The organism is Patulibacter ginsengiterrae, assembly GCF_056269115.1.
The window spans coordinates 54,289-109,440 of the sequence record NZ_JBWDOG010000003.1; the positions used below are offsets into that span (position 1 = coordinate 54,289).

Here is a 55,152-nt window from a genome sequence, read left to right on the forward strand (position 1 = left end):
GGCGGCACCGTTCGCGTCGCCACCGAGCACCCGTCGATCTTCGACGAGGGCCAGTTCGGCGCCGGGATCCCGTTCGCGGTCCAGATGAACGGCTTCGACACCTACAAGACGGCGGTCCAGCGGTTCGAGTCGACGGTCCGCGAGACCGCCGCTGCCGAGGGCATGTCGCTCGAGGACGACGTCGACCTGATCGTCCTCCACCAGGCCAACGGCCGGATCCTGGAGGCCGTTCGCAAGCGGCTCAAGCTGCCCGCGCAGCAGGTCGCCAGCTCGGTCGAGACGCACGGCAACACCTCGGCCGCGTCGGTCGCGCTGGCGCTCGCCGACGCCCGCGCCGACGGCCGTGTCGTTCCCGGCACCCGCCTGCTGCTGGCCGGCTTCGGCAGCGGCCTGGCCTGGGCCGGCATCACCATGACCTGGGAGGGTGGATCCAATGGCCGCTAAGCCGTTCAGCTGGCCACCCGCGAAGCCCGAGGACGGCTGCGCGCTCGTGACCGGCGGCTCCGGTGCGATCGGGGCCGCGACCGTCAAGGCGCTGGCGGCCGACGGCTGGCCCGTCGTCGTCCACTACGGCCGCAACGCCGACGCCGCCGCGCAGGTCGTCGCCGACGTCGAGGCCGCCGGCGGCACGGCGGTCGCGATCGCCGCCGACCTCGCCGATCGCGAGGCGCCCGCCGCGCTGCTGGCCGCCTCGGTCGAGGCGCTCGGGCCGGTCCGGGTCCTGGTCAACAACGCCGGGATCACCGCCGACAACCTCGCGATGCAGCTCAGCGACGACGAGTGGGAGCGCGTGATCGACGTCGACCTCAACGCCGCCTTCCGCCTGATCCGCCCGGCGTTGAGCCCGATGATCCGTGGCCGCTTCGGCCGGATCATCAACGTCTCGTCGGTGATCGCGCTCAAGAACAACCCCGGCCAGGCGAACTACGCCGCCGCCAAGGCGGGCCTGCTCGGGTTGACGCGCTCGGTCGCGGCCGAGGTCGCCCGTCGCGGCGTGACCGTCAACGCGGTCGCTCCCGGCTTCATCGAGAGCGAGATGACCGAGGGCCTGCTCGAGGACCTCGTCGGCCACATCCCGGTCCGCCGAGCGGGCCAGCCGGAGGAGGTCGCCGCGGCGATCCGCTTCCTCGCCTCGCCCGAGGCCTCCTACGTCACCGGATCGACGCTCGTCGTCGACGGGGGCCTGGGGGCGTAGATCGTCGATTCCGCGGAATCGACCATCTAGGATCGTGGATCGGAGGTCCACGCCGAGATCTGGCGAACCTCCGACCCAGGGCACCGGCATCCCCCCATCTGGCGGAGGCAGAACCCCCCAGATGGCGGTAGTGCGCGGCGGGCTTCGTGCCCGCGCCCTGCCGGCCGTGTACCCATGAAGGACCCGCACTTCCCGGATGCATCCCGCACCACCGTCAGTCCAACTCCAGGAGACCAACAACGTGTCCACCGTTACCCGTGAGGATGTCGAGCAGCTCGTGCTGAGCTCGCTCGAGGAGCTCGGCGCCGAGGCCGACGCCCTCAGCCCGACCGCGACGTTCGAGGACCTCGACGTCGACTCGCTCGATCTCGCCGAGCTGTCGCAGATCGTCGAGGAGAAGTACGCCGTGAAGCTGCAGGGCGAGGACGTGGCCAAGCTGCGGACCGTCGAGGACGCGGTCAACCTGATCGTGGAGCGCGCCGGCCAGTGACCGTCGCAGCCATCACCGGTGTCGGCGCCGTCACCCCGCTGGGTGTCGGTGTCGACGCGCTGTTCTCCGGCTGGAAGGCCGGCCGGAGCGGCATCGTCGACGGGCAGGGAGCCTGCCTCGCCTTCGAGCCGACCGACTTTCTGAGCCGCAAGGAGGCACGGCGCGCCGATCGCTCCAGCCAGCTGCTGCTGGTCGCGGGCGACGAAGCCCTGGCCCAGGCGGGCTGGGGCGCACCCGGTGATGAGCTGCCCTACGCCCCCGAGCGCGTCGGGTCGATCATCGGCTCGGGGATCGGCGGGTTCATCACCCTGACCGAGAACCACCAGGCGCTGCTCGAGGGCAAGCCGGTCTCGCCGCTGGCGATTCCGCTGCTGATGGCGAACGGGCCGACCGGTCAGATCGCGCTCCGGCGCGGTCTGCTCGGGCCGAGCTGGGGGACCGTCAGCGCCTGCGCCGCCGGCGCCCACGCGATCGCCTCCGGTCTCCGTGAGCTGCGCGCCGGCACGGTCGACGCGATCGTCGTCGGCGGGACCGAGGCGGCCCTGGTCGACCTCGCCCGCGCCGGCTTCACCGCGATGACGGCGCTCTCGCCGACCGGCCAGTCGCGGCCGTTCCATGTCGAGCGCGACGGCTTCGTGCTCTCCGAGGGCGCCGCCGCCCTGGTCCTCGAGGACCCCGAGAAGGCGAAGGCCCGCGGGGCCGAGATCCTCGGCTACGTGCTCGGCACCGGTGCCTCGCAGGACGCGCACCACCTGAGCGCGCCGACCCCCGACGGCTCCGGCGCCGCCCGCGCCGTCACCCAGTCGTTGGCCGACGCCGGGCTCACCGCGACCGACGTCGACTACGTCAACGCGCACGGCACCGGCACGCCGCTGAACGACAAGTCCGAGACCGGCGCGATGCACGTCGCCCTCGGCGACCACATCACCAAGATCCCGATCTCCAGCCTGAAGTCGGCGATCGGGCACACCCTCGGTGCGGCCGGTGCGATCGAGGCGGTCGCCACCACGCTCGCCCTGCGCGAGCGGATCGCTCCCCCGACGCTGAACCTCGACCGGCCCGATCCCGAGCTCGACCTGATGCACGTGATCGGCGAGCCGGTCGCCCTGCGCGACACCGACGGCCGGGCTCCGGTCGCCCTGTCGACGTCGTTCGGCTTCGGCGGACACAACGCCTGCATCGCCCTTGGAGGCATCTGAATGAGTGGACGCACTGGGACCCCGACCGTCGTCGCGCCCCGGGCCGCCGCGCCCGGCGCCGTCGACCGTGCCGCCTCCGGAGCGGGGGACATGCTCTCACCGCTGGAGCGGTTGGAGGCCCTGTGCGATCCGGGATCGCTGCGGTTGTTCCGGACCGCCGTCGTCTCGACGGCGCTGGCCGCCCGGGCGACGCCCGGTGACGGCGTGCTGGCCGGCGTCGGCACGATCGCCGGCCGTCCGGTCGCCTGCTACTCCGAGGACCAGGCCCTGATGGGCGGGAGCCTCGGGGCGCAGCACGCCGAGACGCTGGTGCGGCTGCTGCGGATGGCCGGGGACGCGGGGATGCCGGTCGTCGGCTTCCTCGCCTCGGCCGGCGCCCGTCTGCAGGAGGGCCTCAACGCGCTCGCCGGCTACGGGCAGATCTTCGCCGAGCTGACTCGGCTGTCGGGCCAGGTGCCGCTGATCTCCGTCGTCTGCGGGACCTGCGCCGGCGGCGGGGCCTACACCCCGGCGCTGACCGACGTCACGATCATGACCCGCGACGCGGCGATGTTCCTGACCGGCCCCGGCGTGGTGCGCGAGGTCACGGGTGAGGACGTCAGCGCCGAGGACCTCGGCGGCCCCGACGTCCAGCGCTTCAACGGCGTCGCCCAGATGCTGGCCGACGACGACCACGACGCGGTCCGGATGACGCGCGAGCTGCTGGGCCTGCTGCCGCAGCGCTCGGGCGAGGAGCCGCCGCGCGCCCGCCCGGTGCCGCCGCCGGCCTTCGATCCGTCGGTCTACGTCCCGGCCGAGCAGCGTCGGGGCTACGACGTCCGCGACGTCGCCGAGGCGATCGTCGACGGCGGCCGCCTGCTCGAGATCGCCCCCGACTGGGCGCCGAACGTCGTCTGCGCGCTGGCGCGGGTCGACGGTCGCCCGATCGGCGTCGTCGCCAACCAGCCCAACCGGCTGGCGGGCACGCTCGACGCGGAGTCGGCCCAGAAGGCCGCCCGCTTCGTCCGCTTCTGCCACCTCTTCGGCGTGCCGCTGGCCGTCCTGGTCGACACCCCGGGCTTCCTGCCCGGCAGCGATCAGGAGCAGGGCGCGGTCATCCGCCACGGGGCCAAGCTCGTGCACGCGTTCGCCGAGGCGGACGTTCCGAAGGTCACGATCGTCCTGCGCAAGGCGTTCGGCGGGGCCCAGATCGCGATGAACAGCCGCGCGCTGGGGGCGACCCTGGTGCTCGCCTGGCCGACCGCGCTGATCGGCGTGATGGGGGCCGAGCAGGCCGTCGGGATCATCTCCCGCCGCGAGATCGCCGCCGCCGACGACCCGGTCGCCAAGAAGGCCGAGCTGGCCGCCGAGTACGCGGCCGAGCAGCTCTCGGCCGAGGGCGCGGCCGCGCTCGGGATCGTCGACGAGGTCATCGATCCCGCCGCGACCCGCGACCGGCTGGTCTGGGCGCTGTCGTCGCTGCGTCGCCCGGCCGCGCGCGAGCAGCGCGCCCGCAACTTCCCGATCTGAGCGATCCTGTCGTGACTCGTCGGCACGTCCGGCCGGCGACAGGCGCTCGACCCCAACCCCTCCCGAGGTAGCTGTGACCGTACCCGTGCCCTCCGACCTGCTGGCCGGCCGCCGTCTGCTGATCACCGGCGTGATCACCAACGACTCGATCGGGTGGCACGTCGCCGCCCGGGCGCAGCAGGCGGGCGCCGAGGTGCTGCTGACCGGCTTCGGTCGTCCCCGCCGCCTGACCGAGCGGGCGGCAAAGCAGCTGCCGACGCCGGCCGACGTGCTCGAGCTGGACGTCAACAAGCCGGAGGACCTCGCCGCCGTCGCGGCCGAGATCGACACCCGCTGGGACGGGCGCCTCGACGGCGTCCTCCACGCGATCGCCTTCGCCCCGGAGGACGCCCTCGGTGGGAACTTCCTGGAGACCCCGGTCGAGAGCGCCAAGACTGCGTTCGAGACCAGCGCCTTCTCGCTCAAGGCGCTCGCCGCGGCGCTGCTGCCGGCGCTCTCGAAGTCGGAGCACGGTGGCTCGGTCGTCGGGCTCGACTTCGACGCCCAGGTCGCCTGGCCGATCTACGACTGGATGGGCGTGGCGAAGGCGGCGCTCGAGGCCACCAGCCGCTACCTCGCCCGCTACGCCGGGCCGCAGGGCGTGCGCTCGAACCTCGTCTCGGCCGGGCCGCTCGGCACGATCGCCGCCCGCGGCATCCCCGGCTTCAACGTGCTGGCCGACGGCTGGGACGCCGCCGCGCCGCTCGGCTGGGACACCGCCGACCCGACGCCGACGGCCGACGCCGCGTTGTTCCTGCTCTCGCCGATGGCGCGGGCGATCAGCGGCGAGATCCTGCACGTCGATGGCGGCGTTCACTCGGTAGGCGGCGTGGGCGCGGCATAGACGCTTCGCATCTCGGCCCGCGTGGACCTCGGCAGGGCTGGCGCCCAGCTCTCGATCCACGCGCGCCGACCTGCTCGGTCTCTGCGCACGCCCACGCCGCCTACGGGCTCGGCTGTCGCCTGGACCTGCTTGGCGCTTGGTCCACGGTCACCTCAGATTCACCCGCAGGCTGAGCGGTCGCCCACGCCGCCTACGGGCTCGGCTGTCGCCTGGACCTGCTTGGTCCACGAACATCGCAGATGCACCCGCAGGCTCTACTGATCCGGGCCCTATAGGGTCACCGCCATGTGCGGCCGCTACACCCTCGGGATTGCGGAGCCCGGCGAGTTCGACGATCGCTTCGGTGGTCGCACGGCGATCGACATCCTGGGGCGCTACAACGTCGCCCCGACCGAGCCGGTCCCGATCGTGGCCGGCGGTCCCGACGGCCGAGGCGACGTCGCCGGGCGGGTCGCTCGCGAGGCGCACTGGGGCCTGCTGCCGCCCTGGGCGACGAGCCGCAAGGAACGGCTGAAGCCGATCAACGCGCGGGTCGAGTCGCTGACCGAGAAGCGGATGTTCGCGCCGCTGCTGGCCGCCGCCGAGCACCGTGTCCTGGTGCTGGCCGACGGGTGGTACGAGTGGCTGCGTGGCGAGGATCCGAAGCAGGACCGGATCCCCTTCCACCACGTCGTCGACGGTGGCGCGCCGATCGCCTTCGCGGGCCTGGCCCGGACGGTCCGGCTCCGCGAGGGGGAGGGGGCCGCACCGACGCCGCTGCTGACGGTGACGGTCATCACCTGCCCGGCGAACACCGTCGCCGCGCGTCTCCACGACCGGATGCCGGCGGTGCTGGCCGGTCCCGAGGAGGAGGCGGCCTGGCTCTCCAGCGCGGTCGGGCCACAGGAGGCCCTCAGCCTCTGCCGGCCACTCGACGACGCGCGTCTGACGGTCCGCCCGGCCAGCCCGCTGGTCAACAGCGTCCGCTCCGCCGACGGCCCGTGGCTGCTCGACCCGTCGGTCGTTCGGTCGCCCGTGGCCGCAGCGGACGACGCCCAGACCAGCCTCGACCTGTCGGGATCCGACGATGGCTGAGCGGCTGCGGGGCCTCGTCCGCGGGGTCCGCCGGGTCCTGGCCGATCCACGCTTCGTGGTCGGGGCCGCCCACGCGGTCCTGGTCGTCGTCCTGCTGATCGCCAACACGATCGCGGCCGGGATCACGCTGCTGCTGATCGCCTTCGTCGTCCCCGGCACCGGCGGCCGCGGGCCGTCGGGGGACGAGGTCGGCCTCGCGGACGGGTTGCTGGGCCAGAACCTCTGGCTGCTGCTCGCCTTCGGGATCGTCGTGATCCCGATGGTCCTGGTCTGGGCCTGGAGGTCGGTCCGCGGAAGGACGCGCTGGATCGCCAGCGGCCACGCGGTCAGCAGCGACGAGCTGCGCCACCTGCTGCGCGCGCCGGTCCGGGTCCTGCTCGTGCTGGGTGCGGCCTGGACCGCCGCCGCGATCCTGTTCGCGCTCTTCAACCTCCGCGACTCGGCGCTGCTCGCGGTGCGGGTGTTCCTGGTCACCCAGCTGACCGGTCTGACGATGGCGGCGATGGGCTACCTGCTGACGGAGCGGATCCTGCGGCCCGCGGCGGTGATCGCGCTCGAGTCCGGCAGCATCGACCGCGCGGTCCTCCCGGGCGTGACCCGCCGTCAGCTGATCGGCTGGACGACCGCGACCGGCGCCCCGGTGCTCGGGGTGGTCCTGATCGGTGCGCTCGCGCTCGGCGGCCTGCCCGGAGTCACCAACACCCGCCTCTCGCTGACGATGGTGGTGCTCGGTGGCGTGGTCCTGATCGTCGGGCTCGCGGTCGAGCTGCTGGCGGCCCGCGCGGTCGCCGATCCGGTCCGCTCGGTGCGGCGGGCGATGGAGCGGGTCCAGGAGGGCGACCTCGACGTGCGGATCCCGGTCTACGACGCCAGCGACCTCGGCCAGCTCCAGGACGGCTTCAACCGGATGGCCTCCGGCCTCCAGGAGCGCGCGCGGCTGCGGGACCTGTTCGGGCGCCACGTCGGCGAGGACGTCGCCCAGGCCGCACTCCAGCAGGACGTCCGGCTCGGGGGCGAGGTCCGCTCGGTCTGCGCGCTCTTCGTCGACCTGGTCGGATCGACCAGCCTGGCGGCGCGGCACGGCCCGGACGAGGTCGTCGCGCTGCTCAACCGCTTCTTCGCGGTGGTCGTCGAGACCGTCGGCGAGCAGGACGGCTGGGTCAACAAGTTCCAGGGCGATGCGGCGCTGGTCGTCTTCGGCGCCCCGGTCGACCAGCCCGACGCCCCGGATCGCGCTCTGCGGGCCGCACGGGTGCTCGCCTCGCGGCTCGCGGTCGAGGTCCCGGAGCTGCGCGCCGGGGTCGGCGTCAGCGGCGGGGACGCGGTCGCCGGCTACATCGGCACCGAGCAGCGGCTGGAGTACACGGTGATCGGGGACCCGATCAACGAGGCGGCCCGCCTGACCGAGGTGGCCAAGGAGGTCCCCGGCCTGGTCGCGGTCTCGGGCGACCTGGTCGATCGGGCCTCGGACGCTGAGCGTCAGCACTGGCGCCACGAGCGGGACGAGCTGCTGCGAGGCCGGGACGCGGCGACCGCGGTGATGGTTCCCGTCGTCGCGGTCGTACGATGAACGGGGGAACGGCCCGCTGGACCACCCGCCGGCGCCGCTGCGCCGGTCGCGAGCAGCCCGGAACGGCCCCATGGCGAGGCCGACCGGGGGTCACCGGACGGTGAAAGTGCGAATCCGCTAATCTCCCCCGCCGGACCTGCCCTAGGGCGGGTCTGTCTTGTCCGGTCGTGATGCGGCCGGCCAGGAGATCTTGTCCGCATCGACGTAGTGGAGCCCAGATGGCCCGCGGAGATGTCCGCGTCGCAGCAACCCTCGCGTGCGAGGTATGCAAGCGCCGCAACTATCAGACGAAGAAGAACAAGCGCAACACGCCCGACCGGCTGACGATCAGCAAGTACTGTCGTTGGTGCCGGACCCACACCTCCCACAAGGAGACGCGGTAAGCGGAAAGTCCGCTGACCTGCGCGAGAACGCCTCATGGCTACCGAGGAACACGACGAAGAACGACCGCGCCTGACCGCGGCCCCCTCCGGGGGCTCGACGTCCGCCGCAGTACCGGCCTCCGAAGAGGAGTCGCCGGCAACCTCGCCCACCAAGGGTGGGGGGCTTCGCCGTTTTCCCGGCTTCCTGAAGGCGTCCTGGGCCGAGCTCCGTCGCGTCCGCTGGCCGGACCGTACGCAGGTCGTCCAGGGCACCGGTGTGGTCATCGTGTTCGTGGTGATCGCCGGCGCTTTCCTCGGCGGGGTGGACGCTTTGGCGTCCAAGCTCGTCTCGCTGGTCATCTAGGTCTTTACCGCACCGTATTCCCATGTATCGCTGGTACGTCGTCAACACCTTCTCTGGCCATGAGGCCAAGGTGAAGCAGAAGCTCGAGCACCGCCTGGTGACCCTCGGGCAGCGGCGTGCCGTGCGCCAGATCGTGGTACCGACGGAGTCGGTCACCGAGGTCAAGGACAACGTGAAGGTCACGTCCGAGAAGCGGACGATGCCGGGGTACGTCCTCGTGCAGATGGATCTGAACGACGATTCGTGGCAGCTCGTCAAGGGCACGCCCGGCGTCACCGGATTCGTTGGGGCCGGCGACGAGCCGATCCCGCTCACCCAGGAGGAGATCGACCGTCTCCTCAAGCGCGCTCAGCAGCCCACCAAGGCGCAAGCGCGAGCCCAGTTCACGGTCGGCGAATCGGTCAAGGTCGTTGCCGGCCCTCTGTCCGACTTCTCGGGGGAGATCGCGGAGGTCTCTCCGGATGCCGGCAAGTTGAAGGTTCTTGTGTCCATCTTCGGTCGGGAAACCCCGGTCGAAGTGGGCTTCGATCAAGTGAAGAAGATCTGAGATGGCGAAAAAGGTTCTCACCCAGATCAAGCTGCAGGCCGTAGGCGGCCAGGCCTCTCCGGCCCCGCCGGTCGGTCCTGCGCTTGGTCAGCACGGGCTCAACATCATGGAGTTCTGCAAGGCGTTCAACGCCGCTACGCAGCAGGACGCCGGCACGATCATCCCCGTCGTGATCACGGTGTACGAGGATCGCTCGTTCACCTTCGTCACGAAGAACCCGCCCGCCGCGATCTTGATCAAGCAGGCGATCAACTTGCAGAAGGGCTCGGGCGAGCCGCACGTGAACAAGGTCGGCAAGCTCACCGCCGATCAGCTGCAGCAGATCGCGGAGAAGAAGCTCCCCGACCTGAACGCCAACGACATCGACGCCGCGAAGAAGATCATCGCCGGCACCGCCCGCTCCATGGGCGTGGAGGTAGAAGCCTGATGGCGCGCCACGGCAGGAAGTTCATCGCTGCTCGCAGCAAGGTCGACCGGACGCGTGAGTACCCCGCGACCGAGGCGATCGCCCTGGTCAAGCAGCTCTCGCGGGCCAGCTTCGACGAGTCCGTCGAGGTGCACATCCGCACCGGGCTGAACGTCCGGCACGCGGAGGAGCAGCTGCGCGGCACCATCGCGCTCCCGAACGGGCTCGGCAAGTCGGTCACGATCGCGGTCTTCGCGGCCGGGGCCAAGGCTGCCGACGCCGAGGCCGCGGGCGCCGACTTCGTGGGTACCGACGATCTCGCCAAGCGGATCGAAGAGGGCTTCAGCGACTTCGACGTGGTCATCGCCACGCCGGACCAGATGCCGCTCGTCGGTCGTCTCGGCCGCGTGCTCGGACCGCAGGGCAAGATGCCGAACCCGAAGGTCGGCACCGTCACGATGGACGTCGCCAAGGCCGTCGAGGAGGCCAAGGCCGGCAAGGTCGAGTACCGCACCGACCGGACCGCGATCGTCCACCTCACGATCGGCAAGACGTCGTTCGCGCCGGAGCTGCTCGTGGAGAACCTCGTCGCCGTCCTGGACGAGATCAACCGCGCGAAGCCGTCGGCCGCCAAGGGTCGCTACATCCGCACGGTCACCGTCGCTTCGACGATGGGTCCGGGCGTGAAGATCGACCAGGCCAGTGCACGTGAAAGCGTCGAGGAGGGTGTGCCGGCTGCCGCCTAGCGGTCGTCATCACACACCCCTCGTCGCCCCCGAAGACCCTCGGCTGGCCGTCACCTGACGGCCGGAAGTCCGGGACAGGAGGCTCATGAACCGGGAACAGAAGACAGCGGCGATCGCTGAGATCGCCGAGAACATCAGGGAGTCCGACGCCGTCCTCGTCGTCGACTACCGCGGGTTGACCGTCACCCAGGCCGGTGCCCTTCGGGCGCAGCTTCGGGAGACCGATTCCAGCCTGGCCGTCGCGAAGAACACGCTGACGGGTCGCGCGATCGCCGAGGTCGGCGAGTCCGCGGAACCCCTCCGTGACTTCCTCGCGGGTCCGTCTGCCTTGACGTACGTCAAGGGCGACGTGGCCGCGACGGCCAAGGTCATCACCACCTTCGCGAAGGCCAACGGCGACCTGCCGACCTTCAAGGGCGGCGTCATGGACGGGCAGCAGCTCGGCCCCGACGAGATCACGGCAATCGCCAAGCTCCCGTCGCGTCAGGCGCTCTACGGCCAGTTGGTCGGGCTCGTCGCTTCGCCGATCACGGGTCTCGCTCGCAGCCTCGGTGGTCTGCTGGGCGGTCTCGCGATCGCGCTCGGCGAGGTCAACGCGAAGAAGGAGTCGGGCGAGATCCCCTCCGGCGACGCGGCAGCGCCCGCAGCGTCGGCGGCCTCGACCGAGGATGCGGCTCCCGCGGAGGACGCCTCGGCGTCCGCCGGCGAGCCCGAAGGACAGGACGACGCCTCGGGCGACGCTCCTGAAGCAGCACCGGCAGACGAGTCGGGTGCGTCGGCGTAACCCCGCCGCAGCAGCCCGCTAGACCCACCCGAATCGCACACAGGAGAACAACGAATATGGCTACCACGCAGGACTGGATCGAAGAGCTCAAGAGCATCACCGTGCTCGAGCTGGCCGAGCGCATCAAGGCGCTCGAAGAGGAGTTCGGCGTCTCGGCGACGGCCGTCGCCGCCGCCGCCCCGGCCGCCGGTGGCGACGCCGGTGCCGCCGTCGAGGAGCAGAGCTCCTTCGACGTCGTCCTCGAGGCCGCTGGCGACAAGAAGATCGGCGTCATCAAGGTCGTCCGCGCCGCCACGGGCCTCGGCCTGAAGGAGGCCAAGGCGGTCGTCGACGAGGCTCCGGGCCCCGTCAAGGAGGGTCTGGACAAGGCCGACGCCGAGAAGCTCAAGGCCGAGCTCGAAGAGGCTGGCGCCACCGTCACCCTCAAGTAGCACGGGGCAGCGAGCCGCTGCCCTCCTCCGGTGCCCGCGCGGCCGACGCTCACTCGTCGCCCCGCGGATGCCGTCGTCTTCCGGGGCGGTCCAGATCTTCTGGACCGCCCCGTTTGCGTTTCCGGGGTGGTCGCGGATACGGTCGGTGCTGAGTGCCCCTCGCGCTCTGCCCTCACCCACTACCGCCGGAGGTCATCCGTGGCGATCCCCAAGAGTCCCGCTCCGCCGTCACGCAGCAGTCTGCTGCGTCGCATCAAGGCGCTGGAGTCGCAGCTCCAGGAGCTGTCGGACGACCGTGCCCCGATCGCGCGCACCGGTACCGGCCGGCCCGATCCGGTGACTGAGATCCAGGATCTGGTCGCCAGTGGCCGCCCGTTGGCGGCGGTCCGCCGCTACCGCGAGATCACCGGTGCCGGCGAGGCCGAGGCACGGACGGCGATCGAGGAGCTGGGCGGCTTCGTCGCCGAAGACGCCTGAGCACGGCCCGGGGTCCGGTCGCAGCCGGCGGCCGGACGGGCAGCGGCACGCCCCGTCGAGGGTCCTGCTACCCTGGCGGGGTCGACCAATAGTCGTAGCCGTCCTGGCACTTGATCCCGCGCCACATACGCGGGTCTACGGACGGGGTCCGTGAGCGTCGACCGCCCTCGCACGGGGGAGTAGTCCTCTGTGTGCTAGTTTTTAGCTGTTCGTCCCCGGACGCCCGCAAGGCTGCGAGCACCGCCGGGCACGGATCCTCGCCCGATACACCGACCCTCCGAGGAGTCGCCAGCCTTGTCCACGGTCAACGCCCTGCGGACGCGCCGCACCTTTGCGCGTCTCGATCAGGTCCTCGACGTCCCTAACCTCATCGACATCCAGCGGCGGTCGTTCGCTTGGCTCGTCAACGGTGAGAAGGGCGGTCTCCGAGAGACCATCGATGACATCTCTCCGATCGAGGACTACACCGGCAATCTCGCCGTCGAGTTCGGCGAGCTGGAGTTCGGTGAGGAGACCCACTCGCTCGCCGAGTGCAAGGAGAAGGGCCAGACCTACTCGCGCCCGCTCTCCGTCGAAGTCTCGTTCGTCAACCGCGAGACCGGTGAGATCCGCGAGCAGTCCGTCTTCATGGGCGACTTCCCGTGGATGACCGAGCGCGGCACGTTCATCGTCAACGGCACCGAGCGCGTGGTCGTCACGCAGCTGGTCCGTTCGCCGGGCGCGTACCTGATGGAGCCGAAGGACCGCGAGAAGCAGGTCTTCGTCGCCAACCTGATGCCGGCTCGTGGCTCGTGGCTCGAGCTCGAGATCGACAAGAAGGGCAAGGTCTTCGTCCGCATCGACCGCAAGCGCAAGCTGCCGGTCACCGTGCTCCTTCGGGCGATGGAGTACAACCCCGAGCTCGACGCGGACCAGGAGGAGAGCGACGCCGACATCGACGCGCTCGACGCGACGCTGCTGGAGCGCTTCGACGGCTCCGCCTACATCCGCAACACCCTGCTGACGGACACCGAGCAGACGCGCGCCAAGAAGGGCGCGCTCGTCGAGCTGTTCAAGAAGCAGCGCCCCGGCGAGCCGCCGACGGTCGACGCCGCGTACGCCCTGCTGCAGACGCTGTTCTTCGACCCCAAGCGCTACGACCTCACGCGGGTCGGTCGCTACAAGCTCAACTCGCGTCTCGGTCTCGACATCGACCTCGAGACCCGGCACCTCACCCCCGAGGACATCTACGCCCTCATCAAGGAGCTCATCCGGCTCCCGCGTGAGCTCGGGATCCCGGAGGAGGAGGAAGTCGAGATCAAGGACTACGCGGCCGAGGCCTCGGCCATGCCGCGCGAGCCCGTCGCCGACCTGCTCGACGAGTACGAGCACTTCGGCAACCGTCGTCTGCGTACCGTCGGCGAGCTGATCCAGGACGCCTTCCGCGTCGGCCTCTACCGGATGGAGCGCGTCGTTCGCGAGCGCCTCACCACCGAGGACGAGGACACGATCACCCCGCAGTCGATCGTCAACATCCGCCCGGTCTCCGCGGCGCTGAAGGAGTTCTTCGGCTCCTCGCAGCTCTCGCAGTTCATGGACCAGAACAACTCGCTGGCGGGCCTGACCCACCGGCGGCGTCTGTCGGCCCTGGGCGCCGGCGGTCTGACCCGCGAGCGCGCACCGATCGAGGTGCGAGACGTGCACCCGACCCATTACGGCCGGATGTGCCCGATCGAGACGCCGGAGGGCCCGAACATTGGCCTGATCGGGTCGCTCTCGTCGTTCGCGCAGGTCTCCGAGCACGGCTTCGTCACGACCCCGTACCGCGTGGTCAAGGACGGTCGCGTGACCGGCGAGGTCGTCCACCTCGACGCCACGCAGGAGGAGGAGAACCTCGCCGCGCAGGCCGACGCGCCGCTGAACGCGGACGGCGAGCTGGTCGAGGACGAGGTCCTCTGCCGTACGCAGGCGGGCAAGTACGTCGTGGTCCCGAAGACCCAGGTCACGATGATGGACGTCTCGCCGCAGCAGATCTGGTCTGTCGCGACGGCGATGATCCCGTTCCTCGAGCACGACGACGCCAACCGCGCGCTGATGGGCTCGAACATGCAGCGGCAGGCGGTTCCGCTGCTGAAGACGGACGCCCCGCGGATCGGCACGGGCATGGAGGCCCGCGCCGCGCAGGACTCCGGCGACGTGGTCCTCGCGAAGAACGCCGGCTCGGTCGAGTACGTCGACGCGAAGCGGATCGTCATCGCCCACGAGGAGGGCAAGGACGAGTACCACCTCGAGAAGTTCGAGCGCTCCAACCAGGGCACGCTGATCCATCAGCGTCCGCTGGTCAAGCGTGGCCAGCAGGTCGGCAAGGGCTCGGTCCTGGCCGACGGCTCGTCGACGTCGATGGGCGAGATGGCCCTCGGCAAGAACCTGATGGTCGCCTTCATGTCCTGGGAGGGCTACAACTTCGAGGACGCGATCATCCTCAGCCGTCGCCTGGTCAGCGACGACGAGCTCACCTCGGTGCACATCGAGGAGTACGAGATCGATGCGCGCCAGACGAAGCTCGGCGACGAGGAGATCACCCGCGACATCCCGAACCGCGCGGAGGAGTCCCTGCGCAACCTCGACGACCGCGGCATCGTCCGCGTCGGCGCCGAGGTCGGCTCGGGCGACCTGCTGGTCGGCAAGGTCACGCCGAAGGGCGAGACCGAGCTGACGGCGGAGGAGAAGCTGATCCGCGCGATCTTCAAGGAGAAGGCGCGCGAGGTCCGCGACACCTCGCTCAAGGTCCCGCACGGTGAGGGCGGCGTCGTGATCGACGTCAAGACCTTCCACAAGGACGAGGGCGACGACCTGCCCCCGGGCGTCAACGAGCTCGTGCGCGTCTTCGTCGCGAAGAAGCGCAAGATCTCCGAGGGCGACAAGCTCGCCGGTCGCCACGGCAACAAGGGCGTCATCTCGAAGATCGTCGACATCGAGGACATGCCGTTCCTCGAGGACGGCACGCCGGTCGACGTGATCCTCAACCCGCTGGGCGTGCCGTCGCGCATGAACGTCGGTCAGGTGCTGGAGATCCACCTCGGGTGGGCGGCAGCGCAGGGCTGGTACCCGGACGGGACCGAGGCGTGGGACCAGCGTGAGGGCAACAAGGGCGGCGGGGTCTACGTCTCGACCCCGGTCTTCGACGGTGCGACGGTCGCGCAGGTCGACGAGGCCCTGGTGTCCTGGCAGGACAACCACACCGCCAACGGCGGCGCCATCAACATGGACGTCGACAAGTCGCGGCCCGCGGGGACGCAGGCCAGCGGCAAGTTCACGCTCTTCAACGGGCGTACCGGTCAGCCGTTCGACGCGCAGATCACCGTCGGCTACATGTACATCCTGAAGCTGCACCACCTCGTGGACGACAAGATCCACGCCCGTGCGACGGGTCCGTACTCGCTGGTCACGCAGCAGCCGCTGGGTGGCAAGGCGCAGTTCGGCGGTCAGCGCTTCGGCGAGATGGAGGTCTGGGCGCTCGAGGCGTACGGCGCCGCCTACACGCTGCAGGAGATGCTCACGATCAAGTCCGACGACACCGTCGGGCGCGTGAAGGCCTACGAGGCGATCGTCAAGGGCGAGAACATCGCCGAGCCGAGCGTCCCGGAGTCGTTCAAGGTGCTCCTGAAGGAGATGCAGGCGCTCTCCCTCGACGTCCGCGAGATCCACGACGAGGGCGCCGGCAGCGGCGTCGACGACGAGGACGAGCTGCTGCGCGCGGCCGAGGAGCTGGGCATCGACCTGGGTGGCGTGCGCGCCGACCTGGGTGACGAGCCCAGCGAGGCCGGCGACGAGTCGACCGACGGCGAGACCGACACCAACGAGTCCCCCGCGGAGGCCCCCGAGGCCGCCGCGCCGGTGGACGAGGCCGCTCCGGCGGTCGCGGAGGACGAGGCGTAGGACCCGGCAGCCCGGCCCCGCCGCTCGCGCACCAGCGCGACCGGCGGGGCATCGGGCCCGCCGACCCCCGCCCCGCCAAGCACACGATCAGGGATCCACCCACCGTGCACGACATCAACACGTTCGACGCCATCGAGATCGGCCTCGCCTCCTCGAAGCAGATCCGCTCCTGGTCCTCGGGAGAGGTCCTGAAGCCGGAGACCATCAACTACCGCACGCTCCGCCCCGAGCGCGACGGCCTCTTCTGTGAGCGCATCTTCGGTCCGACCAAGGACTGGGAGTGCTACTGCGGCAAGTACAAGCGCGTCCGCTACAAGGGCATCATCTGCGAGAAGTGTGGCGTCGAGGTCACGCGCTCCAAGGTCCGCCGTGAGCGGATGGGGCACATCGACCTGGCCGCACCGGTCAGCCACATCTGGTTCTTCAAGGGCGTTCCGAGCCGTATCGGCTATCTCCTCGACATGGCTCCCAAGGAGCTCGAGAAGATCCTGTACTTCGCCGCGTCGATCATCACCTGGGTCGACCAGGAGGCCCGCTGGCGCGACCTCCCGGAGCTGGAGCACCAGGTCCAGGAAGACCTCGACCAGTCCTCCTCGATGGAGAAGGACGAGCTCAACGGGCTCGAGAAGTCGCTGGCCGCCCGTACCCAGTACCTGGTCGACGGCTCGCAGGAGGACTTCGTCGACGACGACTTCCTCTGGGCCGAGTCGCTCGACCTGGCCGTCGGCAAGCTGACCGAGGACGAGCGGAAGAAGCACACCGCCGACCTCAAGAAGCAGCTGACCGCGGAGATCGAGGACCTGCGCTCCCACTACGAGGAGTCCCGCGCCCGCCTGCGCGAGGTCTGGAAGCTGTTCGCGAACAAGCTCGAGCCCAGCGACGACCCGCCCAACGAGGGCGAGGAGTGGCCGCTCAAGGCGTTCACCGACAAGTCGATCGAGAAGGACGATCTCGTCCCGCAGACGGTGATCGCGGACGAGACGTTCTTCCGCGAGCTGAAGATGCGGTTCGGGTCGGTCTACGGCTACGGCGAGTACTTCGGCGGCGGCATGGGCGCGGAGTACATCCGCGAGCTCATGCTCATCAAGCCCGAGTACGACCGCGAGGCCCCGCGCCGCGACGTCGACCCGGAGCGTCTGGCCGGTAGCGACGTCGACGTCCGCGACCAGCCCGGCTTCTGCCTCAAGCACGAGCGCGAGGACCTCGAGGACCTCGTCAAGAACGGCAAGGGCCAGAAGCAGCAGCGCGCCGTCAAGCGCCTGAAGGTCCTCTCGGCGTTCTACGACGCCGAGAACCCGCCGTACTACTCGCAGGTCAACAAGCCCGAGATGATGATCCTGGACGCGGTCCCGGTGATTCCCCCGGACCTGCGCCCGATGGTCCAGCTCGACGGTGGCCGCTTCGCGACCTCCGACCTGAACGACCTGTACCGGCGCGTCATCAACCGCAACAACCGCCTCAAGCGCCTGCTCGACCTCGGTGCTCCCGAGATCATCGTGAACAACGAGAAGCGGATGCTGCAGGAGTCCGTCGACGCGCTGTTCGACAACGGCCGTCGTGGCCGCCCGGTCACGGGCCCCGGCAACCGTCCGCTGAAGTCCCTGAGCGACATGCTCAAGGGCAAGCAGGGCCGGTTCCGTCAGAACCTGCTCGGCAAGCGCGTCGACTACTCCGGCCGTTCGGTGATCGTGTCGGGTCCGTCGCTGCGGCTGCACCAGTGTGGTCTGCCGAAGCTGATGGCGCTCGAGCTGTTCAAGCCGTTCATCATGGCCCAGCTCGTCGAGCGCAAGGACGCGCAGAACATCAAGGCCGCCAAGCGCCTCGTCGACGAGTCGCGTGAGGAGGTCTGGGACGTCCTGGAGCAGGTCATCCAGGAGCACCCGGTGCTGCTCAACCGCGCGCCGACGCTCCACCGCCTGGGCATCCAGGCGTTCGAGCCGAAGCTCGTCGAGGGCAAGGCGATCCAGGTCCACCCGCTCGTCTGCGCGGCGTTCAACGCCGACTTCGACGGCGACCAGATGGCCGTGCACGTCCCGCTGTCCGCCGAGGCCCAGGCCGAAGCGCGACTGCTGATGCTGTCGTCGAACAACATCCTCTCGCCGTCGAACGGGCAGCCGCTCGCGACGCCGTCGCAGGACATGGTCATCGGCGGGTACTACGTGACCCTCGGCGCCGAGCCGACCGAGCTCGAGGCCAAGCACAAGGCGCTCTACGACGGCAGCTGGCCGGAGGACGAGCGCAAGCCGCGCGTGTTCCGGACGGCCGCCGAGGCGACCCTGGCCGACCAGCACGGCGGGGCGAAGCTCCACGACCTGGTCGAGTACCGGGCCGAGGGCCGCGCACCGGTCCTGACCACGCTCGGCCGCGTGATCTACAACGACCGCATCGAGCGGGCGTTGATCGAGACCCTGGGCGACGAGTACGACCCGTCGACCTACGTCTTCATCAACCAGTCGATGAAGAAGAAGGACACCCAGCGGTTCATCGACCAGCTGGTCCAGATCTACGGGCCGAGCACGATCTCGACCGTGCTCGACGCGTTCAAGGACCTCGGGTTCGAGTTCGCGACCCGCGCCGGCGTGACGATCTCCAAGAACGACGTGGTGATCCCGCCGAACAAGGGCGTGATCATCAAGAAGTACGAGGACCTGGTCGCCGGGATCGAGGAGCAGTACGAGGACGGCCTCATCACGGAGTACGAGCGTCACGAGCTGATCGTGAACAAGTGGAACGAGGCGACGGAGGAAGTCGCCAACGCCATGGAGAAGAACTTCCCGGCCCGGAACCCCATCTACATGATGGCCAACTCCGGCGCTCGTGGTTCGCTCAAGCAGATTCGTCAGCTGGCCGGTATGCGTGGCCTGATGTCGAACCCGAAGGGCGAGATCCTCGAGCGGCCGATCAAGTCGAACTTCATGGAGGGCCTGGACGTCCTCGAGTACTTCGTCTCGACCCACGGCGCGCGGAAGGGCCTGGCCGACACCGCGCTCCGTACCGCCGACTCCGGCTACCTGACGCGTCGTCTGGTGGACGTCTCGCAGGACGTGATCATCCGTGAGCACGACTGCGGCACGCAGGAGTTCATCGAGATGCCGGTCTTCGACGAGACCGACGACCTGAACCCGAACCTGGCCGGTCGCGTGACCGCTCAGGACATCGTGATCGGTGGCGAGGTCCTCGTTCCCAAGGGCGAGGAGATCGACAACATCCGCGTCCTCGAGATCCCGAAGATCGGGACCCCGCAGGAGCGGCCGACGATCGCCGTCCGCACGGTCCACAAGTGCGAGGCGCTCAGCGGGATCTGCCAGGCGTGCTACGGCCGCTCGATGGCCTCCGGCCAGCTGGCCGAGATCGGCGACGCGGTCGGCATCGTCGCCGCCCAGTCGATCGGTGAGCCGGGCACGCAGCTGACCATGCGTACGTTCCACACCGGCGGCGTCGCCGGCGCGGACATCACGCACGGTCTGCCGCGTGTCGTCGAGCTGTTCGAGGCCCGCAAGCCGAAGGGCCTGGCGAAGATCGCCGAGCACGACGGCGTGGTCGCGGTCGAGAGCACCGACAAGGCGCTGACGGTCGTCATCACCGACGCCGCCGGCGAGGAGCACCGCTACACGTTCCCGCGTCGCACCCGACTGTTCGTCGAGGACGGGCAGAAGGTCAAGACCGGTGAGCAGCTCAACGAGGGTTCGCTGTACCCGCACGAGCTGCTCGAGCTGCAGGGCCGCACCGCGACCGAGGTCTACCTGGTCAAGGAGGTCCAGTCGGTCTACAAGTCGCAGGGCGTGGACATCAACGACAAGCACATCGAGCTGATCGTGCGTCAGATGCTCAAGCGCGTGCGCGTGGAGCAGAAGGGCGACGCGGAGTTCCTGCCCGGTCAGTTCGTCGACCGGAACGAGTTCTTCCGCGTCAACGCGCAGATCGAGGCTGACGGTGGCGAGAAGGCGACGTACGAGGAAGTCATCCTCGGCATCACCAAGGCGTCGCTGAACACCGACTCGTTCCTCTCGGCGGCCTCCTTCCAGGAGACCACCAAGGTCCTGACCGATGCGGCGCTGGAGGGCAAGCGGGACGACCTGCTCGGCCTGAAGGAGAACGTCATCATCGGCAAGCTGATCCCGGCGGCGACCGGTCTGAAGCACTACCGCCGGATCGAGATCGAGCCGACCGACCCGCTGCCGCACGCCGGCGACGTCGCCCTGCTGGACGGCGACGAGCTGCTCGGCGACCTCGGCCTCGAGGCCGGGCAGCCGTACGGCGAGGACCTCTCGCAGGACCTGCGTGACCTCGAGCAGCTCGGCGGGACCCAGGGCGACCTGGCCGACGAGCTGATCGAGCTCGACGTGCCCGCCCCGGAGGGCGACGGCACCGTCTAGCACGGCCACCGGTACCCGCAGGACCCTCGACGCCCCGGCCACTGGCCGGGGCGTCGTTCGTTGCGGGACCCCCGCCTGGGCAGGACGCGGTCTCCTCGCCGGGGGTGGGGAGGCCCCGAACGAGGCCGTCGAGGCGGGGGAGCGGAGGGGCAGTCGGGCGCTCCCATGGCCGTCCGCGGCGGAGCCCATCGCGCGGCGTGGCGCCGTGCCGCTCGCCCCGGCCGGAGGATCTGACCGGCGGGTGCCGAAGATTTGATGAAACGCAGCGAAAGCGGAGCGGAACCTTATGTCGGCCCGCTACGGTTACGAGCGTTGCGCCGAGTGCCGCTGATCCAGATCAGTGGCGCGTTCGGCCACACGACACCATGATGCAACTCGGAATCATCCTCGCGCTCCTGAGCGCTCTCGCCGCGAACCTCGGCTTCCTCTACAAGCATCGCGGCGCCAACGAGTGCCCGATGGTCGACGCCCGCCGTCCGGTCACGACCGGGCTGGCGCTGTGGGGCTCGCGCTGGTTCGCTGCCGGCATGCTGGTGGGCGCCGTCGGCTGGGCGCTCCACACGGCGGCGATCTCGGTCGCGCCGATGTCGGTGGTGCAGGTGGTCCTCGCCGGCGGGATCGTGCTGGTCGCCGTGCTGGCCGATCGCTTCTTCGGGATCGCCGTCGGCCGCAGGCAGTGGATCGGCCTGATCCTCACCGGCGTCGGGCTCGCTCTGCTGGTGGTCGCGATGCCGGCCGTCAACTCGGCCCACAGCAACTTCCGCGTCGCCGGCCTGGCCGCCTTCGAAGGGGTGCTGCTCACGTTCGGCGTGCTGCTGATCCTCGGCGGCCAGCACCAGAAGGGCGCGCACTTCCAGGGCCCGCTCCTGGGGGCCGCGGCGGGCGTCCTGTTCGGCGTCTGCAACGTCGCCGTGAAGGCCACGACCGGCGTGCTCGGCGCCGGCGGCAGCATCTTCACCCCTTGGGTCCTGCTCGCGGTGGGGGCGTCGGTCCTCGCGTACTACATCTCCGCGCGGTCGCTCCAGGAGGGTGGCGCCGTCGAGGTGATCGCGATCACCGCGACCGGCGCCAACGTGGTCGGGATCCTCGGCGGCTTCGTCGTCTTCGGCGATCCGATCGCGACGAGCACGATCGGCATCATCGTCCAGGCGACGGCGTTCACCATGGTCGTGCTCGCGGCCGCGCTGCTGCCCGCGCCGCGGGTGGCCTCGGTGCCGGCGCCGGTCGGCGCCCACATGCCCTGAGCCACCCTGCGCGGACCGTGCGCCGTCGGCGCCCGACCCGGCCTACGCGGTGCCCTCGAGGATCGTGCGGGCGACGCGCTCCGGCTCGTCCCAGAGCGGTACGTGGCCGCAGCCGGCCAGGGGGATCAGGCGCGCGAAGGGCAGGCGCTCGATCGCGCGGCGGCCCTGACGCGGGAGCAGCAGGGCGTCGCGCTGGCCCCAGGCGATCGTCAACGGCACCTGGGTCGCTCCGCCGACGATCTCGTGGCCCACGGCCGCTCGCAGGCAGGGCAGCATCCCCGGGCTGCTGGCGACGCTCCGCACGAGCGCCGCCGTGTCCTCGGCCGGCACGTCCCAGGGCTTGGCGAACATCTGGGCGCCCAGCGCGGCCCGTAGCGGCTTCGGCCCCGCCAGTCGCTCCGCCTGCCCGGCGATCGCCCGGCAGGCCGCGTGCGTCGCCCGCAGGCTGGCCTTGGCGAACGCCAGCTCCGCGCGTGAGGCGAAGCCGACCGGAGAGATCGCCACCGCCGAGGAGACCGCGTCCCGCAGCGCGAGCTCGACGGCGATCCCGCCGCCGAGCGAGATCCCCGCGACGGCCGGACGGTCCAGCCCAAGCTCGTCGATCGTCGCGGCCACGGCGTCGGTCAGCCGGGGGAGGGTCGGAGACCCGGGCAGGGAGCGGCTGTCGCCGAAGCCGGGAAGGTCGAGCGTGATCACCCGCCGCTCCGCCGCCAGCTGCGGCAGAATCGGTCGCCAGACGCCGCGGTGGCCCCCGAGGAAGTGCAGCAGCACCAGTGGGGGGCCGTCACCGGTCTGATCGTGAGCCAGCATGATCCGACCCTACCGTCTGGGCCCCGGGTCTCCTCGCGGGCGCGCCACGCGCAGCGCACGCGGGTCACGCGGGTCACGGACGGAGCACGGGGATGGGGCAAGGGCGACATCGGGGCGGCGCCGAGACGATCGTCTCGGGTTCGATCGGGGGTCTCGGAAGGGCCCTGCAGGGGACTGGTCAGGGGGTGGGGTGGACCCACGCCGCGCAAAACGCTGTTACTATCGCCCGTCGCATGCCCACGACCAGTCAGCTCGTCCGCAAGGGGCGCAAGCCCAAGGCGAAGAAGCTCTCCACCCCCGGACTCAAGTCCGGGCCGGGGCGCAAGAAGAAGGTCGCAGCGCCGCAGCGCCGCGGCGTTTGCACCCGCGTCTACACGACCACCCCGAAGAAGCCGAACTCGGCTCTGCGGAAGGTTGCCCGTGTCCGGATCAGCTCCGGCATCGAGGTCACCGCGTACATCCCGGGCGAAGGTCACAACCTGCAGGAGCACTCCGTCGTGCTCGTGCGTGGTGGCCGCGTGAAGGATCTCCCGGGCGTGCGCTACAAGGTCGTGCGTGGTTCGCACGACGCCGCCGGCGTCAGCGACCGCAAGCAGTCCCGCTCGCGGTACGGCGTCAAGAAGGGGAAGAAGTAGCCCATGGCTCGCCGTTCTAGTGCGGTCACCCGCACCCTCGAGCCGGACGCCGTTCTCCGCTCGCGCCTGGTTCACCAGGTCGTCAACAAGGTCATGCTCCACGGCAAGAAGTCGACCGCCGAGAGCATCGTCTATGACGCCCTCGCGATCCTCGCCGAGAAGACCGGTGGCGATCCGGTCGAGCAGCTGGAGGAGTCGATCAAGGCTCTGACCCCGCAGCTCGAGGTCCGCTCCCGCCGCGTCGGTGGTGCCACGTACCAGGTTCCGGTCGAGGTTCCCGCCCGTCGCTCCCGCACGCTGGCGATCCGCTGGCTCGTCGAGGCCTCCCGTGGCCGTCGTGAGCGCACGATGGCCTCGCGTCTGGCCAACGAGCTGATCGAAGCACAGAAGCAGCAGGGTGGCGCGTACAAGAAGAAGGACGACATCTTCCGGATGGCGCAGGCGAACAAGGCGTTCGCCCACTACCGCTGGTAAGCGGTTGGTGCGAGGCGCACGTATGCGCTTCGCATCTCGCCCGGGTAAGGCTCGGCAGTGCTCGCGCACAGCTCTCGCCTGACCCGCGGCGACCTGCTCGGCCTACGTGCACCTCGCACGCAACCGCGCTGGTCATGATCTTCGAAGGGCGCGACCTCAGTCGCGCCCTTCTTCGTTTGGGTGGGGCGGTTGGGGCGCCCGGGGACGGTGGGGCGTGGCTTCGGTCGCGCCCTCGGTCGTTCCGGGGCGGGCGGCGGTTGGGCTTCGGCGGCGGGCATCGCGTCGCCCGGATCGGCGCGCCCGGGAGGGCCGGTGGGGCCCGGCGAGGAGGCGTCACCGCCAGCTCCCGCGAGCCCTGCTGGTACCGGGGATTTGTGCCGTCCGGGGGCGGCTTCTGCTGGCGCGCGAACTCTGCTATTGTGGTCCGCCGCTGCCCATCTGGAGTCGGAGCTTTGCGCCCCGGCGATGGTCCAGCACCGCTGCACCCCGGTGCAGCTCGGCAGTATCTCCGCAGTGTGCGTCAGCTGTGGGACCTCGTCCCATTGCCATGCCGTCGCCGCGGAACCCCGGTCCTTGCCTCACCCAAGTCGTCTGCGTACCTCGGAAGCTCTTTCATGCAACGTAAGTACTCCCTCGAGAAGACCCGAAACATCGGGATCATGGCGCACGTCGACGCCGGCAAGACGACGACGACCGAGCGCATCCTGTTCTACACGGGACGCACGCACAAGCTCGGCGAGGTCCACGACGGCGCCGCCACGATGGACTGGATGGAGCAGGAGCAGGAGCGTGGCATCACGATCACCTCCGCTGCGACCACCGCCGAGTGGGACAAGCACCGCATCAACATCATCGACACGCCGGGCCACGTCGACTTCACGGTCGAGGTCCAGCGGTCGCTCCGCGTGCTCGACGGCTCCGTCGCCGTCTTCGACTCGGTCGCCGGCGTCGAGCCGCAGTCCGAGACCGTCTGGCGTCAGGCCAACGACTACGGCGTGCCGCGCATCGCCTACGTCAACAAGATGGACCGCACCGGCGCGGACTACGAGATGTCGGTCCGGACGATGATCGAGCGCCTCGGCGCGAACGCGATCCCGATCCAGCTGCCGATCGGTGCCGAGGGCGACTTCGCCGGCATCATCGACCTGGTCGAGATGAAGGCGACCATCTACAACGACGACATCGGCAAGGACATCGACGTCGTCGACGTCCCGGCCGAGTACGTCGACGCCGCCAACGCCGCCCGCGAGAAGCTGCTCGACGCCGTCGCCGACTTCGACGAGGAGCTCATGGAGCTCGTCCTCGAGGGCGAGGAGATCCCGCTCGATCGCCTCAAGTCCGCGATCCGCGCCGCGACCCTGGCCCTGGCCATCAACCCGGTCCTGTGCGGCTCGTCGTTCAAGAACAAGGGCGTGCAGCCGCTGCTGGACGCGGTCGTCGCGTACCTGCCGTCGCCGCTCGACGTGCCCGCGATCAAGGGCATCGTCACCGGCCGCGACGGGACCGAGAGCGAGGAAGAGCGTCCCTCGGACGACTCCGCGCCGTTCGCTGCGCTGGCCTTCAAGATCGCGACCGACCCGTTCGTCGGCAAGCTGACCTTCTTCCGCGTGTACTCCGGAACGCTGGACGCCGGCTCGAAGGTGCTCAACACGAACACCGGGAAGACCGACCGCATCGGCCGGATCCTGATGATGCATGCGAACGACCGCGAGGACGTCGACCGCGTGTTCTCGGGCGACATCGCCGCGGCCGTCGGGATCAAGCAGGTCTACACCGGCGACACCATCTGCGACCCGGACAACGCGATCGTCCTCGAGGCGATGGACTTCCCGGACCCGGTCATCAAGGTGGCCGTCGAGCCGAAGACCAAGGCCGACCAGGAGAAGATGGGCGTCGCCCTTCAGCGCCTGGCCGAGGAGGACCCGACCTTCCAGGTCGAGACCAACGAGGAGACCGGCCAGACCGAGATCTCCGGCATGGGCGAGCTCCACCTCGAGATCCTCGTCGACCGCATGCGGCGCGAGTTCAACGTCGAGGCGAACGTCGGCACCCCGCAGGTGTCGTACCGCGAGACCATCAAGACCAAGGTCGAGAAGGTCGAGGGCAAGTTCGTCCGTCAGACCGGTGGTTCCGGCCAGTTCGGCGTGGTCTACGTCGACATGGAGCCGGCCCCGGGCGAAGGCTTCGTCTTCGAGAACAAGATCAAGGGCGGCTCGATTCCGGTCGACTACCACAACGCCGTTGAGAAGGGCCTCCGCGAGGGCATGGATTCCGGGCCGAAGGCCGGGTACCCCATGGTCGACGTGAAGGTCACGGTCGTCGACGGGAAGTACCACGAGGTCGACTCCTCGGAGGTCGCCTTCAAGATCGCCGCGAACATGGCGTTCAACGAGGCGTCCCGCCGAGCGAAGCCGATCCTGCTCGAGCCGATCTTCAAGATCGAGGTCGTGACGCCCGAGGAGTACATGGGCGACGTGATCGGCGACCTCAACCGTCGGCGCGGCCGGATCGAGGGCATGGAGCCCCGCGGCAACGCGCAGGTCGTGACCGCCTACTGCCCGCTGAGCGAGATGTTCGGGTACTCGACGGACCTGCGCTCGGCGACCCAGGGTCGGGCTGTCTACACCATGCAGTTCGAGCGCTACGACGAGGTTCCCTCGCACGTGGCCGAAGAGATCGTCGCAACCCGGACCGGCAAGTAGCCGTACCGGAACGCATGAACACACCGGCCTGGGCTACCTTTCGTAGGTTCGCCCGACGCCGGAGCTGAACACCAGCACCGACCTAATTCGAAGAAGAGACTGAGGAGCGATCAGGTGGCGAAGGAGAAGTTTGAGCGCGGTAAGCCCCACGTCAACGTGGGCACCGTTGGTCACGTCGACCACGGGAAGACCACGCTGACGGCGGCGATTACGACCGTCCTGGCCAAGGCAAGCGGCGGCGAGGCTCGCTCGTTCGCCGAGATCGACAACGCTCCGGAGGAGAAGGAGCGTGGGATCACGATCGCGACCTCGCACGTCGAGTACGAGACGGAGACGCGTCACTACGCGCACGTCGACTGCCCGGGGCACGCGGACTACGTGAAGAACATGATCACGGGTGCCGCGCAGATGGACGGCGCGATCCTCGTGGTGTCCGCGGCTGACGGCCCCATGCCGCAGACGCGTGAGCACATCCTCCTGTGCAAGCAGGTCGGCGTGCCGTACATCGTCGTCTTCCTGAACAAGGCGGACATGGTCGACGACGAGGAGCTCCTCGAGCTCGTCGAGGTCGAGGTCCGTGAGCTGCTCAGCGAGTACGACTTCCCGGGCGACGACACCCCGTTCGTGGTCGGTTCGGCGCTGAAGGCGCTCGAGGGCGACGCCGAGTACGAGGCCAAGATCCTCGAGCTCGCCGGTCACCTCGACTCCTACATCCCGGAGCCGGTCCGCGCGCTGGACAAGCCCTTCCTGATGCCGATCGAGGACGTCTTCTCGATCACCGGCCGCGGCACCGTCGCGACCGGTCGCGTCGAGCAGGGCATCGTCAACGTCGGCGACGAGGTCGAGATCGTCGGCATTCGCGAGCCGTCGAAGACGATCGTCACCGGCGTCGAGATGTTCCGCAAGCTGCTCGACCAGGGTCAGGCCGGCGACAACATCGGCGCCCTGCTCCGTGGCACGAAGCGTGAGGACATCGAGCGCGGCCAGGTGCTGTGCAAGCCCGGCTCGATCACGCCGCACACGAAGTTCAAGGCCGAGGTCTACGTCCTGAAGAAGGAAGAGGGCGGCCGTCACACGCCGTTCTTCTCGGGCTACCGCCCGCAGTTCTACTTCCGGACGACGGACGTCACCGGCGTCGCGACGCTCCCCGAGGGCGTCGAGATGGTCATGCCGGGCGACAACGTCCAGATGGACATCGAGCTGATTCAGCCGATCGCCATGGAGCAGGGCCTGCGTTTCGCCATCCGCGAGGGTGGCCGCACGGTCGGCTCCGGCGTGGTCTCCGAGGTCATCGAGTAGTCAACACCCCATGAAACGGGGCGACGACCGTCGTCGCCCCGCATCATGGCCCCCGCGGCTCACGACTCCGGTCGTGGGCCGAGGCGGGGGCCGACGCTGGGCCGGTCCCGGCGCGCTTCCCGCGCCGGGCCGGGCGGGCTTCAGTCCCGCAAGAACCCAGCACACACCTTCTTCTAGACACCAGACGGAACGGACAGCAGAGAGCCCCGATGGCAGCCGCCACACAAAATAAGATCCGCATCCGCCTCAAGGCCTACGACACGTCGGCCATCGAGTCGGCCGCGAAGGAGATCGTCGAGACGGCTCAGCGCACGGGCGCGACCGTTTCCGGTCCCGTTCCGCTGCCCACGGAGAAGAACGTCTACTGCGTGATCCGGTCCCCGTTCAAGGACAAGGATTCGCGTGAGCACTTCGAGATCCGTACGCACAAGCGTCTGATCGACATCCATCAGCCGACGCCCAAGACGGTCGACTCGCTTCAGCGCCTCGATCATCTTCCCGCGGGCGTCGACATCGAGATCCGACTGGCCGGGTGAGCTAGATGGCAGCGATTCTCGCCAAGAAGCTCGGCATGACGCAGCTGTTCCTCGAGGACGGCACCGTCGAGCGCGTGACCGTGCTCGAGGCCGGCCCCTGCCCCGTCACGGGCAAGCGGACGCCTGAGCGCGACGGCTACCAGGCCGTGCAGCTCGCCTTCGGTGCCACGAAGGAGAAGCACGTCTCGAAGCCCGAGCTCGGGCACCTCAAGAAGGCCGGCGTCGGTCCGCACCGTCACCTGGTCGAGTTCCGCGACGTCGACATCGACGTCGAGGTCGGCCAGACGGTCACCGTCTCCGACTTCGAGCCGGGCCAGAAGGTCCGGGTTGCCGGAACCTCCAAGGGCAAGGGCTTCGCGGGTACGGTCAAGCGTCACGGCTTCGCTCGTGGCCCCGTCACCCACGGCTCGCACAACACCCGAGCCCCGGGCTCGATCGGCGCGGCCGCCTGGCCGGCTCGCGTCTTCAAGGGCATCCGTGGCCCCGGCCACATGGGCGCCGAGCGCGTCACCCAGCGCGGCCTCACGGTCGTCCGGGTCGACGCCGACGACAACCTGCTGATCGTGCGTGGCTCCGTTCCGGGCGCGCGCAACGGCCTCGTGGAGGTGCGTACCGATGGCTGAGGCTCCGATCCTCGGCGGCGGGACCCTGAAGCTCGACGATGCCGTGTTCGGCGTCGAGTTCAACGGGCCCCTCGTTCACCAGAACGTCCGTCACGAGCTGAACGCTCGTCGTCAGGGCACGTCCTCGACGAAGACCCGCGGTCAGGTCTCCGGCGGCGGCGCGAAGCCGTGGCGTCAGAAGGGCACGGGCCGCGCCCGTGCCGGTTCGTCGCGTTCGCCGATCTGGACCGGCGGTGGCACGATCTTCGGGCCGCAGCCGCGTCACTTCACCTTCAAGGTGAACCGCAAGGAGAAGCGCGCCGCGCTGCGCAGCGTTCTCTCGCTGCACGCGCAGCGTGGTTCCGTCGCCGGCATCGACACGGGCTCCTTCGGGGATCCGTCGACGAAGGCCGCCGTCGCCCTGCTGAAGAAGTGGGACGCGACGACGACCACGGGCTCGCTGTTGCTCGTGCTGTCGGCGAACGAGGCGAAGGTCGCCCTGTCCTTCCGCAACCTGCCCAAGGTGTCGGTCCTCCCCGTCGAGGCCGTCGGCATCGCCGACGTCGTCGGCGCCGGTCGACTCCTGCTGTCCACGGCTGCCGTCGACGAGCTCGTCGCCCGCGCCACCGGTGCTTCCAGCGCCGCCTCGGAGGAGGTCGTCTGACCATGGATCCGACGCAGGTCATCATCCGCCCCGTCGTCAGTGAGAAGAGCTACGTGCTCGCTTCTGTCGGCAAGTACACGTTCCGGGTCCACCCGGATGCCCACAAGACGCAGATCCGCCAGGCGGTGGAGGCGCTCTTCGGTGTGCACGTCGTTGACGTGAACACGTCGAGCGTGAAGAGCAAGCCCAAGCGGCGTGGCTCGACCGCTGGTCGCACGCGGTCTTGGAAGAAGGCGATCGTTCAGGTCCGCGAGGGCGACGAGATCCCGATCTTCCAGTCGCTGCAAGGGATCGAGGAGTAGCCCAATGGCGATTCGTAAGCCCAAGCCCACGACCCCCGGTCAGCGGTTCGCGACCTACCCGGACTTCGCTGAGATCACGAAGACCACCCCCGAGCGTTCGCTCGTGGAGGGTCTGACGAAGTCCGGTGGCCGCAACAACAACGGTCGCAAGACCTCCCGCCATCGCGGCGGGGGAGCGAAGCGGCTGTACCGCAAGATCGACTTCAAGCGGACCAAGGACGGCGTTCCCGCTCGCGTAGCCGCGATCGAGTACGACCCGAACCGGACCGCGTACATCGCCCTCCTGCACTACGCGGACGGCGTGAAGAGCTACATCCTGGCTCCGCGTGGCCTCGAGGTCAACGCGACCGTTCAGTCCGGGCCGGAAGCCGACATCAAGTTCGGCAACGCGCTCGCGCTCCGGGACATCCCGGCGGGTACGGTCGTGCACAACGTCGAGCTGCAGCCCGGCCGCGGTGGCCAGCTCGGTCGCTCCGCCGGTTCCGTCATCCAGTTGATGGCCAAGGAGCAGGGCATGGCGACCCTGCGTCTGCCCTCCGGCGAGATGCGTCTCGTCCGCGAGGAGTGCCGCGCCACGATCGGGTCGGTCGGCAACGCCGAGCACCAGAACGTGAAGATCGGCAACGCCGGTCGTAAGCGGCACATGGGCGTTCGCCCGCAGACGCGTGGTACGGCCATGAACCCGGTCGATCACCCGCACGGCGGCGGCGAGGGTTCCACCACGCCAGGCCGTCACCCGGTCACCCCGTGGGGCGTTCCCACGCTGGGGTACCGCACCCGTAAGAAGAACAAGCCCTCGGACCGCTACATCCTGCGCGGTCGCCGACGGGGCAAGGGCAAGAGGAAGTAGCCGTGAGCCGTTCGAGCAAGAAGGGGCCGTGGGTCGAGGAGCGTCTGATGACGCGCATCGAGACCATGAACGCCTCCAACGAGAAGAAGCTGATCAAGACGTGGTCGCGCGCGTCGACGATCTTCCCGGACATGATCGGTCACACGATCGCCGTCCACGACGGGCGTAAGCACGTCCCCGTGTTCGTGTCCGAGTCGATGGTCGGTCACAAGTTGGGCGAGTTCGCCCCGACGCGGACCTATCGCGGGCACGGCGACACCGCCAAGAGGCGCTGATCCAGATGGCTGAAGAGCAGACCAGCAACGAGAACAACGACGAGACGCAGGCCCAGGTGACGCCCGAGACCGAGGTCTCGGAGACGACGCCGAAGGCCGAAGAGGCTGCCACGGGCTCGGAGGACACCACGTCCTCCGAGACGCCGGCGGAGGCTGCGGACGTCGACGCGGATCACGATCACGACCACGATCACGACCACGCCCCCCAGCCGGTGGCGCAGGTCCGTGGTGGCGCTCGTGCCGAGGCCCGCCGTGCCCGTCGCAGCCAGCCGGCCGGCGAGGCGCCGGTCGTGCAGGCGATCGCCAAGTACGTGCGCACCACGCCGCGCAAGGCCCGCCTGATCGCGGACCTGATCCGCGACAAGGGCGTCAACGAGGCCCGCGCGATCCTGCAGCACAGCACCCGCTCGGCGGCGCAGGACTGGAGCAAGGTGCTCGAGTCGGCCGTCGCCAACGCGGAGAACAACCACGAGCTCGTCGGTGACGACCTCAAGATCAAGAGCATCACGGCCGACGACGGCCCGACGCTCAAGCGCTTCCAGCCGCGCGCCCAGGGGCGTGCCTACCGGATCAACAAGCGCACCAGTCATCTGACCGTGCAGCTCACGCCGAAGGAGCAAGACTGATGGGACAGAAGGTCCATCCCGAGTCCATGCGCGTGGGTTACATCCACGACTGGAAGTCTCATTGGTTCAGCGCGCACAACACCGCTGACTTCCTCGACGAGGATCGTCAGATCCGCGAGCACATCGAGGGCAAGCTGGCCCATGCCGGTCTCTCGGACATCACGATCCGGAAGAACAAGAACGAGGTCGAGGTGTCCATCCGGACCGCTCGTCCCGGCGTGGTCATCGGCAAGTCGGGCGTCGAGGTCGACGCCCTGCGCAAGGATCTGCACCGCATCACCAAGAAGCAGGTGAAGGTGAACATCCTCGAGGTCCGTCGTCCGGAGCTCGACGCCAAGCTCGTCGCCCAGTCGGTGGCGGAGCAGCTGCAGAACCGCGTGGCCTTCCGCCGCGCGATGAAGCGCGCCCTGACGAGCGCCATGCGCTCCGGGGCCAAGGGCTGCAAGATCCAGGTCTCCGGCCGCCTCGGCGGACGCGAGATGTCGAACACGGAGTCCTACCAGGACGGCCGCGTTCCGCTGCACACGATGCGCGCGGACATCGACTACGGCTTCTACGAGGCCAAGACGACGTTCGGCCGCATCGGCGTGAAGGTCTGGGTCAACAAGGGCGAGATCATGCCGGAGGGTTACGGCGGATCGGACCTGACCGACATCGACGGTCCGAGCACGCAGGATCGTGGCCGCGGCCGCGGTCGTCGTGACGGCGCCGGTGGTGGCGATCGCGGCGGCTTCGGCGGCGGCGATCGTGGCGGCCGTGGCGGTCGTCCGGGCGGTCCCGGCGGTGCCGGTGGCCGTGGTGGTCGTCCCGGCGGCCCGGGTGGTCCGGGCGGTGCCGGTGGGCGCGGGCGTGGCCCGCAGGGGGGTCGCTGATGCTTGCTCCGAAGCGCGTGAAGCACCGGAAGGTGCACCGTGGCCGGAAGCGTGGCCTCTCGCGCGGTCAGAACACCGTGCAGTTCGGCGAGTACGGGCTCAAGACCCTCGAGGCCGGTTGGATCACCAACCGCCAGATCGAGGCTGCTCGTATCGCGATGACGCGCAAGATCAAGCGTGGCGGCAAGGTCTGGATCAACATCTTCCCGGACAAGTCCGTCACGAAGAAGCCGGCCGAGACCCGCATGGGTTCCGGTAAGGGCTCGCCCGAGGGCTGGGTCGCGGTCGTCAAGCCCGGCCGGGTCATGTTCGAGCTGTCCGGTGTGCCGGAACCCCTGGCCCGTGAGGCGATCCGCCTCGCGGCGCACAAGCTCCCGGTCAGGACCAAGTTCGTCACGGCGGAGGACGACTGATGCGTACGCAGGAGATTCGCGACCTCGACGATCAGAAGATCGCTGAGCAGATCGCCAACTTCCGGAAGGAGCTCTTCGGTCTGCGCTTCCAGCAGGCGACCGGCGAGCTGGAGAACACCGCTGCGCTGCGCACCACGCGTCGCGAGCGTGCGCGGGCGGTCACCATCGCCCGCCAGCGCGGCATCGACGTCAACGAGATTCGCTGATCGCCATGGCTGACGAGAACACTGAGAACACCCCCGAAGAGGTCGAGACGACCCCCGAGGCCGCCGAGGCGACCGACGAGGCCGTGACCACCGAAGACGCCGCGCCCGCCGAGCCGGAGGCCCCCGTGGGCCCCGACCCGTCGCTGTCGCCGGTCGCGAAGCGCGCCTGGCACCGCCAGCGCTCGGGCACGACGACGAACCCGTCGAAGTCGCCCGAGGACCGCGCCCGCGAGCGCTCCGAGACCCGCAAGGCCAAGGCCGTTGCGCGTCGTCGTCGCCGCCTGCAGGAGCGCGAGAAGAAGGCCACCAAGCTCGGCGCCGAGGCCGGTACCGATCGCGGTACCCCGAAGCCCGACCACGAGCCCGGTCGCGTGCAGGTCCGCCAGGGCGTCGTCGTGTCCGCGAAGGGCGACAAGACCCTCGCGATCCGCATCGACCACTCGAAGCGGCACCCGAAGTACAAGAAGATCGTGCGTCACACGACGAAGCTGTACGCGCACGACGAGCAGAACGACGCTGGTGAGGGCGACACCGTCCGCATCGAGTCGTCCCGCCCGCTGTCGCGCACGAAGCGTTGGACGCTCGCCGAGATCGTGGAGCGTGCCAAGTGATCCAGAACGAGTCTCGACTCAAGGTCGCCGACAACACCGGCGCCCGCGAGATCCTCACGATCCGCGTGCACGGCGGCTCCCGTCGTCGCTACGCGCGTGTCGGTGACACGATCACCGCCACGGTCAAGGCCGCGACGCCGAACGGCACCGTCAAGAAGGGCGAGGTCGTCAAGGCCGTCGTCGTGCGCACCCGCAAGGAGTTCGGGCGCGAGGACGGCACGTACATCGCCTTCGACGAGAACGCGGCCGTCATCATCGACGCCAACAACAACCCCCGCGGGACCCGCATCTTCGGACCGGTGGCGCGCGAGCTGCGCGACCGCTCGTTCATGAAGATCGTGTCGCTCGCGCCGGAGGTGCTTTAGCATGGGCCTTCGTATCCGCACCGACGACCAGGTGGTCGTCATCAGCGGCAAGGACCGCGGTAAGACCGGGACGGTCATCAAGGTCGACCCCGCCAAGGAGCGGGTCGTCGTCCAGGGTGTCAACCTGGTCAAGCGGCATCAGCGACCCAGCCCGACGGCTGCGCCCGGTAGCCCTGCCAGCCAGGGTGGCGTGGTGGAGAAGGAGGGTCCGATCCACGTTTCGAACGTCATGCTCGTAGACCCCAAGACCAACAAGCCCACCCGTGTGGGCGTGACCCGGACCGAGGACGGCCGCGCAGTTCGCGTCGCCCGTCGTTCCGGCCAGCAGATCGACTGAGGTAGCCCATGAGTGCGACCACGACCGCGCGACTGAAGACGCGCTACCTCGAAGAGATCCGGCCCTCGTTGTTCGAGAGCGGCCCCTACACGTCCGTGATGCAGGTTCCGCGTGTGGAGAAGGTCACCCTGAACATGGGGCTCGGCGAGCACAAGCAGGACAACAAGACGTTCGCCGCTGCCGTTGAGCAGCTGGCGACGATCGCCGGCCAGGCACCGAGCGTCCGCAAGGCGCGCAAGTCGATCGCCGGCTTCAAGCTGCGCGACGGCATGCCCGTCGGCGCCGCCGTCACCCTGCGTGGCGACCGGATGTACGAGTTCCTCGAGCGGCTGATTGCCATCGCTCTTCCGCGAGTCCGCGATTTCCGCGGCCTCCGGACGACGAGCTTCGACGGGCGGGGCAACTACTCGCTCGGCGTTCGCGAGCAGATCATCTTCCCCGAGATCGACTACGACACCATCGACCAGGTGCGCGGGCTCGACATCACGATCACCACGTCGGCAGCCAACGACGGAGAGGCCTTCGCGCTTCTCGAGGCGCTCGGCTTCCCGTTCTCCCGTGAGGGGAAGCGGCCCGCCGGCGCGCCCGCCGCAGTCGATCCGTCCAAGACCACCCAGGGGAGCTAACCCATGGCGAAGACCTCGCAGCGCGTCCGCCAGGCGCGCCCCTCGAAGTACCAGAGCCGCGAATACACCCGCTGCCGCAGCTGCGGCCGCTCGCGCTCGGTCTACAAGAAGTTCGGCGTCTGCCGGATCTGCCTGCGCGAATTGGCGCACCGGGGCTACATCCCGGGCATGACGAAGAGCAGCTGGTAACGCATGTCGACGACCGATCCCATCGCGGACCTGCTCACGCGGATCCGCAACGCCATCACCGCCGCGCACCGCACGGTGCTGCTGCCGTCCTCGAGCTCGAAGCGCGAGGTGGCCCGCATCCTCAAGGAGCAGGGCTACATCGCCGACGTGAGCGTCGAGCCGGCCACCGAACACCCGGGTGAGCTGCTCAAGATCACCCTGAAGTACACGAAGGACCGTCGCTCGGCGATCACCGGTCTGCGGCGCGTGTCGCGGCCCGGCATGCGTTACTACGTCGGGGCGAACGAGGTGCCGAAGTCGCTTGGCGGCCTGGGTACCATGATCGTCTCCACCTCGAGCGGCATCATGACCGGCCACGACGCCCGCAAGGCCGGCGTCGGTGGCGAAGTCTGGGCCGAGGTGTGGTGAAAGACGTATGAGTCGTATTGGACGTAAGCCGATCCCGGTTCCCGCCGGCGTCGACATCACCATTGAACCCGGGACCGTCACGGTCAAGGGCCCGAAGGGTCAGCTCGCCGAGCGGATCCATCGCGACATCACGGTCACCCAGGAGGGTGCCGAGATCCTCGTGACGCGGCCCACCGACCGTGGCCCCCACCGGGCGCTGCACGGGCTCAGCCGCAGCCTGATCGCGAACATGATCGAGGGCGTCACCGACGGCTTCGTGAAGACCCTGGAGATCCAGGGCGTCGGGTACCGCGCCGCGCTCAAGGGCAAGAACCTCGAGCTGGCGCTCGGCTTCTCGCACCCCGTCTTCGTCGACGCCCCCGAGGGTGTCGAGTTCGAGGTGCCGCAGCCGACCCGGATCGTCATCAAGGGCAGCAACAAGCAGGTCGTCGGTGAGATCGCCGCGACGATTCGCAAGAAGCGGCCGCCGGAGCCCTACAAGGGCAAGGGCATTCGTTACGAGGGCGAGTACGTCGTCCGGAAGGTCGGTAAGCGCGCATGAGCGTCGTCACCAAGGAAGCGCGTCGGCTCAAGCGCCGTCGCCGCGTGCGAGCGAAGGTCTCCGGCTCCGCCGAGCGGCCCCGCGTCGCCGTGTTCCGCAGCAACCGGGGCATCTTCGCCCAGCTCATCGACGACGAGCGTGGTCACACGCTCGCGTCGGTGCAGTGGACGGAGGCCGAGCTGCGCGATCTCTCGAAGATGGAACAGGCCAGCGCCGCGGGCAAGTTGCTCGCCGCGCGTGCGAAGGCCGCAGGGGTCGATACGGTCGTCTTCGACCGTGGCGGCTACCAGTACCACGGGCGCGTCAAAGCGTTCGCTGAAGCGGTCCGCGAGGGCGGGCTCACCGTCTAGGAGCCACTGAACCTTATGGCGATCGATCGAACTGTCAGTCCCGTCGGACTCGACCTGCAGGAGCGGGTCGTGGAAATCAACCGCGTCGCGAAGGTGGTCAAGGGTGGCCGCCGCTTCTCCTTCACCGCGCTCGTGGTGGTTGGCGACGAGAACTCCGTAGTCGGTATCGGCTACGGAAAGGCCAACGAGGTCCCGTTGGCGATCCAGAAGGCCGTGGAACGGGCCAAGAAGGACCTGTTCCGCGTGCCCAAGCACGGCACGACCATCACGCATCCCGTGGTCGGTCGGTTCGGCTCGGGCCAGGTCCTGCTGAAGCCGGCTTCGGCCGGTACCGGCGTGATCGCCGGGGGTGGCGTCCGCGCCGTCCTCGAGCTCGCGGGCCTGAACGACATCCTGAGCAAGAGCCTCGGCTCGCAGAACCCGATCAACCTGGTGAAGGCCACGGTCGACGGTCTGCAGCAGCTCCGAACCCCGCGTGAGGTCGCCGACCTGCGCGGCCTGAGCATCAAGGACGTCCTCGGTCTGGCGGATCGCCCGGCCGAGGAGGTCACCGAGGCAGAGGCTCCGGCCGACACCGAGGAGGTCCCGGCGTGAGCACCGTCAAGGCGACCCAGTTCAAGTCGTCGATCGGCAGCAACCAGGCGCAGCGCGACACCCTGCGCTCGCTTGGCCTGCGCAAGATCGGCCACACCGTCGAAGTCAAGGACACGCCGCAGTCGCGGGGCATGCTGCATGCCGTGCGTCATCTCGTGCGCGTCGAGGAGGAGTCTGCATGAGCTCCGAGAACACCACGCTCGAGAACACGGGCCTCCACTCCCTGAAGCCCGCTCCGGGCAGCCGCAAGCCGCGTAAGCGCGTCGGTCGCGGTCACGGCAGCGGCATGGGGAAGACGTCCGGTCGCGGGCACAAGGGCGCCGGTTCGCGCTCGGGTGCCAAGGACCGTGCGCGGTTCGAGGGCGGTCAGACGCCGATTCAGGCCCGTATGCGCAAGCTGCGCGGTCCGAACAAGAAGACGTCGATGCCGTTCGAGCGGTTCCGTACCGCGACGCAGCCGGTGAACCTCGACGATCTCGCCGACCGCTTCGAGTCGGGCGCCGAGATCACGCTCGAGATCATGAAGGCCAACGGCTTCGGGACCCGCAAGGACATCCCGGTCAAGGTCCTGGCTCGTGGCGGGGCGCTCGCGTTCCCGCTGACGGTGCACGCGCACCGCTTCAGCAAGAGCGCGCTCGCGGCCATCGAGGCCGCTGGCGGCACCGCAGTCGTCATCGAGGACTAGTACCTCTGTCGGGGCGGAGTGCCTCGACACGGCTGGAGCCGTATCCTGTCGTACCATGCTGTTTCTAGCGCGGGCCCTGGTGGCCCGCGCACCAGTTTTCCGTCGTCCTGAAGTTCCCCGTCCCTTCTTCCTACTGCGAGCACGAGAACGATGATCCGCATCCTCACCGGCGCGCTCACCGTCCCGGAGATTCGCAAGAAGCTCGGGATCACGCTGTTCCTGCTGGCCCTCTACCGGATCGGCGCTCAGATTCCCGTTCCGGGGGTCTCGAAGGAAGGCGTTGAAGCGCTTCAGCAGAACGCTGCCTTCTCGGGCGGCGCTCTCCAGCTCCTGAACGTCTTCTCCGGCGGCGCCCTCAGCCAGATCGCGTTGTTCGCGCTCGGCATCATGCCCTACATCACGGCGTCGATCGTGATGCAGCTGCTCCAGGTGGTCGTACCGTCCCTGGAGAAGCTGAAGCAGGAGGGGGAGATCGGGCAGAACCGGATCACGCAGTACACCCGCTACCTGACGGTCGCACTCGCCTTCGGCCAGTCGATCGCCTACGTGTCGCTCTTCCGGAGCTTCGAGGGTGACTCGGGCGTGGCCCTGATCCCAGACTTCAACGCCAGTCACATGGTGATGATCTCGCTGTCGCTGACGGCGGGCGCGATGCTCGTGATGTGGATGGGCGAGCTGATCACGCAGCGCGGCGTCGGCAACGGCATGTCGCTGATGATCTTCGCCTCGATCATCAGTGGGCTGCCCAGCGGCATCAGCAACTGGTGGACGAGCGGTGACCAGGTGTTCCAGGTCCTGCTGCCGTTCATCATTCTCGCGGTGATCGCCGCGGTCGTGTTCGTGCAGGAAGGCCAGCGGCGGATCCCGATCCAGTACGCCAAGCGCGTGATCGGCCGTCGCATGAGCGGTGGGGGACAGACGTACCTGCCGCTCAAGGTCAACATGGCGAACGTGATCCCCGTGATCTTCGCGGCCTCGATCATGTCGATCCCGCCGACGATCGTGCAGTTCGTCACGCATCGCCAGGACACGGAGATCCAGACCTTGCTCCAGCCGGGTGGCTGGACCTACATCGGTCTCGAGACGATCTTCATCATCCTGTTCACCTACTTCTACACCGCGGTCACGTTCAACCCGGTCGAGCAGGCGGACAACCTCAAGAAGTACGGCGGCTTCATCCCCGGGGTCCGCCCCGGTCGCCCGACCGCCGAGTTCCTCGATCGCGTGCTTGCGCGGTTGACGTTCCCGGGTGCGCTGTACCTCGCGGCCGTCGCGGCCCTCCCGTCGATCCTGTTCAACCAGACGACGCAGGGCTTCGCGTTCGGCGGCACCTCGATCCTGATCGTGGTCGGCGTTGCGCTGGACACCGTCAAGCAGATCGAGGCGCAGCTGATGATGCGCAACTACGAGGGTTTCCTCAAATAGCGGCTCCCCCGCTCCTCCCGCCCGCTGTTGACGGAGAATTGACGTATGGCTGAGTTGAACCTGATCCTGTTGGGCCCCCCCGGTGCGGGGAAGGGCACGCAGGGCGAGCGGCTGACTACCGATGCACCGCTCGAGTACATCGTGACCGGCAACATCCTGCGCGCTGCGGTCAGCGAGGGCAGCGATCTGGGGCTCAAGGCGAAGGGCTTCATGGACGCCGGCGAGCTCGTCCCGGACGAGCTCGTGATCGACCTGATCCTCGAGCGCGTTCGCGCCGAGGCCGCGACCGACGGCTTCGTGCTGGACGGCTTCCCACGGAACATCGCCCAGGGCGAGGCGCTCGACGCCGCGCTCGGCGAGCTCGGCCGCGACCTCAACGGCGTGCTGCTGATCGACGTCCCCGACGAGGAGATCGTCCGTCGGCTGTCCGGTCGACGCGTCTCCGCCACGGGCCGGGTCTACCACCTCGAGTTCAACCCGCCGCAGGTGGCGGGCAAGGACGACGTCGACGGCACCGACCTGATCCAGCGCGACGACGACAAGCCGGACACGATCCGCAAGCGGCTTGCCGTCTACCACGCGCAGACCGAGCCGCTGATCGGCTACTACGAGTCGCGTGGCCTGTTGCACCGGTTCGACGGCAGCGCACCGGCCGAGGAGGTCGAGGCGCACCTGCGCAAGACGATCTCCACGCTCCGGCTCGAAGACACGGTCTAGCCGGGCTCGCGGACGGCCGTGGCCGTGCGACTGAAGTCCGCAGACGAGATCGACGCGATCGGCGCGGCCGGGGAGGTCCTCGTGGACGTCCTCGGCGTGCTCGTCGAGGCCGTGGCCCCCGGCGTGTCGACGCTCGACCTCGACGCGATCGCCCGGGAACGGATCGCGGCCGCCGGCGCCAAGCCGACGTTCCTCGGCTACCGAGGCTTCGTCGGCGCGATCTGCGCCTCGCCCAATGACCTCGTGGTGCACGGGATCCCCGGCCCCCGGCCGCTGGCCGATGGCGACATCGTCTCGCTCGATGTCGGGGTCACCCTCGACGGGTGGGTCGCCGACGCCGCGCGGACCGTCCCCGTCGGGACGGCGCGCGCCGCCGACCTGCACCTGATCGAGGCGGCCGAGACCGCCCTGGTCGACGCCGTGGCCGCGTGCCGCGCGGGTGGACACGTCGGCGACATCGGAGCGGCGGTGGAGCGTCAGGCCGCGACCGCGGGCCTGCGCGTCTTCCCGACCCTGATCGGGCACGGCGTGGGCCGGACGTTGCACGAGCCGCCGCAGGTGCCCAACGTCGGCCGGATCGGTTCGGGCCAGCGGCTGGAGCCCGGCTTGGTGATCGCCGTCGAGCCGATGCTGACCCTCGGTGGGCCGCGGATCCGGATGGCGTCCGACGGCTGGTCGGTCTTCACGGTCGACGGCGCGCGGGCGACCCACGCCGAGGTCACGGTCGCGATCACCGACGACGGACCCCGTGTCCTGACCCCGTGGGACGACCGGTGGTGAACGCGTCACCCAGCGGCTGCTGGTACTGTCCTCAATCCGCCCTGGTGCCGTTCGACGCGCCTGGGGAACTGTCTGGTATCGTGCCGTGTCTGCGCGTGTCACGCCCTGCTTTGGGGTGTTTCCGCCTCAGTGGCTGGTAGCGAAGGTCTCGCGACCGTCAGAGCCAGTTCACTGACTAGCGAGCCGAGAAAGGGACCATGAAGGTACGACCGTCGGTCAAGCCGATGTGCGAGAAGTGCAAGGTCATCCGCCGCAATGGCGCCGTCCTTGTTATCTGCCAGAACCCCCGCCACAAGCAGCGGCAGGGCTAGACATGGCGCGCATCTCAGGCATCAACATCCCGCTGAACAAGCGGATCGAGATTGGTCTCACCTACATCTACGGGATTGGTCGCTCGGGCTCTAACGAGATCCTTGCTGCCACCGGGATCGACCGTGACACCAAGGTTCGCGATCTGACCGAAGAGCAGGTCGCGGCACTCCGCGACCACATCGACCGTGAGGTTTCGGTCGAGGGTGATCTTCGGCGTGAGCGCAACCAGAGCATCAAGCGTCTGATGGAGATCGGCTGCTACCGCGGTCTGCGTCATCGTCGCAATCTGCCCGTTCGCGGCCAGAAGACCAAGACCAACGCACGGACCCGCAAGGGCCCGAAGCGTATGCCGACAGTCGGCAAGAAGAAGCCCGGCAAGAAGTAGCAACGGAGTCTCGTAGAACCCCATGCCCGCACCGAAGCGCCCCGCGCGCGGCCGCCGCAAGCCGAAGAAGAACATTCCGGTTGGCCAGGCTCACATCAAGACGAGCTTCAACAACACGATCGTCTCCCTGACCGACAAGCAGGGGAACGTCATCGCCTGGGAGTCCGCCGGCGGCGCTGGCTTCAAGGGCTCGCGCAAGTCGACCCCGTTCGCCGCCCAGGTGACGGCGGACTCAGCCGCCCGCAAGGGCATCGAGCAGGGGCTGGAGAAGGTCGAGGTCTTCGTCAAGGGGCCCGGCTCCGGTCGCGACACGGCGATTCGTTCGCTGCAGGCCGCCGGACTGGAGATCACGACCGTTCGCGACGTGACCCCGCAGGCGCACAACGGCTGCCGCCCGAAGAAGCGGCGTCGCGTCTGAGGGACCTCGGTCGTGGCGCTTGACTCCTCCTTCGGCGTCGTCGCGCGGTGTCCGCATCACTCCCCGGTTCGCCGGGGTCCGATGCTGTCGCGCTCGACGAGCCGCGGGGTGGCGCGCCATCGCCGTTCGGTCACCACCGGCGCCCGGGGAAGCGATCTCGGGCGCCAACCGCGTGAAGACCTGGTCTTCGCCGTAGCGGTCGAGCCCGGAGCCCAGCAGTTGGCCCGGGACTCGCCCGAGAAGTACTCGAAGTGAACTTCGTGTCGGTCGTGCGGGGGAGTCGAAGCCCCGCAACGAACCGTCGCACCGCGGCCGGACCCGCCCCTCGGCCGCCCGTCTTTCCGACGAAGCAAGGACCCTGATGCTCGACTACCAGACCCCTCGGATCACCCGCGAATCCGTCGAGGACAACCGCGGCACGTTCACGATCGAGCCCCTCGAGCGCGGCTTCGGCTACACGTTCGGCAACTCGCTTCGCCGGGTGCTGCTGAGCTTCCTCTCCGGTGCCGCTGTCACCAACGTCCGGATCGAAGGCGTCGCCCACGAGTTCACGACGCTCGACGGCGTGGCCGAGGACGTCACGGACATCGTCCTGAACCTCAAGGCGCTCGTCTGCCGGATGCACTCCGACGCGACCGAGGTCGAGGCCCCGCTCGTCGCCGAGGGCCCCGGCGAGATCACCGCCAAGGACATCGACCTGCCCGCGGGCGTCGAGATCCTGAACCCCGAGGCGCACATCGCGACCCTCGAGGCCGGCACCAAGCTCGAGGTCTACCTGACCATCGGCCAGGGCCGCGGCTACCGCTCCGCCGACGAGAACAAGACGGCCGACCAGCCGATCGGCGTCATCCCGATCGACTCGATCTTCTCGCCGATCCGGCGCGTCGCCTACCGCGTCGAGCCGGCCCGTGTCGGTCAGCGCACCGACTTCGACCAGCTCACGCTGGACATCGAGACCGACGGCTCGCTCGAGCCGGGCGAGGCGCTCCGTGAGGCCTCCGAGATCCTGATCCAGCAGCTCGCCGTGTTCACCGACCCGGATCGGGTCGAGGAGCTGCGCGCCTCGGTCGGTGGCGAGCTCGAAGACGGCCTGATCGGGGACCACGGTTATGGTGACCCGACGGACGAAATGATGATCGAAGAGCTCGAGTTGGGCGTTCGGTCGTACAATTGCTTGAAGCGGGCTGGGATCCAGACCGTTGGCGACCTCACCTCGAAGACCGAGGCCGAGCTCGCCGCCATCCCGAACTTCGGGAAGAAGTCGATCGACGAGGTCATCGAGACCCTCGCCGCGCGGGGCTACGGCCTCCGTGAGGAGTAGGACGCGGCCCGCCGCGCCTGCACCCGAGTAGCCCCAGAAAGACCCTGAACGATGCGCCATCAGAAGACCCGCCACAAGCTCAGCCGCGATACCGCCCATCGCAAGGCGCTGCTCCGCAACCTCTGCAAGGAGGTCATCGAGCACGAGCGCATCCAGACCAGCGAGGCGAAGGCCAAGGCCCTCAAGCCCGAGATCGAGCAGCTGATCACGCTGGCCAAGCGCGGCGACCTGCACGCCCGCCGGCAGGCGCTCTCGGCCCTGGGCCAGGACAAGTTCTCCGCCTACAAGCTGTTCGAGGAGATCGCTCCGCGCTACACGGAGCGCCCGGGTGGCTACACCCGGATCCTCAAGCTCGGGCCGCGCAAGAGCGACGCGACCGAGATGGTCCTGATCGAACTCGTCTGAGGGCGGCGCCTGGCGTTCGCGGACGCGTCGCATCTCGGGCCGGCCGGCGCTCGGCGGTACTGCCGTACGGCTCTCGCACCGTCCGCCCCGACTTGCTCGGTCCACGAACACCAGGCATCCAACCTCACTCTTGCCTACGGCCGCCCTCGGGCGGTCGTTTGCGTTCCCGGGGCGGACGGCGCCGGGGGAGGCGGCCTGCGGTGGGCAGGCGGACGGCACAGGGGCCGGGTGGTGCGCGACGATGCAGCCGCAGTGACGACGACGCGCCTGGAGATCGAGTACGACGGCACCAGCCTGATGGGCTGGGCCGCGCAGGACGGGATCCGCACCGCCCACGGCGAGCTGCGCCGAGCTCTGAGCACGGTGTTGCGGGCACCGACCAGCCTGACCGTCGCCGGACGCACCGACCGCGGCGTGCACGCGGTCGCGCAGGTCGCGTCCTACGTCGGCGAGCCGCCCGACCTCTACAACCTCAACGCGATCCTGCCGCAGGACGTGGCGGTGCGGAAGGCGACGGTGGTCGACGACGGCTTCGACGCCCGCCGGATGGCCACCAGCCGGACCTACTGCTTCCGGATCCATGCCCGCCTCCACCCGTCGCCGTTCGGGCACCGGTACTCGCTCTGGTGGTCCTACGGGCTCGACGAGGAGCTGCTGCACGCCTGCGCCCGCCTGCTCGTCGGTCGGCACGACTTCACGGCCTTCACGCCGACCGAGACCCAGCACGTGCTGTTCGTGCGACGGATCCTGCACGCGGTCTGGCGGCGGAACGGCGACTTCCTGGAGTTCTGGATCGAGGCCGACGCGTTCATGCGCCACATGAACCGGATCCTGGTCGGCACGATGCTGCAGGTGGCCGGCGGACGCCGCGACCTCGACGACTTCGAGCGGCTGCTGAGCGGGGCGTCGCGGACGGAGGCGGGGCCGACGCTGCCGCCGCAGGGACTGCACCTGGCCGGGATCGAGTACCCCGAGGAGGTCGGTGGCGCGACGGTCGCGCCACCCGGCTGGGGCACGCCGCCGTGGGTCGCATGAGCGGCCTCGGCCGCCGCTGATCCCGATTCGCGGGGGGCTGGCCCACTACCCTGGGAAGGGCATGACGACGCGCGTCCTCCTGACCAACGACGACGGGATCCACGCGGAGGGGCTGCAGGCGCTGCGGCGCGCGCTCGTGCGGCTTCCGGGGATCGACCTGCGGACGGTCGCCCCGGACGGCAACCGCTCGGCGATGGCGCGCTCGATCACCGTCCGGCGTCCGCTGACCGTGCGCGACGAGCGCTTCGACGACGGCACGGTCGGCGTCGCGACCGACGGCACGCCGACCGACTGCGTGCGGCTGGCCGCCCACGGCGTGATCGACGGCTGGAAGCCGGACCTGGTCGTCAGCGGGATCAACCACGGCGCGAACATGGGCGAGGACGTGACCTACTCGGGGACCGTCGCCGCGGCCCTGGAGGCCGTGGTCCACAACATCCCCGGGGTGGCGGTCTCGATGTCCTCGCCGCACGGCGACTGGTCGCTGCGGGCGGAGCAGACCTGGGACTTCGGCGTGGCGGCCGAGATCGCCGCGCGGATCGTCTCCGAGGTCGAGCGGGTCAGCAGCGAAGAGGGCGAGCTGCCGCTGCCCCAGCGCACCGTCCTCAACGTGAACGTGCCGCACAGCTCGACCGGCAGCGCGCCGCTGGCGGTCGAGGTGACGCGGCTCGGGCAGCGGCACTACCGCGACGAGCTGCAGCCGGTCGACGAGCATCCGGACGGCAGCCGCACGTACTGGCTCTACGGCACCGACCACGGCTTCGAGCCGACCCCCGGCACCGACCTCGCGGCCGTGGCGGCGGGCCACGTCTCGATCACGCCGCTCCACCTCGACCTGACGCGGGAGTCGGCGATCGCGCCGCTGGCCGGCCACGGCTTCGAGGGCCTGCTCGACCAGATCGGCGAGCTGCTCGAGGACTGAGCGCGGCGTACCCCGAACGCGGGGATCGCGAGGACATCGCCGCCGCTGGCGACCGTATCCTCGAACCCGTGACGAAGGACGCGAACACCGGCAGCGACGAGCAGGCAGCGGGCAGCCGCCCGGTGCCGCTGCCGGATCCGCCGGCCGGGGACGACCCCGCCGCCCGCGCGGAGTGGCTGCGGATCGTCGTCGAGCACCACCGTCGGCGCTACTACGAGCTCGACGATCCCGAGATCGGCGACGACGAGTACGACCTGCTCTTCCACGAGCTGGAGGCGCTCGAGGCGGCGCACCCCGAGCTCGACCGCCCCGACTCGCCGACCAAGCGCGTCGGCGGCAAGCCGCTCGACAAGCTCGTCAAGGTCCGGCACGAGCAGCCGATGCTGTCGCTGGCCAACGCCAGCGAGGAGGAGGAGCTGCAGGGTTGGGTCGACCGGATGCGCGCCCACCTGGGACGGGAGGGCATCACCGACCCGTCGTTCCGGTTCGTGATCGAGCCGAAGGTCGACGGCCTCGCGATGAGCCTGCGCTACGAGGACGGGGTCCTGGTTCGCGCGACCACCCGCGGCGACGGCGAGGTCGGGGAGGACGTCACCCACAACGTCCGCACGATCCCCGACGTGCCGCTGGCGCTGCCCGGGGCGGGCACGCCCGGTGCCGACGGGGTCCCGCACGTGCTCGAGGTCCGCGGCGAGATCTACCTCGCGCTTGAGGACTTCCGCCGCGTCAACGAACGGCGGGCGGCGGCCGAGAAGTCGACCTTCATGAACCCCCGCAACGCGGCCGCGGGGGCGATCCGTCAGCTCGACCCGAAGGAGGCGCGCGAGCGCCCGCTGTCGTTCTGGGCCTACGGCGTCGGGGTCGTGGCCGCGACGCCGGCCGGGGAGCGGGCCGAGGGTGACCGAACCGGCGCCGCGGGGACCTCGGCGACCGTCGGCGAGGTGCTCGGCGTCGACGGGCACCACGGGATGCTGATGTGGCTCAAGCAGCACGGGTTCCCGGTCAACGAGGAGATCAGCGTCGCGACCAGCGTCGAGGAGACCCTGAGGACCTGCGAGGGCTGGGCCGAGCGGCGCGACCGCCTGGCCTTCGAGATCGACGGGGTCGTGATCAAGGTCGACGACTTCGAGCTCCAGCGGCGCTTGGGCAGCGTCGGCCGCGATCCGCGCTGGGCGATCGCCTGGAAGTTCCCGCCGCGGACGGCGGTGACGACCCTCAAGGACGTGGTCTGGAGCGTCGGCAAGTTCGGCGATCTGCACCCGTACGCGGTGCTCGAGCCGGTCAACGTCTCCGGGGTCACGGTCTCGCAGGCGACCCTCCACAACGAGGAGGACCTCGACCGCAAGGACGTCCGCCCCGGCGATCGCGTGATCGTCCTGCGGGCCGGCGACGTGATCCCGCAGGTCGTCTCGCCGGCCCCCCACGAGGCAGAGCGCCACGACCGCGCGCCGAAGCCGACGCCGCCGGCCACCTGCCCGGCCTGCGGGACGCCGACCGAGAAGCCGTCCGACTCCGTCTTCACCCGCTGCCCCAACCGCGGCGGCTGCCCGGGCCAGCAGTGGCAGCTGCTCCGCCACTACGTCAGCCGCGGGGCGATGGACATCGACGGGTTGGGGGAGAAGCAGGTCGCGCAGCTGCTGGAGAAGGGCCTGGTCCGCAACGCCGCCGACCTCTACGACCTGACCCCCGAGCAGCTGGTCGAGCTGGAGGGGTGGGCCGAGATCTCGGCCAAGCGGATCGTCGCGTCGATCGACGCCTCGAAGCAGCAGCCGTTCGGGCGGGTGCTGTTCGGGATCGGGATCGAGGAGGTCGGGCAGGTCACCGGCCGCAGCCTGGCGGCCCGCTTCCGGACCATCGACGCGCTGATGGCGGCGACCCCGGAACAGCTCGCCGACACCCCCGGGGTCGGCGAGAAGATGGCCCGGATCATCGCCGAGCGGCTGGCCGATCCGGCCGTGGTCGAGGTCGTCGAGCGGCTGCGCAGAGCCGGAGTCCAGCTCGAGGTCGAGGACGCCGAGGACAGCAGCGGGACGTCGACCCTGCTCGAGGGACTGACGGTCGTCCTGACCGGGACCCTGCCGACGCTGACGCGCGAGGACGCGACCCAGCGGCTGGTCGCGACCGGGGCGCGGGTCACGACCTCGGTCTCGAAGAAGACCTCGGCGGTCGTCGCGGGGGAGTCGGCGGGATCGAAGCTGGAGAAGGCGGAGCGGCTCGGGGTGCCGGTGCTCGACGAGTCGACGCTGGAGCGGCTGCTGGCCGAGGGGCCGGCGGTGCTCGACGAGATCCGGGCCGCGGCGGCGGACGCGGCCGAGGCGGGCGAGGCCGCCGGAGCGGATGCGGAGACGCCCGAGGGAGCCGCGCCCTCCGCCAGCGCGGACGCGACCGACCCGGCGGCCTGAGGGCGCTGCCCGCGGGCGAGGACGGGGCAGGAGCAGGCCCGTCCTGATCGCCCCGGACCGGGGGCATGCTACGGTCGTAGGGCCGACACACCGCCTACGTGGCTAGGGCGTTCGATCGCCCGCCCGGGTAACGCGTCCCCTCGTGGGACGGACTGCCTCGGGGGTCATGAGTGTCATGCCTGCCCAGGCTCGACACGAGGTCCTGGGACGTTTAGTAAGTAAGGGGTGGTGCTGGTCGGTCGAACGGGCGGGTCGCAACAGCGGCCCGCCCGGTTTCGTTCTCGGGCCGCTTCGGCGGCCGCTGCGAGCGGCCCTCGTCGTCACCCCTCGTCCCGGGCCGCGTCGCCGTCGGTGGCTCGGATCGTTGCCCGTGGCCGTTGCGCCCGGCGGTCGGCCGCCGGAACCTGCCGCGACCGATCGATCGATGGGCGGGCGTCCGGAGCCGCGGCCGAAAACGCTGTCGACTCGCCCTTCCTGCCCTGCGCATCGGGCCGGCGCGCGCGTCCGTGCCATCCCCGGAAGCGGCCATCGAGCAGGTCAAACATGGGAATCCCGAAGGTTTTGACGAGATTGTGCTTAGATGGCAGGTGCGGTGATTGATATATCAACCCCCACGACCAGCCACGCCCAGCAGGCGTACGACGAGCTGCGCCGGCGGATCATCCGCTGCGAGCTCGCTCCCGGGCGCAGCTTCACCGAGGCGTCGATCGCCGAGGAGCTGGGACTGGGCCGGACGCCGGTGCGCGAGGGGCTCGCCCGCCTCGCCCGCGAGGGCCTGGTCGTCGTCGCGCCGCGGGCCGGATGCCGCGTGGCCGAGGTCACCCTCGGTGACGTGCTCGAGCTGTTCGAGCTGCGCGAGCCGCTCGACGCGAAGGCCGCCGAGCTCGCCGCCCAGCGGATCGACGAGGCCGAGCTCGCCGAGCTCCAGCGCCTGACCGACGTGCCGTTCGCCGACGACCCCACCGACGCGGCGGGGATCGCCGCCTTCCTCGGCGCGAACACGGCCTACCACGCCTCGATCGGCCGGATCGCCGGCAACGCCCGGCTGGCCGCCGTCCTCGGCGACATCTCCGACCAGCTCGAGCGGCTCCACTGGCTCGGGGTCCCGACGAGCCCGAAGGTCGGGGACCTGCTCGCCGAGCACCGCGCGATGATCGCCGCGCTGACCGCCCGCGACGGCGCCCGGGCCGCGGAGCTGGCGGCTCGCCACTGCCGGACCTCCCGCCAGGTCGTGATCGACGCCGTGCTCGAGTCCGGCGTCCTGCGCGGGGCCACGATCCAACACGACGCGAAGGGCGAACGCCGATGACCGCCGGACGCAGCACCACCACCAACCGCTCGCAGGCAAGCTGGTACGACCGCGGTCGCGGCCTGCTCGACGACCCGCGCTACCGGCAGACGCCCGTGCTCCGGCTCGACGTGCCCGGCGACGAGATCACGGTCTGGGCGAAGCTCGAGTACCAGCTGCCGAGCGGATCGACCAAGGACCGCGTCGCCTCGGCGATCCTCGGCGAGGCGATCTGCGGGGGCGAGCTCGGCCCCGAGGACCTCGTCGTCGAGGCGTCGAGCGGCTCGACCTCGATCTCGCTGGCGATGTGCTGCGCGTCGCTCGGCCTCCGCTTCCGCGCCGTGATGCCCGAGGGCGTCTCCCGCGAGCGGGTCCTGATGATCGGACGCTACGGCGGCGAGGTCGAGCTGACCCGCCCGTTCAGCGGCCTCCGCGGCGCGCTCGAGCGGGTCGAGGAGCTGGCCGAGCAGGGAGCCTTCGCGCCCCGCCAGTTCGCCAACCGGACCAACCTCGAAGCGCACCGCGGCGGTACCGGCCGCGAGCTGATCGAGCAGGTCGAGCGTCCGCTCGACGGCTTCGTCGCCGGCGTCGGCACCGGCGGCACGCTGATGGGCGTCGCCCACGCCCTGCGCGACCGCGGCTCGGACGCCCGCGTGGCCCGCGCCGTGCCCTCGGCCGGCGGCGCCTGCGGCGGCGACCCGGAGGTCTCCAGCGCGATCCCCGGGATCGTCGAGGGCTTCAGCCGCCTCTACCGTCCGGCCGAGGTCCTGCTCGACGGCGAGATCGTGGTGCCCGACGCCGAGGCGCTGCAGACCACCCGTGAGCTCTGCGCCCAGGGTCTGCCGGTCGGTCCCTCCAGCGGGCTCAACTACGCCGCGGCGGTCCGGCTCGGGCGCGAGCTCGGGCCCGGCGCCCAGGTCGCGACCGTCTTCTGCGACCGCATGGAGCGCTACTTCTCGACCCCGCTGTTCGAGGACCTGGGACAGGACGAGGCGACCGGCGAGGACGGCGCGTGAGCGAGCTGCTGACCCTGGTCGCGGGCCCGTCCACGGGCGCGCGCCTCGATCACGTCGTGATCGTCGTCCCCGACCTCGAGCGGGCCGCGGCCCGGCTCGTCGCTGCGGGCCTGGTCGTCCGCGGCGGAGGCCGCCACGACGGGCACGGGACGCGCAACCTGCTGCTCCCGCTCGTCGACGGCTACCTCGAGCTGATCACCGTCGAGGACCGCGAGGCCGCCCGCTCGAGCCGGATCGGCTGCGACGTGCTCACCAGCCTCGAGACGCACGGGGGTGGGCTGCTCGGCTACGCCGTCGAGCCGACCGACGCCGGTCGCGCGTTGGTCGACGGGATCGCCGACGGCGAGCCGCTCGTCGTCTCGCGGACCGACGAGCACGGCACGGCGACTGGCTGGCGGATGCGGTTCCCCCGGGCGCAGCGGATCGCCGGCCCCCGGCCCTTCTTCATCGACTGGGATGCCGGCCCGCCGGCGCCCGCCACGACCCCGGCTGCGGCCGGCATCCGCGGGTTCGCCGGCGTTCGCCTGGCGCTCGACGCGGCGACCGTCGCCTGGTACCGCGACCAGCTCGGTCCGGCGCTCGCCGCCGACGTGCTGACCGCACCCGACCCGCAGCCCACGCCCGCCACGGCTCCGCCGTTGCGGGCGATCCTGCTCGCCGTCGACGACGTCGCCCGGGCCGCCGAGCACGCCGGCCGTGCCGGCATCGAGACCGACGGGAACGAGCTCGTGCTCCCCGTCGACGAGTTCGGTCCCCAGGTGCGCCTGTGCCTGCGGTCCGCCCCCACCCAAGCTTCTTCACCCACCCCGTCAACGGACACCAACTCATGACTCGCACTCGCATCGCAACCGGGCTGATCGCGGCCGCCACGACGCTCGTGCTCGCCGCCTGCGGCGGCTCGGACGGCTCCTCGTCCAAGACCACGTCGGACGGGGGCACCACCAAGATCTCGGTCGGCGTGATCCCGACCGCCGACATGGCGCCGCTCTACCTCGGCATCGAGAAGGGCTTCTTCCGCGAGGAGAAGCTCGACGTGACGCCGAAGATCGCCGAGGGCGGCGCGGCGATCGTGCCGGCCGTCGTCTCGGGCTCCGACCAGATCGGCTACTCGAACTTCGTCTCGCTGATGACCGCCGCGGACAAGGGCCTGCCGGTCGTGGCATTGGCGCCGGCCGCCTCCGTCGGCGACAACCCGGAGAAGGACGTCGCTCAGGTCGTGGTCAAGAAGGGCAGCCCGATCACGGACGCCAAGGACCTCAACGGCAAGACGATCGCCCTCAACTCGCTCAAGAACCTCGGCGAGGTCGTGGTCCGCGAGTCCGTCGCCAAGGCCGGCGGCGACCCGGACAGCCTCAAGTTCACCGAGCTGCCCTACGCCGACATGAACGCCGCCCTCGAGCAGGGCCGGGTCGACGCGATCTGGCAGCTCGAGCCGTTCCTGACCAGCGCGAAGGCCGACGGCGCCGTCCGGATCGTCTCGACCTTCGTCGGCGCGGTCCCGAACTCGACCCTCGGCGCCTACTTCACGACCACCAAGTACGCGAGCGAGAACGCCGACGTCGTCGAGCGCTTCGGCCGCGCGATCGCCAAGTCGCTGGAGTACGCGTCGACCCACACCGACGAGGTCCGGACCGTCGTCCAGAAGACCCTGAAGGTCCCGGCCTCGACCGCCAAGACGATGAACCTGCCGGTATGGACCGCCGAGATGACCGAGGCGACGGTGTCCCCGGTCGGCGACCTGGCCAAGAAGTACGGCGTGATCGAGCAGGCCCCGGACTACGGCACGCTGCTGGGCGGCGCGTCCCGCTGACCCGATGACGGCCGTGAGCGAACATCACGCGCGCCCCCGGCGCGCGACGGCCCGGGGGGTCGCCAGTGCGATCTCGCCGGTCCTGACGACGCTCGCGGTCGTCGCCCTGCTGGAGCTGCTGACGCGGACGGACGTCCTCCCGCAGCGCTACCTGCCGGCGCCGACGACGATCGTCGGCGAGCTGTTCACGCAGCTCGGGGACAGCAGCTTCTGGACGGCGATGGGGCAGACCCTCGGCGGCTGGCTGCTGGCCCTCGCGATCGCGATCGTGATCGCCGTCCCCGTCGGGCTCGCGCTCGGCACCTCCGACCTGCTCTGGGCGGCCTTCCGCCCCGTGATCGAGTTCCTGCGGCCGATCCCCTCCGTAGCCCTCGTTCCGCTGGCGGTGCTGACGCTCGGCACCGGCCTCCAGAGCAAGCTCTTGCTCGCCGTCTACGCGGCGGTCTGGCCGCTGCTGATCCAGGCCGTCTACGGCGTTCGCGACGTCGATCCGGTCGCCCGCGAGACCGCCCGGGTGTTCCGGCTGCGACCGCTCGACCGGGCCCGCCGGGTCGTGCTGCCCGCCGCCGCGCCGTACCTCGCGACCGGCCTCCGGGTCTCCGCGACCACCGCGCTGATCCTGACCGTCACCGCCGAGCTGATCATCGGCGCCCCCGGCCTCGGGCAGGCGGTCAACGTCGCCCGCCAGGCCGACAACCCGCCGCTGGTCTACGCGCTGCTGGTCGTCGTCGGCCTGCTCGGCTGGGGCCTCAACGCCGTCCTCGCCCGGGTCGAGCGCCACGTCCTCCGTTGGCACCCCGGCCGCCGGGAGCTGACGCGATGAGCACGCTCGCCCGCCGCCGGCTCCACCGTGGGCTCTCGATCGTCACCCCGCTCGCGCTGATCGCGATCTGGTGGCTCTGGTCGGCCTCCGCCGGCAGCTTCTACTTCCCGCCGCTGGAGGAGATCCTGCGGACCTTCGTCGACGTCTGGCTCGGCCCGCGGCTGGTCGACGACGTGCTTCCGAGCCTGCGCCGGCTGGCGCTCGGCTACGGCCTCGCCGCGGCGCTCGGCGTCGGTCTCGGCCTGCTGCTCGGGCGGGCCCCGGGCGTCCGCCGCGCGACCGGCCCGATCCTCGAGTTCCTGCGCGCGATCCCGCCGCCGCTGCTGATCCCGGTCGGGATGCTGGTGCTCGGCCTGGGGGACGGGATGAAGGTGGCGGTGATCGCCCTCGTCTGCCTGTTCCCGGTCCTGCTCAACACCACCGACGGCGTTCGCGGCGTCGATCCCGTCCTGCTCGACACCGGCCGCACCTACGGCCTCTCGCGCGGACTGACGCTGCGCCGGATCGTGCTGCCGGCGGCCGCGCCGCAGATCTTCGTCGGCCTCCGCACCAGCCTCGCGATGGCGCTGATCCTGATGGTGATCAGCGAGATGGTCGCGAGCCAGAACGGGATCGGCTTCACGATCCTGCAGGCCCAGCGGACCTTCGCCCTGCCCGAGATGTGGTCGGGGATCCTGCTCCTCGGCCTGCTCGGCGTCGCCCTCAATGCCCTCTTCGCGCTCGTCGAGCGCCGCGCGCTGCGCTGGCAGCGTGGCGCCCGCCGGCGCGAGAACGCCTAGGAGAACTGTCGTGCTCGAGATCCGAGACCTGCACATGGCCTACGGCGAGACCGTGGCCGTCGAGAACGTCACCCTCGAGGTCGGCGACGGCGAGTTCGTCTGCGTCGTCGGCCCGTCCGGCGCGGGCAAGACCACGCTGCTGCGCTGCATCTCCGGGCTCCAGGCCCCGACCTCGGGCGAGGTCCTGCTGCGCGGACGCCGCGTGACCGAGCCGCCGCCGGAGCTGGCGGTCGTGTTCCAGGAGTACGGCCGCTCGCTGATGCCGTGGATGAGCGTCCGCGACAACGTCGCGCTGCCGCTGCTGCGGCACGTCGACAAGGCCGAGCGGACGCAGCGCGTCGAGCACGCGCTCCACGCCGTCGGCCTCCAGGGCGCGGAGGACCGCCACCCCTGGCAGCTCTCCGGCGGCATGCAGCAGCGGGTCGCGATCGCTCGCGCGCTCGCCTACCAGCCGCAGCTGCTGGTGATGGACGAGCCGTTCGCCTCGGTCGACGCCCAGACCCGCGCCGACCTCGAGGACCTGGTCCTGCGGTTGCGAGCCGAGTTCGGGATGACCGTCCTGTTCGTGACCCACGACATCGACGAGGCGGTCTACCTCGGCGACCGCGTCGTCGTGCTCGGCCCGGCGCCGACCAGCGTCCGCGAGTCCGTCACCGTCGATCTGCCGTCGCCCCGCGACCAGATCGCCACCAAGGAGCTGCCGGCCTTCGCCCAGCTCCGAGCCCACGTCTACCGTCAGATCAAGCGAGACAAGGAGGCCGCCGCATGAAGGCAGCCCTGATCATCGAGCGCGGCGGCCCGGAGTGCCGCGTCGTCGCCGACCACCCCGAGCCGACCCCCGGTCCCGGCGAGGTCGTCGTCCGGGTCCGCGCCTGCGGCCTCAACCACCTCGACGTCTTCGTCCGGCGTGGCGTGGCGGGCAAGCACCTGCCGCTGCCGCACGTCTCCGGCGGCGACATCGCCGGCGAGGTCCACGCGCTCGGCGAGGGCGTGTCGGGGATCGAGATCGGCCAGCGCGTGCTCGTCGATCCACTGATCGACAACAAGGCGCTCGGCGAGGACCTGCCCGGTGGGCTGGCCGAGTACGCCCTCGCGCCCGCGGCGAACATGATTCCGCTGCCCGACGACGTGACCTTCGAGCAGGCCGCGGCGCTGCCGATCGCCTACGGCACCGCGCTGCGGATGCTGCTGACCCGTGGTCGCCTGCAGGCCGGCGAGACGATCGGGATCCTCGGCGCCAGTGGCGGCGTCGGCGTCGCCTGCGTCCAGATCGCGAAGCTCGTCGGCTGCCGCGTGATCGCCTGCGCCGGCAGCCAGGAGAAGCTCGACCGGTTGAAGGACCTCGGCGCCGACGTCCTGATCAACTACCGCGAGGAGGACTTCTCCAAGCGGATCTGGCAGGAGACGGGCAAGCAGGGCGTCGACATGATGGTCGACTACACCGGCGCCGACACCTGGGAGGGCAGCGTCCGCGCGACCAAGGTCGGCGGACGGATCGTCACCTGTGGGGCGACCTCCGGCTACGACGTCTCGATGTTCCTGCCCTACGTGTGGGTTCGCGAGATCGACATCATCGGCTCGAACGCCTGGACCCGCTTCGACCTCGAGCAGCTGATCAGCTGGATCCGCGAGGGCAAGCTCGAGCCGGTGATCGACCGGGTCCTGCCGCTCGAAGAGGTCGGCGAGGCCGAGCGGCTGCTCGAGGACCGCGAGGTCTTCGGCAAGGTGCTGGTCCGCCCGTGAGCGCCGCCGTCGCCCCGGGGGCGA

Annotated in this window: 65 protein-coding genes (2 of these 65 cut by a window edge); 64 read left to right on the plus strand and 1 reads right to left on the minus strand. The window is 69.9% G+C overall.

The features are described 5' to 3' along the window. The 19 genes from ACVUH9_RS06715 to ACVUH9_RS06805 all read left to right on the plus strand — a co-directional run. Positions 1-444, plus strand: partial view of a 3-oxoacyl-ACP synthase III family protein gene (locus tag ACVUH9_RS06715; RefSeq protein WP_475755194.1) — the final stretch only. The gene continues 624 nt to the left of window position 1, outside the view; only the last 444 of its 1,068 coding nucleotides appear in the window; the start codon falls outside the window, past its left edge; its stop codon occupies positions 442-444. After that, positions 434-1,195, plus strand: coding sequence for a 3-oxoacyl-ACP reductase FabG (fabG, locus tag ACVUH9_RS06720; RefSeq protein WP_475755196.1), 762 nt, complete (start codon positions 434-436; stop codon positions 1,193-1,195). Before ACVUH9_RS06715 ends, fabG begins: the two co-directional genes overlap by 11 nt. A 241-nt stretch (positions 1,196-1,436) precedes the next feature. Further along, the gene (locus ACVUH9_RS06725; protein ID WP_475755198.1) at positions 1,437-1,685 is read left to right on the plus strand and encodes a phosphopantetheine-binding protein; all 249 of its coding nucleotides are present in this window, start codon (positions 1,437-1,439) and stop codon (positions 1,683-1,685) included. After that, positions 1,682-2,884: a beta-ketoacyl-[acyl-carrier-protein] synthase family protein gene (locus tag ACVUH9_RS06730; protein ID WP_475755200.1), complete on the plus strand. Its 1,203-nt coding sequence runs from the start codon at positions 1,682-1,684 to the stop codon at positions 2,882-2,884. Before ACVUH9_RS06725 ends, ACVUH9_RS06730 begins: the two co-directional genes overlap by 4 nt. Further along, complete coding sequence (locus tag ACVUH9_RS06735; RefSeq protein WP_475755202.1) at positions 2,885-4,393, plus strand: acyl-CoA carboxylase subunit beta; 1,509 nt, start codon at positions 2,885-2,887, stop codon at positions 4,391-4,393. It abuts the gene before it with no gap. Positions 4,394-4,478: 85 nt separating this feature from the next. Next, complete coding sequence (gene fabI / locus ACVUH9_RS06740; RefSeq protein WP_475755204.1) at positions 4,479-5,276, plus strand: enoyl-ACP reductase FabI; 798 nt, start codon at positions 4,479-4,481, stop codon at positions 5,274-5,276. 285 nt (positions 5,277-5,561) lie between these two features. Continuing rightward, positions 5,562-6,350, plus strand: a complete 789-nt coding sequence (locus ACVUH9_RS06745; protein WP_475755205.1) for an SOS response-associated peptidase — start codon at positions 5,562-5,564, stop codon at positions 6,348-6,350. Further along, positions 6,343-7,920: an adenylate/guanylate cyclase domain-containing protein gene (locus ACVUH9_RS06750; protein ID WP_475755207.1), complete on the plus strand. Its 1,578-nt coding sequence runs from the start codon at positions 6,343-6,345 to the stop codon at positions 7,918-7,920. Before ACVUH9_RS06745 ends, ACVUH9_RS06750 begins: the two co-directional genes overlap by 8 nt. 218 nt (positions 7,921-8,138) lie before the next feature. Continuing rightward, on the plus strand, positions 8,139-8,303 hold the full coding sequence (gene rpmG, locus ACVUH9_RS06755) for a 50S ribosomal protein L33 (RefSeq protein ID WP_475755209.1): 165 nt from the start codon (positions 8,139-8,141) through the stop codon (positions 8,301-8,303). A gap of 34 nt (positions 8,304-8,337) precedes the next feature. After that, on the plus strand, positions 8,338-8,646 hold the full coding sequence (gene secE / locus ACVUH9_RS06760; protein WP_475755211.1) for a preprotein translocase subunit SecE: 309 nt from the start codon (positions 8,338-8,340) through the stop codon (positions 8,644-8,646). Between the two features lie 22 nt (positions 8,647-8,668). Then, a complete protein-coding gene (gene nusG / locus ACVUH9_RS06765; RefSeq protein ID WP_475755213.1) occupies positions 8,669-9,193 on the plus strand; it encodes a transcription termination/antitermination protein NusG in 525 nt (174 codons plus the stop codon). Between the two features lies 1 nt (position 9,194). Next, on the plus strand, positions 9,195-9,620 hold the full coding sequence (rplK, locus tag ACVUH9_RS06770; RefSeq protein WP_475755215.1) for a 50S ribosomal protein L11: 426 nt from the start codon (positions 9,195-9,197) through the stop codon (positions 9,618-9,620). Beyond that, a complete protein-coding gene (gene rplA, locus ACVUH9_RS06775) occupies positions 9,620-10,345 on the plus strand; it encodes a 50S ribosomal protein L1 (RefSeq protein ID WP_475755217.1) in 726 nt (241 codons plus the stop codon). The genes rplK and rplA overlap by 1 nt, the downstream gene beginning before the upstream one ends. Positions 10,346-10,430: 85 nt before the next feature. Beyond that, positions 10,431-11,129 carry a 50S ribosomal protein L10 gene (rplJ, locus tag ACVUH9_RS06780; protein WP_475755219.1) on the plus strand — a complete coding sequence of 233 codons (699 nt, stop codon included), beginning with the start codon at positions 10,431-10,433 and terminating at the stop codon, positions 11,127-11,129. Positions 11,130-11,185: 56 nt separating this feature from the next. Then, positions 11,186-11,560: a 50S ribosomal protein L7/L12 gene (gene rplL / locus ACVUH9_RS06785; RefSeq protein ID WP_475755221.1), complete on the plus strand. Its 375-nt coding sequence runs from the start codon at positions 11,186-11,188 to the stop codon at positions 11,558-11,560. Between the two features lie 198 nt (positions 11,561-11,758). Beyond that, positions 11,759-12,037 (plus strand): hypothetical protein, encoded by a 279-nt coding sequence (locus ACVUH9_RS06790; RefSeq protein WP_475755223.1) that lies wholly within the window; start codon positions 11,759-11,761, stop codon positions 12,035-12,037. Positions 12,038-12,331: 294 nt separating this feature from the next. Then, complete coding sequence (gene rpoB / locus ACVUH9_RS06795; protein ID WP_475755225.1) at positions 12,332-15,955, plus strand: DNA-directed RNA polymerase subunit beta; 3,624 nt, start codon at positions 12,332-12,334, stop codon at positions 15,953-15,955. 104 nt (positions 15,956-16,059) lie between these two features. Next, a complete protein-coding gene (gene rpoC / locus ACVUH9_RS06800; protein WP_475755227.1) occupies positions 16,060-20,331 on the plus strand; it encodes a DNA-directed RNA polymerase subunit beta' in 4,272 nt (1,423 codons plus the stop codon). Positions 20,332-20,699: 368 nt separating this feature from the next. Continuing rightward, positions 20,700-21,575: a DMT family transporter gene (locus tag ACVUH9_RS06805; RefSeq protein ID WP_475755229.1), complete on the plus strand. Its 876-nt coding sequence runs from the start codon at positions 20,700-20,702 to the stop codon at positions 21,573-21,575. Between the two features lie 42 nt (positions 21,576-21,617). Here the strand turns inward: ACVUH9_RS06805 and ACVUH9_RS06810 are convergent, their stop codons facing one another. Then, on the minus strand, positions 21,618-22,385 hold the full coding sequence (locus tag ACVUH9_RS06810; protein ID WP_475755231.1) for an alpha/beta fold hydrolase: 768 nt from the start codon (positions 22,383-22,385) through the stop codon (positions 21,618-21,620). 233 nt (positions 22,386-22,618) lie between these two features. On the opposite strand from ACVUH9_RS06810, the gene rpsL reads away from it, so the two are divergent. From rpsL to ACVUH9_RS07035, 45 genes are all read left to right on the plus strand, one after another. Further along, positions 22,619-23,020: a 30S ribosomal protein S12 gene (gene rpsL / locus ACVUH9_RS06815; RefSeq protein ID WP_304788844.1), complete on the plus strand. Its 402-nt coding sequence runs from the start codon at positions 22,619-22,621 to the stop codon at positions 23,018-23,020. A gap of 3 nt (positions 23,021-23,023) precedes the next feature. Beyond that, a complete protein-coding gene (gene rpsG / locus ACVUH9_RS06820) occupies positions 23,024-23,494 on the plus strand; it encodes a 30S ribosomal protein S7 (RefSeq protein ID WP_475755234.1) in 471 nt (156 codons plus the stop codon). Between the two features lie 614 nt (positions 23,495-24,108). Further along, complete coding sequence (fusA, locus tag ACVUH9_RS06825) at positions 24,109-26,196, plus strand: elongation factor G (RefSeq protein ID WP_475755236.1); 2,088 nt, start codon at positions 24,109-24,111, stop codon at positions 26,194-26,196. Between the two features lie 114 nt (positions 26,197-26,310). Continuing rightward, the gene (gene tuf, locus ACVUH9_RS06830) at positions 26,311-27,495 is read left to right on the plus strand and encodes an elongation factor Tu (protein WP_475755238.1); all 1,185 of its coding nucleotides are present in this window, start codon (positions 26,311-26,313) and stop codon (positions 27,493-27,495) included. 209 nt (positions 27,496-27,704) lie between these two features. After that, on the plus strand, positions 27,705-28,031 hold the full coding sequence (gene rpsJ / locus ACVUH9_RS06835; protein WP_007577043.1) for a 30S ribosomal protein S10: 327 nt from the start codon (positions 27,705-27,707) through the stop codon (positions 28,029-28,031). Between the two features lie 5 nt (positions 28,032-28,036). Then, positions 28,037-28,654 carry a 50S ribosomal protein L3 gene (gene rplC, locus ACVUH9_RS06840; RefSeq protein ID WP_475755240.1) on the plus strand — a complete coding sequence of 206 codons (618 nt, stop codon included), beginning with the start codon at positions 28,037-28,039 and terminating at the stop codon, positions 28,652-28,654. Continuing rightward, positions 28,647-29,297, plus strand: coding sequence for a 50S ribosomal protein L4 (rplD, locus tag ACVUH9_RS06845; protein ID WP_475755242.1), 651 nt, complete (start codon positions 28,647-28,649; stop codon positions 29,295-29,297). The genes rplC and rplD overlap by 8 nt, the downstream gene beginning before the upstream one ends. A gap of 2 nt (positions 29,298-29,299) precedes the next feature. Continuing rightward, entirely contained in the window at positions 29,300-29,599 is a 300-nt protein-coding gene (rplW, locus tag ACVUH9_RS06850) for a 50S ribosomal protein L23 (RefSeq protein ID WP_475755244.1), read from the plus strand. 4 nt (positions 29,600-29,603) lie between these two features. Further along, positions 29,604-30,449 (plus strand): 50S ribosomal protein L2, encoded by an 846-nt coding sequence (gene rplB / locus ACVUH9_RS06855; protein ID WP_475755246.1) that lies wholly within the window; start codon positions 29,604-29,606, stop codon positions 30,447-30,449. A 2-nt stretch (positions 30,450-30,451) separates the two neighbouring features. After that, positions 30,452-30,724 carry a 30S ribosomal protein S19 gene (gene rpsS, locus ACVUH9_RS06860; RefSeq protein ID WP_475755248.1) on the plus strand — a complete coding sequence of 91 codons (273 nt, stop codon included), beginning with the start codon at positions 30,452-30,454 and terminating at the stop codon, positions 30,722-30,724. A gap of 290 nt (positions 30,725-31,014) precedes the next feature. Continuing rightward, on the plus strand, positions 31,015-31,350 hold the full coding sequence (rplV, locus tag ACVUH9_RS06865) for a 50S ribosomal protein L22 (protein ID WP_475755635.1): 336 nt from the start codon (positions 31,015-31,017) through the stop codon (positions 31,348-31,350). Next, complete coding sequence (gene rpsC / locus ACVUH9_RS06870) at positions 31,350-32,222, plus strand: 30S ribosomal protein S3 (protein ID WP_475755250.1); 873 nt, start codon at positions 31,350-31,352, stop codon at positions 32,220-32,222. Before rplV ends, rpsC begins: the two co-directional genes overlap by 1 nt. Beyond that, on the plus strand, positions 32,222-32,635 hold the full coding sequence (gene rplP / locus ACVUH9_RS06875) for a 50S ribosomal protein L16 (protein ID WP_475755252.1): 414 nt from the start codon (positions 32,222-32,224) through the stop codon (positions 32,633-32,635). The genes rpsC and rplP overlap by 1 nt, the downstream gene beginning before the upstream one ends. Then, positions 32,635-32,841, plus strand: a complete 207-nt coding sequence (gene rpmC / locus ACVUH9_RS06880) for a 50S ribosomal protein L29 (protein ID WP_475755253.1) — start codon at positions 32,635-32,637, stop codon at positions 32,839-32,841. The genes rplP and rpmC overlap by 1 nt, the downstream gene beginning before the upstream one ends. Before the next feature lie 371 nt (positions 32,842-33,212). Beyond that, entirely contained in the window at positions 33,213-33,452 is a 240-nt protein-coding gene (gene rpsQ, locus ACVUH9_RS06885) for a 30S ribosomal protein S17 (RefSeq protein WP_475755637.1), read from the plus strand. Then, entirely contained in the window at positions 33,449-33,817 is a 369-nt protein-coding gene (rplN, locus tag ACVUH9_RS06890) for a 50S ribosomal protein L14 (RefSeq protein ID WP_022928235.1), read from the plus strand. Before rpsQ ends, rplN begins: the two co-directional genes overlap by 4 nt. A 1-nt stretch (position 33,818) precedes the next feature. Continuing rightward, positions 33,819-34,154, plus strand: coding sequence for a 50S ribosomal protein L24 (gene rplX, locus ACVUH9_RS06895; RefSeq protein WP_475755256.1), 336 nt, complete (start codon positions 33,819-33,821; stop codon positions 34,152-34,154). Between the two features lie 8 nt (positions 34,155-34,162). Beyond that, positions 34,163-34,780 (plus strand): 50S ribosomal protein L5, encoded by a 618-nt coding sequence (gene rplE / locus ACVUH9_RS06900; RefSeq protein WP_475755258.1) that lies wholly within the window; start codon positions 34,163-34,165, stop codon positions 34,778-34,780. 3 nt (positions 34,781-34,783) lie between these two features. Continuing rightward, a complete protein-coding gene (locus tag ACVUH9_RS06905) occupies positions 34,784-34,969 on the plus strand; it encodes a type Z 30S ribosomal protein S14 (RefSeq protein ID WP_475755260.1) in 186 nt (61 codons plus the stop codon). Positions 34,970-34,972: 3 nt separating this feature from the next. Further along, the gene (gene rpsH, locus ACVUH9_RS06910) at positions 34,973-35,377 is read left to right on the plus strand and encodes a 30S ribosomal protein S8 (protein ID WP_475755262.1); all 405 of its coding nucleotides are present in this window, start codon (positions 34,973-34,975) and stop codon (positions 35,375-35,377) included. A 7-nt stretch (positions 35,378-35,384) separates the two neighbouring features. Next, complete coding sequence (gene rplF, locus ACVUH9_RS06915) at positions 35,385-35,918, plus strand: 50S ribosomal protein L6 (protein WP_475755264.1); 534 nt, start codon at positions 35,385-35,387, stop codon at positions 35,916-35,918. After that, positions 35,915-36,268, plus strand: coding sequence for a 50S ribosomal protein L18 (gene rplR / locus ACVUH9_RS06920; RefSeq protein WP_475755266.1), 354 nt, complete (start codon positions 35,915-35,917; stop codon positions 36,266-36,268). The genes rplF and rplR overlap by 4 nt, the downstream gene beginning before the upstream one ends. A 15-nt stretch (positions 36,269-36,283) precedes the next feature. Continuing rightward, positions 36,284-36,862 (plus strand): 30S ribosomal protein S5, encoded by a 579-nt coding sequence (rpsE, locus tag ACVUH9_RS06925; RefSeq protein WP_475755267.1) that lies wholly within the window; start codon positions 36,284-36,286, stop codon positions 36,860-36,862. Continuing rightward, a complete protein-coding gene (gene rpmD / locus ACVUH9_RS06930; RefSeq protein WP_475755268.1) occupies positions 36,859-37,044 on the plus strand; it encodes a 50S ribosomal protein L30 in 186 nt (61 codons plus the stop codon). Before rpsE ends, rpmD begins: the two co-directional genes overlap by 4 nt. Then, positions 37,041-37,547 carry a 50S ribosomal protein L15 gene (gene rplO, locus ACVUH9_RS06935; protein ID WP_475755270.1) on the plus strand — a complete coding sequence of 169 codons (507 nt, stop codon included), beginning with the start codon at positions 37,041-37,043 and terminating at the stop codon, positions 37,545-37,547. The genes rpmD and rplO overlap by 4 nt, the downstream gene beginning before the upstream one ends. A 150-nt stretch (positions 37,548-37,697) precedes the next feature. Then, complete coding sequence (gene secY, locus ACVUH9_RS06940) at positions 37,698-38,972, plus strand: preprotein translocase subunit SecY (protein WP_475755272.1); 1,275 nt, start codon at positions 37,698-37,700, stop codon at positions 38,970-38,972. Between the two features lie 45 nt (positions 38,973-39,017). Next, positions 39,018-39,689 (plus strand): adenylate kinase, encoded by a 672-nt coding sequence (locus ACVUH9_RS06945; protein WP_475755274.1) that lies wholly within the window; start codon positions 39,018-39,020, stop codon positions 39,687-39,689. A 24-nt stretch (positions 39,690-39,713) separates the two neighbouring features. Then, on the plus strand, positions 39,714-40,469 hold the full coding sequence (gene map, locus ACVUH9_RS06950) for a type I methionyl aminopeptidase (RefSeq protein ID WP_475755276.1): 756 nt from the start codon (positions 39,714-39,716) through the stop codon (positions 40,467-40,469). Between the two features lie 197 nt (positions 40,470-40,666). After that, the gene (gene rpmJ / locus ACVUH9_RS06955; RefSeq protein WP_084629688.1) at positions 40,667-40,780 is read left to right on the plus strand and encodes a 50S ribosomal protein L36; all 114 of its coding nucleotides are present in this window, start codon (positions 40,667-40,669) and stop codon (positions 40,778-40,780) included. A 2-nt stretch (positions 40,781-40,782) separates the two neighbouring features. Further along, positions 40,783-41,166, plus strand: a complete 384-nt coding sequence (rpsM, locus tag ACVUH9_RS06960; protein WP_475755278.1) for a 30S ribosomal protein S13 — start codon at positions 40,783-40,785, stop codon at positions 41,164-41,166. Positions 41,167-41,188: 22 nt separating this feature from the next. Next, positions 41,189-41,584 carry a 30S ribosomal protein S11 gene (gene rpsK, locus ACVUH9_RS06965; RefSeq protein WP_475755280.1) on the plus strand — a complete coding sequence of 132 codons (396 nt, stop codon included), beginning with the start codon at positions 41,189-41,191 and terminating at the stop codon, positions 41,582-41,584. Positions 41,585-41,945: 361 nt separating this feature from the next. Then, positions 41,946-42,905, plus strand: coding sequence for a DNA-directed RNA polymerase subunit alpha (locus ACVUH9_RS06970; protein ID WP_475755282.1), 960 nt, complete (start codon positions 41,946-41,948; stop codon positions 42,903-42,905). Positions 42,906-42,956: 51 nt separating this feature from the next. Continuing rightward, positions 42,957-43,310 carry a 50S ribosomal protein L17 gene (rplQ, locus tag ACVUH9_RS06975; protein WP_475755284.1) on the plus strand — a complete coding sequence of 118 codons (354 nt, stop codon included), beginning with the start codon at positions 42,957-42,959 and terminating at the stop codon, positions 43,308-43,310. Positions 43,311-43,562: 252 nt separating this feature from the next. Then, positions 43,563-44,345: a tRNA pseudouridine synthase A gene (locus tag ACVUH9_RS06980; RefSeq protein ID WP_475755286.1), complete on the plus strand. Its 783-nt coding sequence runs from the start codon at positions 43,563-43,565 to the stop codon at positions 44,343-44,345. A gap of 61 nt (positions 44,346-44,406) precedes the next feature. Further along, a complete protein-coding gene (gene surE, locus ACVUH9_RS06985; RefSeq protein ID WP_475755288.1) occupies positions 44,407-45,267 on the plus strand; it encodes a 5'/3'-nucleotidase SurE in 861 nt (286 codons plus the stop codon). Between the two features lie 68 nt (positions 45,268-45,335). Then, on the plus strand, positions 45,336-47,669 hold the full coding sequence (ligA, locus tag ACVUH9_RS06990) for an NAD-dependent DNA ligase LigA (protein ID WP_475755289.1): 2,334 nt from the start codon (positions 45,336-45,338) through the stop codon (positions 47,667-47,669). A 592-nt stretch (positions 47,670-48,261) separates the two neighbouring features. Further along, positions 48,262-48,978 carry a GntR family transcriptional regulator gene (locus tag ACVUH9_RS06995; protein ID WP_475755291.1) on the plus strand — a complete coding sequence of 239 codons (717 nt, stop codon included), beginning with the start codon at positions 48,262-48,264 and terminating at the stop codon, positions 48,976-48,978. Further along, positions 48,975-49,973, plus strand: a complete 999-nt coding sequence (locus ACVUH9_RS07000) for a PLP-dependent cysteine synthase family protein (protein WP_475755293.1) — start codon at positions 48,975-48,977, stop codon at positions 49,971-49,973. The genes ACVUH9_RS06995 and ACVUH9_RS07000 overlap by 4 nt, the downstream gene beginning before the upstream one ends. Further along, on the plus strand, positions 49,970-50,803 hold the full coding sequence (locus ACVUH9_RS07005; RefSeq protein WP_475755295.1) for a VOC family protein: 834 nt from the start codon (positions 49,970-49,972) through the stop codon (positions 50,801-50,803). The genes ACVUH9_RS07000 and ACVUH9_RS07005 overlap by 4 nt, the downstream gene beginning before the upstream one ends. Continuing rightward, positions 50,800-51,783 carry an ABC transporter substrate-binding protein gene (locus tag ACVUH9_RS07010; protein WP_475755296.1) on the plus strand — a complete coding sequence of 328 codons (984 nt, stop codon included), beginning with the start codon at positions 50,800-50,802 and terminating at the stop codon, positions 51,781-51,783. The genes ACVUH9_RS07005 and ACVUH9_RS07010 overlap by 4 nt, the downstream gene beginning before the upstream one ends. A gap of 4 nt (positions 51,784-51,787) precedes the next feature. Continuing rightward, entirely contained in the window at positions 51,788-52,606 is an 819-nt protein-coding gene (locus ACVUH9_RS07015) for an ABC transporter permease (RefSeq protein ID WP_475755298.1), read from the plus strand. Continuing rightward, the gene (locus ACVUH9_RS07020) at positions 52,603-53,385 is read left to right on the plus strand and encodes an ABC transporter permease (RefSeq protein ID WP_475755300.1); all 783 of its coding nucleotides are present in this window, start codon (positions 52,603-52,605) and stop codon (positions 53,383-53,385) included. The genes ACVUH9_RS07015 and ACVUH9_RS07020 overlap by 4 nt, the downstream gene beginning before the upstream one ends. A 10-nt stretch (positions 53,386-53,395) precedes the next feature. Further along, positions 53,396-54,154 (plus strand): ABC transporter ATP-binding protein, encoded by a 759-nt coding sequence (locus ACVUH9_RS07025; RefSeq protein ID WP_475755302.1) that lies wholly within the window; start codon positions 53,396-53,398, stop codon positions 54,152-54,154. Continuing rightward, complete coding sequence (locus ACVUH9_RS07030; protein ID WP_475755304.1) at positions 54,151-55,128, plus strand: zinc-binding dehydrogenase; 978 nt, start codon at positions 54,151-54,153, stop codon at positions 55,126-55,128. Before ACVUH9_RS07025 ends, ACVUH9_RS07030 begins: the two co-directional genes overlap by 4 nt. Further along, positions 55,125-55,152: the beginning of a class I adenylate-forming enzyme family protein gene (locus tag ACVUH9_RS07035; RefSeq protein ID WP_475755306.1), read on the plus strand. The gene runs 1,568 nt beyond the window's last position; 28 of the gene's 1,596 nt are visible here — the first part of the coding sequence; its start codon is at positions 55,125-55,127; its stop codon lies off the right edge, out of view. The genes ACVUH9_RS07030 and ACVUH9_RS07035 overlap by 4 nt, the downstream gene beginning before the upstream one ends.

Excerpts from the sequence above, each read along its gene's own strand:
- fabG (WP_475755196.1), top strand. The coding sequence starts at position 434 with ATGGCCGCTAAGCCGTTCAGCTGGCCACCCGCGAAGCCCGAGGACGGC.
- ACVUH9_RS06735 (WP_475755202.1), top strand. The coding sequence starts at position 2,885 with ATGAGTGGACGCACTGGGACCCCGACCGTCGTCGCGCCCCGGGCCGCC.
- ACVUH9_RS06745 (WP_475755205.1), top strand. The coding sequence starts at position 5,562 with ATGTGCGGCCGCTACACCCTCGGGATTGCGGAGCCCGGCGAGTTCGAC.
- ACVUH9_RS06750 (WP_475755207.1), top strand. The coding sequence starts at position 6,343 with ATGGCTGAGCGGCTGCGGGGCCTCGTCCGCGGGGTCCGCCGGGTCCTG.
- rpmG (WP_475755209.1), top strand. The coding sequence starts at position 8,139 with ATGGCCCGCGGAGATGTCCGCGTCGCAGCAACCCTCGCGTGCGAGGTA.
- secE (WP_475755211.1), top strand. The coding sequence starts at position 8,338 with ATGGCTACCGAGGAACACGACGAAGAACGACCGCGCCTGACCGCGGCC.
- nusG (WP_475755213.1), top strand. The coding sequence starts at position 8,669 with ATGTATCGCTGGTACGTCGTCAACACCTTCTCTGGCCATGAGGCCAAG.
- rplK (WP_475755215.1), top strand. The coding sequence starts at position 9,195 with ATGGCGAAAAAGGTTCTCACCCAGATCAAGCTGCAGGCCGTAGGCGGC.
- rplA (WP_475755217.1), top strand. The coding sequence starts at position 9,620 with ATGGCGCGCCACGGCAGGAAGTTCATCGCTGCTCGCAGCAAGGTCGAC.
- rplJ (WP_475755219.1), top strand. The coding sequence starts at position 10,431 with ATGAACCGGGAACAGAAGACAGCGGCGATCGCTGAGATCGCCGAGAAC.
- rplL (WP_475755221.1), top strand. The coding sequence starts at position 11,186 with ATGGCTACCACGCAGGACTGGATCGAAGAGCTCAAGAGCATCACCGTG.
- ACVUH9_RS06805 (WP_475755229.1), top strand. The coding sequence starts at position 20,700 with ATGCAACTCGGAATCATCCTCGCGCTCCTGAGCGCTCTCGCCGCGAAC.
- ACVUH9_RS06810 (WP_475755231.1), bottom strand. The coding sequence starts at position 22,385 with ATGCTGGCTCACGATCAGACCGGTGACGGCCCCCCACTGGTGCTGCTG.
- rpsL (WP_304788844.1), top strand. The coding sequence starts at position 22,619 with ATGCCCACGACCAGTCAGCTCGTCCGCAAGGGGCGCAAGCCCAAGGCG.
- rpsG (WP_475755234.1), top strand. The coding sequence starts at position 23,024 with ATGGCTCGCCGTTCTAGTGCGGTCACCCGCACCCTCGAGCCGGACGCC.
- fusA (WP_475755236.1), top strand. The coding sequence starts at position 24,109 with ATGCAACGTAAGTACTCCCTCGAGAAGACCCGAAACATCGGGATCATG.
- rpsJ (WP_007577043.1), top strand. The coding sequence starts at position 27,705 with ATGGCAGCCGCCACACAAAATAAGATCCGCATCCGCCTCAAGGCCTAC.
- rplC (WP_475755240.1), top strand. The coding sequence starts at position 28,037 with ATGGCAGCGATTCTCGCCAAGAAGCTCGGCATGACGCAGCTGTTCCTC.
- rplD (WP_475755242.1), top strand. The coding sequence starts at position 28,647 with ATGGCTGAGGCTCCGATCCTCGGCGGCGGGACCCTGAAGCTCGACGAT.
- rplW (WP_475755244.1), top strand. The coding sequence starts at position 29,300 with ATGGATCCGACGCAGGTCATCATCCGCCCCGTCGTCAGTGAGAAGAGC.
- rplB (WP_475755246.1), top strand. The coding sequence starts at position 29,604 with ATGGCGATTCGTAAGCCCAAGCCCACGACCCCCGGTCAGCGGTTCGCG.
- rpsC (WP_475755250.1), top strand. The coding sequence starts at position 31,350 with ATGGGACAGAAGGTCCATCCCGAGTCCATGCGCGTGGGTTACATCCAC.
- rplP (WP_475755252.1), top strand. The coding sequence starts at position 32,222 with ATGCTTGCTCCGAAGCGCGTGAAGCACCGGAAGGTGCACCGTGGCCGG.
- rpmC (WP_475755253.1), top strand. The coding sequence starts at position 32,635 with ATGCGTACGCAGGAGATTCGCGACCTCGACGATCAGAAGATCGCTGAG.
- rplX (WP_475755256.1), top strand. The coding sequence starts at position 33,819 with ATGGGCCTTCGTATCCGCACCGACGACCAGGTGGTCGTCATCAGCGGC.
- rplE (WP_475755258.1), top strand. The coding sequence starts at position 34,163 with ATGAGTGCGACCACGACCGCGCGACTGAAGACGCGCTACCTCGAAGAG.
- ACVUH9_RS06905 (WP_475755260.1), top strand. The coding sequence starts at position 34,784 with ATGGCGAAGACCTCGCAGCGCGTCCGCCAGGCGCGCCCCTCGAAGTAC.
- rpsH (WP_475755262.1), top strand. The coding sequence starts at position 34,973 with ATGTCGACGACCGATCCCATCGCGGACCTGCTCACGCGGATCCGCAAC.
- rplF (WP_475755264.1), top strand. The coding sequence starts at position 35,385 with ATGAGTCGTATTGGACGTAAGCCGATCCCGGTTCCCGCCGGCGTCGAC.
- rplR (WP_475755266.1), top strand. The coding sequence starts at position 35,915 with ATGAGCGTCGTCACCAAGGAAGCGCGTCGGCTCAAGCGCCGTCGCCGC.
- rpsE (WP_475755267.1), top strand. The coding sequence starts at position 36,284 with ATGGCGATCGATCGAACTGTCAGTCCCGTCGGACTCGACCTGCAGGAG.
- rplO (WP_475755270.1), top strand. The coding sequence starts at position 37,041 with ATGAGCTCCGAGAACACCACGCTCGAGAACACGGGCCTCCACTCCCTG.
- secY (WP_475755272.1), top strand. The coding sequence starts at position 37,698 with ATGATCCGCATCCTCACCGGCGCGCTCACCGTCCCGGAGATTCGCAAG.
- ACVUH9_RS06945 (WP_475755274.1), top strand. The coding sequence starts at position 39,018 with ATGGCTGAGTTGAACCTGATCCTGTTGGGCCCCCCCGGTGCGGGGAAG.
- rpmJ (WP_084629688.1), top strand. The coding sequence starts at position 40,667 with ATGAAGGTACGACCGTCGGTCAAGCCGATGTGCGAGAAGTGCAAGGTC.
- rpsM (WP_475755278.1), top strand. The coding sequence starts at position 40,783 with ATGGCGCGCATCTCAGGCATCAACATCCCGCTGAACAAGCGGATCGAG.
- rpsK (WP_475755280.1), top strand. The coding sequence starts at position 41,189 with ATGCCCGCACCGAAGCGCCCCGCGCGCGGCCGCCGCAAGCCGAAGAAG.
- ACVUH9_RS06970 (WP_475755282.1), top strand. The coding sequence starts at position 41,946 with ATGCTCGACTACCAGACCCCTCGGATCACCCGCGAATCCGTCGAGGAC.
- rplQ (WP_475755284.1), top strand. The coding sequence starts at position 42,957 with ATGCGCCATCAGAAGACCCGCCACAAGCTCAGCCGCGATACCGCCCAT.
- surE (WP_475755288.1), top strand. The coding sequence starts at position 44,407 with ATGACGACGCGCGTCCTCCTGACCAACGACGACGGGATCCACGCGGAG.
- ACVUH9_RS07000 (WP_475755293.1), top strand. The coding sequence starts at position 48,975 with ATGACCGCCGGACGCAGCACCACCACCAACCGCTCGCAGGCAAGCTGG.
- ACVUH9_RS07010 (WP_475755296.1), top strand. The coding sequence starts at position 50,800 with ATGACTCGCACTCGCATCGCAACCGGGCTGATCGCGGCCGCCACGACG.
- ACVUH9_RS07015 (WP_475755298.1), top strand. The coding sequence starts at position 51,788 with ATGACGGCCGTGAGCGAACATCACGCGCGCCCCCGGCGCGCGACGGCC.
- ACVUH9_RS07020 (WP_475755300.1), top strand. The coding sequence starts at position 52,603 with ATGAGCACGCTCGCCCGCCGCCGGCTCCACCGTGGGCTCTCGATCGTC.
- ACVUH9_RS07030 (WP_475755304.1), top strand. The coding sequence starts at position 54,151 with ATGAAGGCAGCCCTGATCATCGAGCGCGGCGGCCCGGAGTGCCGCGTC.